Source organism: Methylotuvimicrobium sp. KM1, assembly GCF_044788715.1.
Classification (GTDB): domain Bacteria; phylum Pseudomonadota; class Gammaproteobacteria; order Methylococcales; family Methylomonadaceae; genus Methylotuvimicrobium.
Window position 1 is genome coordinate 4,324,635 of the sequence record NZ_CP173170.1, and the last position, 57,671, is coordinate 4,382,305.

Here is a 57,671-nt window from a genome sequence, read left to right on the forward strand (position 1 = left end):
AAATAGTATGTGTTTGGTTTCCAAGTGGAGCGGATGCAGGAAAAAGTATTTGAACTAATGCATAGGTGACCAAACCTACAACTAAGCTAATTATAATATTTCTTGTACTTATCCATTCCATGACAATCTCTCTTGAACGGCTTAACTATTGATTCCCAGGCAAATCTGCCCATACAAGTCGATACTACCGGTATTTTCAGGCACTTTTACCTTGATATTCGATAAACCGCGCATAGTTGCCTCGATAACTTGCTATTAACCGACGATTCAGGCAAATTTGCCTTCTAGAAAATTGCAACTGAATCTAGACGGTATTATTTGCGATGTCAAGTTCACCAGCCTTATTGGATGACGTTCGAAAGGTCATGCGTCTCAAGCATTATTCCCTGCATACCGAGCGGACTTACTGCGATTGGATCAAGCAATTCGTCAAGTTTCACCGACTAACGGAAAGACGGTCGTTATTCGAAAACAGCGAGGCCAAAATCGAAACGTTTTTGACTCATCTGGCCACGCAGCGCCATGTCGCCGCATCGACGCAAAACCAGGCCATGAATGCCTTGGTGTTTTTGTACAAACAAGTGCTCGACAGGCCGTTGGAAAAGCGTATCGATGCGGTTCGTTCCGGTAAAAAACGGCACATTCCGGTCGTTTTGTCGACGGATGAAGTCAAACAGGTTTTGGCGCGTCTGGAAGGCGTTCCGCAGTTGGTAGTAAAGATTCTGTACGGCAGCGGATTACGAATTACCGAGGCGGTCAGGCTCAGAGTTCAGGATCTCGATTTTGAATACAAACAGATTACGGTGCGTTCCGGCAAGGGCGATAAAGATCGAGTGACGACCTTTTCCGCGGCGTTGATGCCGTTGCTGCGCAATCATCTCGACAAGGTCAAATCGATTCATGAAAAGGATTTGTCCGATGGTTTCGGTGCGGTCTTTCTGCCGTATGCGTTGGCGAAAAAATACCCGAACGCCGAACGGGAATAGGGTTGGCAATATGTATTTCCGGCCCAGTCGCTGTCGATCGACCCGTTATCCGGCCTGACTCGCCGTCATCACATCGATCAATCGTTGATCAACAAAGCGATCAAAGCCGCCGTTCGGCAGGTCGGTATCGACAAGCGGGTCAGCGCCCATACCTTTCGGCACAGTTTCGCAACGCACTTGTTGCAACGCGGTACCGACATACGCACCATTCGGGCTTTGCTGGGCCATAGCGATCTGGAAACCACGATGATTTACACGCATGTGCTGAATCAAGGCGGACAGGGGGTGGTCAGTCCGCTGGACGATTTGGACGGTTGAACATCGCGATTTTTCGGGCCGATCCAACACCTCTCAGAGCAATAGTGTGCTGTAGGGGTCCGCTCAATTTCATATTGCAACGATTCAATCAGGCTTCCTCGCCAAAACATCGATTTGATGAACGATGATGCCCAGCATTTGCATTTGTAATTGTCGCCTCCGGCATATCAGCCATCGGTCGAGTTTTTCCGGGTCTAGCGCCGGGTTGCTTCGGCCTTCCGAAGATATCCAGCCCAACAAATGCTCCAGCACTACAGAATCGTCATCGAGATAAGCGCCATCGCTGGGCGTGATGTTCCAGTCGGAGCAGCCGTAGCTGACGATTTCGAATCCGGCGTTCAGCAATTCGCCGTAAAGACGCCGCCCGCACTTTGCCCCGCCTGTCTCCGAACCGTTCAAGCGCCGCTCTTCCATCGATGCATCATAGCCCCGCAATAACGCATCTTCGAACTCGCAGTCCGGATACGGCGGAAACACGACCGTTTCGCCGTCGTAATTGATCGTTGTGTATAACAAGCCGCCCGGTTTCAACCCATCATGAAAACCGGCCAGGATTTGTCGCAGCGGAACCAGGTCCATGAAGGCATGCGCGGTGATGACGTCGTAGCGGTTCGGCGCGGATTGAAATTCGCTCAGCGGTGTACAAATGCATTGAAATTCTATTCGATCCGCGTCGCGTTCGGCACTGAGACGGCCGACTCCATTTTCGACCGCAAAACCTTTGGCCTGCAAAAGTGAGGCGATCTCCGTTTCGGCGATATCGAGCAGGCCAGATTCAATATCGAGCCCGGTCAGATGCATCGCGCCGTGATCGTAATGCTGAAGGATGCGCCGAAACATCGACCCGGCCCCGGTGCCGACATCGAGCAAGTCGAGCGGGTTTCTGCCGGACAGTTCATCCAAAAAGCGCCGCCAAACAGCAGGATTTAGACTACGTTGATCCAGCGCGTATTTGGCTTGCAGAAACTGAGCGAAGGCGTCCAAGGCTTATTCCCGATAGGCCGCCCAGTCGCGCTCGTTTTCCCACAATTTGACGGTCAGTTTTTGCTCGCTGAAATCGAGCCTCGACTGCAACCCTTCGTAAATGATGCGCGCGAAATGTTCGAGCGACGGATTGAGCCCCTCGAACTCGGGCAGATCGTTTAGCGTGATGTCCTTGAACCGCTCGATAACGGCGGACAGCGCGTTTTCCAGATCGACGATATCGACCAAATAGCCGTGCTTGTCCAAGCGGCCATGCTCGATTTGGATTTCGATGCGGTAATGATGGCTGTGCCGCTGATTCTCGGCACCCCAGTCGCCACCGACCAGATAATGCTGTGCGATGAAATCTCTACAAATGGCAAGTTGGTACATGAACACCTCAATCGTCTTGATAATCGAAAATAATCTGCAATGCCGCGTCTTTTTGCCCGGCGTTCGTGTCGAATGCCTGTCGGCACCGATCGAATCCGAAACGATGCGTGATCCAGCGCGACGGTTTGATGACATCGAGCCAATGCCAAGCTAAATCGATGCGCCGGCTCTTGTCCCAGCGCCCGGAAAGCAGCGGATTCATCGTGCTGACCTGGCTCGACAACAACTGAATGCGCCGCCGGTGAAAATGCCCGCCTAAATCTATTTCGACCCGTTTATTACCATACCATGAACCGACTAGAATTCGCCCCGAAAAGCCAGTCATCTCGATGGCCCGGTTCAATGCCTCGCTGTTTCCGGACAATTCGATCACCAGATCGAAGCCGTCGGCGCCGTGCTCGCGCAGACGGTCTTGCAGATCGCGCCAAGCGTTTTCGTCGTTCGGGTCGACGCAATTCGACGCACCGATGCTTTCCGACAGTTCGCGTCTCGATGCAACTGGGTCGGCCGTGACCAAGCTGGCCAGCGGAAAACGTGCTAACAGTTCGCAGGTCAACAGTCCGACGACGCCTTGACCGAAGACCAACACCCTTTCACCCAAGAGCGGCGCGGCATCCATCACGAAATTGACCGCCGATTCCATGTTCGGCAGAAACAGCGCATCGAGCGGCGATAAACCGTCCGGAATCGGCAGGCATTCGCTCAAGGCAACAACGGCATAATTCTGATGGGGGTGAAACGTAAACACCTTGCGCGTATGCCAAGTTTTATCCACATTCGCGCCGACCTCAATAATTTCGCCGACCAATGCGTAACCGTATCGAAACGGATAAGCGAAACTACCGGCCAGGCTCGGTATTGTCGCGTCTTGCGCCAGCTCCTGCGGAAAGCGCCCGTCGAAAATCATCCCTTCGGTGCCTGGACTGATTGCCGAATGACGAGCCTTGATCAGCACTTGGTTTTCGCCGAGCGGCGGCAGTTCGATCGTCTGCAGCGCGACTTCCCGCGGAGCGGTATGGAAGACGGCCTTCGCTTCAATCGTCATCATGCAAGGCCCCATATAAAATCAGATCGCCGCCGAGCGGGTGATAGCGGCAATTCTTTATTTCGAGCATCGGACGACACGGTTTTTCGATCGCCCTGAGTCCTCCGATGATTTTCGGAGCGATCGTGATCACGCAATAATCGATCATGCCTTCCAGCAAAAAGGCATTGATCACCTCGGCTCCGCCTTCAACCATCACGGTCTTGATGTCGAGTTCAGTCAATAATTTGCGCAGCGCCACCAGATCGATATGACCGTCCGAGCTTTGTTCGACCCGGTACACCCGGATACCTTTTGCTTCGAGCCGGCGCTGCTTGTCGGCGGGCGCCTGATCAGTCGCGACCACGATCGGCAGTTTGCTCGAAGCGTCGAGCATCTTCGCGTCTTCGGGAAAGCGGAGCAGGCAATCCAAGATGACTGGTTGTGGGTCGTCGCCTTCGACATGGCGCACGTTCAGGCGCGGATTGTCGACCAGCGTCGTGTTGATGCCGATCAGCAAGGCATCGTGATGGGCACGGAGCAGATGGGTCAACTTCAACGAGGCGCTGCCGCTCAACGGCAGCGATGATTCGGCATTCAGCGAAATACTGCCGTCGATGCTTTGCGCATAACTCAGCGTAAAAAAAGGGAGGCGGTCTCTGCTATGATTGAGTTCGTCGAGCTTTTCGATGAACGATTGCATGAATTGCAACTCTTCGGGAACAGGCTCGGCTGTATTCGGTTGGTCAAAACGCAACAAATGCCGTAATTTCTCGGCTTTGGACTTCAAATAACCCACGTTTTCGTGATGATAGACCGACTCGATCGGCACGCGCTTTTCAACCTTGATGCCCATCGCCTCCAACCCGCTGATTTTATCGGGATTGTTGGTAATTAATTCGATCGACGACACGCCCAGTTCGTGCAAAATCAGCGCCGCTTGCGTATAGTCGCGCTCGTCGGGCAAATGACCGAGCCTGATATTGGCTTCGACGGTATCGAGCCCCTGATCCTGAAGATTGTAGGCCTGTAGTTTTTTCAGCAAACCGATGCCGCGCCCTTCCTGACGTAAATAAATCAACACGCCGAATCCGGCCCGCTCGATCATCTGCAGCGATAGGGCTAACTGTTCGCCGCAGTCGCAGCGCCGCGAGCCGAAAACGTCGCCGGTCAAGCATTCCGAATGCACACGCACCGGCACGTTTGTCTTTCCGGCCACATCGGCCTTTACTAAGGCAACATGCTCCTTGTCGTCGACAGGATTGCTGAAATAATGCAACTGAAACTCGCCGTGAGCCGTCGGTAAACGGGTTCTAACAAGCGTTTCAATCGTTGGGGCCGCCTTACCATTCATAATTTTGCCGGTTGTATACCCTTTGCTAGTCAAATTTCGGTGCCGGGGCGCCCGTCAAAGTACGCCGTGAATACATCCATGTAGGCTCTATGATAGCATTCATGCTATCAAAGCCTTTGTCGAACACCCCGACACCTCCATGCGCTAATGCCGAAATTTGAAATGCGACAGGTATATTATTCTTATAATCATTAACAGGCCTTGATCAGACCGGCTGGTTTTGAAACTTCATACAATAAGTTTCATTGTACCCATTTCGATTTTAATTTCATGGAAAAGTTTTGGGTGGTTTGGCAATATTTGAAATGCGACAATTGGTCACACTTGCGCGTTGCAAAGCGGAAGATAAGATTATGATCACTTAATTGTTCCCCGATTAAGTCATATATCCTTCTCTCAATGCGGCTTACCAACCGCATTTTTTTTGCGTCGTAAAAACGTACGGCCTGATCGATTGTTTTTTCAATCGGTCAGGCCGTAGTCCTTTTTCATTCCTTGAGCGGCACATCCCTGTGCTAAATCCTTACGATGTTCTCCATGGCATTCCAACAAAACGGTTATCGGATGTCGATCGACCCGGTGTTAGCCACCGAATCGCGGCCGATGGCTTGCGTATTGGTCAGCGTATTTTTGGATGCATTGATCACAGTGGATTTTTCGACTTTCGAGCCAACCACATTGATCGAACCGGTACTGGCGGCGCTGTTGCGACCGATGGCTTGTGTATTGGTCAAGGTATTTTTCGATGCGTTGATCAAGGTGGATTTCTCGATTTTAGAGCCTTCGGCCATTGCGTTGCTGCTGAATACGGCCAGTAATGCGACTGCTGCAAATGTTACGTTTTTCATGATAGCTTCCTCTGGTTACTGTAATTCGTGTGTTGAGTTCAACCCGCCGTTGAACTTGGGTACAGTATCTCGATTTCGAGGAAGAATTGCGGTGACCGAGTAACAACGATTGTGTGATTTATTTACTGTGAAAGTACAATGCCGGCTCCGAAGAGGGTGCGGTTGCTCGATCGACAGGCGTCGGCGGCGGCAGGGAAAGCCGTCGTCGAGCCTACATGGACGTATTCACCCAGCGCCTAAATTCCATAGCCCATTGGCTATGGTTAACTATCTTGGATAATTCATCCAGCACCTAAATAAGCCATGATTTTGAATCGCTGCCAAAGACCTATGGAATTTAGGTGCTGGATTTAGGTGCTGGGTTCACGGCGTCCTGTCGGGCGAGTGACCGCACCCTCCGCCACGCCTCGAACTTTCATTTGCCGGGGCAATAACGGCTTCTTCATGATCGTTACGGTGTTCTGCCATCGTCATCCTCATCGGTCTGTTCCGGCAGATATTGCTGAAAGGCATCGCACAGGGCTCTATAGAGAGGCTGAGGATTCATCAACTTAGATACCCCTGAAGCGATAAATGCGGCGGCCATAATCGGAATGGAAATGTCATGATTGTGGGTTATTTCCAAGATAAGCGTAAATGAAGTCAGCGGCGATTGTAACATTCCGGAGAAATAGGCCGTGATAGTCAACATGATCATCACCGAAGCCGGCGCGATCGGAAACCAATTGGCCAAATTAGCGCCGAATCCGGCACCGGTAGCGATAGAGGGGACAAAAAGTCCACCCGGAATGCCGCTGAAAAACGTTGCGCATGTAGACAACATTTTATAAACGGGTAATAACGGGTCCATTGGCGCGCTACCGTACATAATATTTTTGGCCATTTGATACCCTGTTCCGAAAGTCTGGCCTTCCGAGACAAAACCGATCAATGCAATGATACAACCGCATATAAAGGCAACCGGAATGTAAGGTAGCTTTAATCGACGCATAAAATGATGACCGGAGACAATGATCCAGCTAAACAGACCGCCTAATAAACCGCCGACAATGCCGCAGAATGGAATAGCGAGCCACTCATCGCCCCAAGGTAAATCTAAGGGATTATCGGTAAAATAAATGCTGTAGTGCAGTATCGAATAAGCAGTCATACCGGAAAAAATAATCGCGGTTAACACCAAGGTGCTAATCCGTTCTTCCAGCGCTCTTCCCATTTCCTCAATAGCAAACATAATTCCGGCTAAAGGGGCACTGAACATCGCGGCAAATCCGGCCGCACTCCCTGCCAAAAGCAACCCTTTACTCATATAAAGCGTAGGGAAATTAGCTACTTTGCCTAAAGATGCCATGATCGATGCGCCAACATGCGTAGCCGGACCGCCAAAACCGACTGAAGCCCCCGATAACAAACCCAGAATCGGCAAGAAGGTTTTACCGATGGCAATACGTAAAGAAACCAACTTGGTGCGTTCGCTTAAGGTGTAAGGAATTTCTAATGCCGTTTTTACCTGAGGAATCCCGCTTCCTTGGCTGCCGGGAAAAAATCGAAAGGTCAACCAGGCTGTGAAGGCAATGCCAAATGGTGGGGCGAAGAATTTAAACCAGCGATAATCCTCTGAAATCGTGCGAAAAATCGTTACGACCCATTCGCTCAACAATGTCATCAATGCGATCGATACGCCGATGATGATAGCCCCTAACCAAAAAACCAGACGATGCTTCCATGGATTAGCGGATAAAAAGACCTTGTTAAATTCGAGCATGACGAGATTTTCCACCTTTTTCGATTATGAAACTGCGACAATCTGTCGCGCGGCAATCGGTCACATTCCGGAATTAAGAGAAGACAGATAAGATATACGCAACTCAACCGCTGATGCGTTTGTGCTCAAATATCCTTCCTCTTGTATGCGGCTTTTTCAGCCGCATTTTTTTGCCCTGCGTTTCATAGATACCGATAGAACCTATAAAAAGCATTGTGTCCACGAAACACACGAAAATCATTGACTGGACGGGGGTTAACCCATACGCACAAGCTACCCAGTATTCGCTCTTTCACAAGCTCCAGAGGCTGTGAAAGTATTCCGAATCTAAGCGGTTCTCCGGGAGCCTGGCGCGGCATTTTTTGAAATTTCAGGTTTGCCTGCCTATGGCGTCGTTTTTATTTCGCTCTTTCCCAAGCTGGAGCACTCATCGTTATACATAAGTCAACAATTACTGTTTTGCAATCTTAGCTAATGAGGCTTCGATACCATTTTTTGTCGCCCAACGTTCCCGACTTCGAAATCGCGATCTGGGGATCGCTCCCACAGAGCATCCGCCCCCTTGTGGGAGCGACGCCTTCGTCGCGATTTCGAAGCCACTGATGTTCAATATCCGCAGATTTATCAAACAGCACCGTTTCCAGGTATACGACGAACTCTGTTTAGCAAGTTTACCGATACTTGTGTATAACGGCGAGTGCTGGAGCTTGGGTAACAGCGTATTTTAGTTTTTGTGACCTCGATACCATTTATTGTAACTTGACATTCTCGGCCTTCCCTCAGCTAACGCTAGGTGAGGGAAGGCCACTGATGCTCGACAGCCACGCCTTATGCCGAAGCCCTCTACGCGTCCTAAATTCAATGTATCAGAGCGCCTGGAGTTTTTGGCAAAACCGACTTTATTCAATTTGCTCCCTTCTTGAGAAAATCCCCACAATTAAAAGCCCGACAAAGATAGCCGTCAACAAACTCGGCATCAATTCAAAATGACGCTGATAAAAAGTAGAAGCCGGATTTTTTTGATAAGGGACGGTATATAAACCGGACCATTCTTGATTCAGCGGCGATCGATGCAACACTTTGCCGGAAGCCAACGCTACGGTCGATATACCGGTGTTGGTCACTCTGACTACCGGCCTACGGAATTCGACTGCGCGGGCCAAGGTCATATACAGATGTTGGTAAGGCTCTTGCCAGGTTCCATACCATGAGTCGTTGGTCGCATTGACGATAAATTGCGCGCCGATGTCGGATAGGCCTTTCGAAAAATCCGGAAATAAACTTTCATAACACACCTGTGGGCCGACTTTGTAATCGTTTAATTGCAATAACACGGTCGGTCCCGGCCCTTCGGCGAAATTACCAACCATCGGAAACCAATCGCGCAGCCATGGGAATTTTTTTTCACCGGGAATATATTCGCCTAAAGCCAATAAAATTGTTTTGCTGTAATGCGGTTCGGAAACCGTTCCTTGCCTATCTAATGCAAATAGCGAATTGGTAATCAAACCGGAACGCTCGTCCTTAGCATAGGCGCCGGTTATCATTCCGATTTGGCGCTCGCGCAAGTATTCGCTAAGTACTCGGGCATAATACGACTCGTTGTATTGTCCGCCAAGCAAAGACGGAAACGAGGTTTCCGACCACAACACGAAGTCGACCGCGATATCGGGATTCGACTCCAAACCGTTTTCGGTCACCGTCAGATATTTTTTTAGAATTTCAGTCTGAAAGCCCTTACCGTGTGCTGCCGCATGTTTTTCCGTATTGCCGATATTGGCTTGCACCAAAAGCGTATTGAAAGAGGCCTCAGGTTCCGGCAAACGATTTTTCAATCCCAAACCGGCCATATTCAAACCGGCAAAAACGATGATAACGCCGGCTAAAATCGTCAACCCGCTGCGCTCTCGGCGCCGTTGCCAGGCGACCAACAACGGCCAGTTCAGCAATATCGTGATCATGCTCAAGCCGGTGAATCCGACAAACTCGGCCCACTGATAAACCGGCAAGCCGAAACCGTACCAGGTATACCCGAAATTCCATTTAAACAGCATCGGCAAGCCGAATTCGCACAATGCAGTCAACACGGCCATGTGCGCGAAAGACAGCCATTGCGGCCAGCGGAATAACTTTACGCCGGTATACCACAACAAGCCGGCGGCCGGGACGAACAAATGACCGAATAATGCGAACAAGAGCATACCGATACCGGCAACAAACCAGTTGACCTGAGCAAATTCATGCAGTGTATAGGTCACCCAATTGAAGCCGATCAGAGTGTAAATGAAGGTCGTCAGAAAACCGCCGAGTAAGACGTTTTTCAAACTATTCTGACGGCTCCAGAACAGCCAAAGCGGCACGAAACAAAACAGCGATGCCCAAGGAGGAAAAGGAATATAACTCGTTCCGATAAAGACGCCTGAGGCAATAGGCAACAGCCATGGATGTTTGAGAGGCGATGCGGCTGTTTTCATTGAGGTTGGATAGATTGATTGTCGAACGACTAGCGCCGAACGAAGGACGCTAGCCGTTCGATAAAGTTAAAACCGGCAATTTTAAACCATGATGCACATAAAGCTCATGAAGTATTTCTAGAGATTAGCTAAACATCCCCGCCTACCTCTCGGGTGAGCGATAGTTAATATACCGTTCGCACTTCAAATTTCGGTAGTGCCTAAGGAGGCACCGGGGTACCTGGCATAGAGCCTACATGGACGTATTCACCCAGCACCTAAATTCCATAGCCCATTGGCTATGTTTAATATTATGGCTAATTTAGGTGCTGGGTTCACGGCGTCCTTTGACGGGTCCCCGGTGCCGAATTTTGATCTACGATGATGGGTATAAAAACGCTTTCTCTCGCTCCCAAGCTGGAGTTTAGGAACGAGACGACTTCTTATTCTTCATGAACTTCATGGTGAAATACATTTTTAGGATAAAGCTTATTCGGCCTTTTTCGCTTCTTCCTCGGTAGTCATGATCAACGACGCAAAACAATTCATCATGCTTTCCGTGTAGTTAGCATGCGCTTCGGCAAGCTCCTTGGGAGAACCGAATTCACCTCTGAGCTCATTGAGCACCTCCTCCGGGTTTTCCGCTTTGCTCAATGTCAGCATTTTCGTGTAACTACGATAGGCTGCGCGTCGTTTCGGGTCGAATGCTAAGATGCCGGGCATGTTATGCGAGCTTAGGTCGACGACACAGCGCGCCATCGTTTCCGGCGACAAGTTATAATCTTTCACATCTTTTTCTTCCTGCATGTCTTCGAGAACGGCTTGTTCATATTCCGTTTTTTCGCTGCACGCAACAAGCATTGACGCGGCCATTACAATAACTACTATTTTTTTCATTCGATTACCTGATAATGAGTTGCCGGAGACAGGGGCAAGTGAGTGATCTCGGTCATGGCTTGTTCGATCCAAGCTTCAGCTTCGGCATTGATATCGCCGGCTTTTCGATTGTGTGTCTCGATAGGTGGTCCTATTCTGACCTGGACGAGGCCCGGATATTTCAAAAAACTGTAACGCGGCCAACATTGCCCGGCGTTATGAGCGACAGGAATTACCGGATAGCCGGATTTTTGCGCGAGTATCGCACCGCCGGCATTGAATTTCTTTTTTTCTCCGGGAGCGGCGCGTGTTCCTTCCGGAAAAACCACGACCCATAGTCCTTCCTTTAGGCATTCCGTACCCTTATCGATCAAGGTCTTCAGTGCTTCGCGTTGATTGTTGCGATCGATAGCAATCGGTTTGAGAGTAGCCAATGCCCAACCCCAAACCGGCAGCCATAGTAAGGATTCCTTGAGTACAGCCGTTTGCGGAGGCAATATTTTCCTGAGCGCTACGGTTTCCCATGCCGATTGATGCTTGCTGAGCACTACTGCCGCATCGATGCCTTGAATATGCTCCAAACCCTCCACTTCATAACGGATTCCGCAGGATTTTTCGACCATCCATAGCAGCAAATTTATCCAAATGCCTGCGACTTTATAGCGGACCGAAAACGGCAGGACCACGCAGGCCAAGATGATCGGGCCGAACAACAGCGTCGATATGATGATCCCTAATAATAATAAGGAGGATCCGAAATAGACGCGAAAGGATGACTGGTAATTGAATGATGTCGATTGAGTCATGAATGAAAATGTTCAAAAAAATCACGCAGGATTAAAAACCGCTCGAACCGGTGCATTAAGCAAACCGGCTCGAGTGGCAATCGCTCCAATTTACGATTGCAGCCTTGAAATATCGGCGATTTGTAAAAACTGCTCGGACAGCATGTTCAGCAAGCCGAGTCGGCTGTTACGCAGCTCGACATTGTCGGTCATGACCATGACGTTGTCGAAAAATGCATCCACGGTATCCTTCAGTTGCGCCAGGCGATTCATCGCGGCGGTATAATCCTGTTGTTGCAATAGGGGGCCGATCGCCTTGGCGGATGCCTGTGCGGCTTGCAACAATTCGATTTCCGCCGGCTCTGTTAGCACATTGCTATCGAAGTCTTGAGGCGCCTCGGTTTTTTTCAAAATATTGCGAATTCTTTTGTTGGCGCCGGCCAGGCTCTCGGCTTCGGGACGTTGCCGGAACGTTTTGACGGCTTCCAAGCGGCGCATGAAATCCAACGGTTGCTCCGGCAATACGGCCAATACCGCGTCGAATTCGTCGGGGCTAAACCCTTTATCCGAACAATACCCTTTGAGCCGGTCGTAGATGAATTCCAGCACCATTCGATGCGATTTAGCTCTGTCGAAGTCGTGCTCAATTTGTTCAATCGCAAAATCCACGCACGCCGTCAAATTTAACGGAAGTTCGCGTTCGATCGCGGTGCGAAGTACGCCAAGCGCGGCGCGGCGCAGCGCATAGGGGTCCTTATCGCCGGTCGGAATCAAGCCGGCGCTGAAGATACCGGTGAGCGTATCGATCTTTTCGGCCAACGACAAAATTTGTCCGGTCTTGCTAGCGGCCGTGACGCTTCCGGATTGTTTAGGAAAATATTGCTCTTCGAGCGCTTCGGCGACTTCGGCCGGTTCATTATCGGCCAATGCATAATAGCGACCCATGATGCCTTGCAGATTAGGAAATTCTCCGACCATTTCGGTCAACAAATCGGTCTTGGCAAGAACGGCGGCGCGTTTGGCCAGATTCGCATCGGCATCGAGTTGCGTGGCGATATAATCGGCCAATTGTTTAACCCTGTGCGTTTTATCGGCCAAGGTGCCCAAAGTTTTTTGGAAGACAATGTTTTTCAGCGCGTCGACCCGGTCTTCAAGGCGCAACTTGCGATCTTGCTTCCAGAAAAATTCGGCATCGGACAGACGCGGCGTGATCACGCGCTCGTTACCTTCGCGTATCGATTCCGGACGAGTGCTTTCGATGTTACTGAACGTGATGAAATGCGCCGACAAGCTACCGTCGGCTTGCTTGACCGGAAAATATTTTTGATTGGTCTGCATCGTCGTGATCAACACTTCGGCCGGCAATTCCAAATAGCGCGGATCGAAATGCCCGATGACAGGGACCGGCCATTCGTTCAACGCGGCGATTTCCTCAAGCAGGTCTTCCTCTATGTGAGCGGTACCGTCGACCGATTGCGCGGCCTGCTGCGCCGCTAGCCGGATTTTTTGCTTGCGCTCGTCAAAGTCGGCAATGACTTTACCGGAATCGAACAAAATCTCCCGGTAGCGGTCCGCGTTCTCGAAAGTCAGAGCGACAGGCGCATGAAAACGATGGCCGAAAGTCTGCTTACCTGTAGTCAGGCCGAGAATATCGGTTTCAATGACCTGATCGCCGAACAACAGCACCGCCCAGTGCACCGGCCGAACGAATTCGGTCGCATAATTGCCCCAGCGCATGCGTTTGGCTATCGGCAAGCTATTAATGCTGGCACGCAATATTTCGGGAATCAACTTGTCGGTGGCCTGACCTTCGACCTGTTGACGATAAACCAACCATTCGCCTTTGTCCGTAGTCAAGCGTTCCAGGCCGTCAACCGTTGTGCCGCAACTGGCGGCAAAGCCCTGAGCAGCTTTGCTTGGCGCACCGTCGGCGGCGAATGCAGCCTGCACTGCCGGCCCGCGTTTTTCAACGGTTTTATTCGGCTGTGCAGTCGCGAGATTTTCAACCCAAACCGCTAGACGCCGGGGCGTGGCATAGCCTTTAATGCCGGAATAGCTTAAATCGGCGTTATCCAGTCCCTGCCTGACATTGTTGAGCAAGGCTCGGCTGAGCGTTATCAGCGTTTTAGGCGGCAATTCTTCGGAACCCAGTTCGAACAATAAATGCTTGGCGTCGCTCATGCTTGCACCTCCTTGCCGGCCAACATTGGAAAACCCAACGACTCGCGGCGTTGGTAATAACATTCGGCGACCGATTTGGCCAGATTCCTTACGCGCAGGATATAGCGCTGCCGCTCGGTAACAGAAATTGCGCGGCGGGCGTCAAGCAAATTAAAGGTGTGAGAAGCTTTGAGTACCATTTCATAGGCCGGTAACGGCAAATCTTGCGACAACAATTTTTCGCATTCCTGTTCGTAAGTGTCGAAACAATTGAATAAGAATTCGAGATTGGCATGCTCGAAGTTATAAGCGGACATTTCGACTTCGTTTTGGTGAAAGACATCTCCATAGCTGACCGTACCGAAAGGCCCTTTGGTCCAAACCAAATCGTAAACACTTTCGACACCTTGCAAATACATTGCAATGCGCTCTAAACCATAAGTAATCTCACCGGTAACCGGTTTGCATTCAAGACCACCGACTTGTTGGAAATAGGTAAATTGCGTGACTTCCATGCCGTTCAGCCAAACTTCCCAACCCAAGCCCCAGGCGCCAAGCGTCGGCGATTCCCAGTTATCCTCGACGAAGCGGATGTCATGTTCAAGCAGATCCAAGCCCAAATAACGCAATGACCCTAGATACAATTCCTGAAAATTATCCGGCGACGGTTTCAAGATGACTTGAAACTGATAATAATGCTGCAGGCGGTTCGGATTTTCCCCGAAACGGCCGTCGGTAGGTCTGCGCGAAGGTTGAACATAAGCGGTATTCCAAGGTTCCGGGCCGATCGAGCGAAGAAAGGTCGCCGGATGAAAGGTACCCGCCCCGACTTCCTGGTCAAGCGGCTGCAATAATACGCAGCCCTGCCGGGCCCAATATTCCTGCAAGGCTAAAATTAGCCCTTGAAAAGTTAATAAGTCGTTATTTGTGCTTGACACGGTTGCTCCAGGGAATGATTAAACAACGATTCGTCTCCTTAATCGTTTTGTCCGTATTTAAGGCCTTGACTCTAAAGCCACTTACGCTTTGTCTAAATAAAAGCGCCGCTTTTTAAGAGTGACCATATAAAAAATTGACCGATTATAACTGAAATTAATAAGCTAGGCACTGCGTTGAAGAAGCCGAATAACGAAGCAGGATAAAACCAAAATACGGCGGCGTACAAAAAATGCTATTTCGATAATTCGCTTTTCGCACTCGCCTGTGACAAACGTTCTAATGTAGAACTCAGCTTTAACAATGCGCAAGCTAAAGAGTCGTCTTCACGGGCTTCGGCATTATGCCGAATTTCGGCAATACTGGCTGCGCTGGGTATATTCACATGGTGATCGGGTTGCTGCTCAACTTGGCGATGAAGCGCTTCGGTGATTTTAAATTGTAATATGTCTACCCGGTGATTAGGTATTTTATCGATAGCGCCTAGGATGGCCGTGCGATAAAAACGTAGTTGCGAAGCCCAATTAGCCGAATCGGCATACACCATCAGCTTATTTCGATCGATTACACAATGCGCAGCACGCTCTTTCAAATGATCGGGCAAGACCTCCCTAACGATTTTCAATAGTTTTTTTTGTTGATCAATTTGACTATATAAAGAAGCAAGCGAACGGTTGGGATGCGCAAGCAATTGTCTAAAGGCGGTGGGATTCGGCATATGCTTGAAAATTTTAATCGACAGTAAGGTCCACACGATTATAAAGAAATTTTCTTGTTAATTCAGTGACTATTAAAAAACACCTGCTCTGATAAGGCGATTGATTCTAGACGGTAGCTGTTTTGTCAGTTGACTTTGAGGAAATAAGGCATAGAATAATCTTAGCTTGAAATTCGATATGTCTTTGATGTTTTAGTTACGGCGTTTTTTCTGTAGTGCTCTGTTTCTGTAGATCCTCGTTACGTTCTGCCATTAAGAGATTTCACTATTTCTTAGCTAGACGGTCCGCTTTAGGGCTAAATGATTTAATTTTTATTTTTAAGGTTTTGAGTATGTCTACTACTACAACAGGCACAGTTAAATGGTTCAACGCTGACAAAGGTTTCGGCTTCATCGAGCAAGGCCAAGGTCCTGACGTTTTCGTTCATTTCCGCAACATTGCGGGTTCCGGTTTCAAGTCCCTGACTGAAGGCCAAAAAGTTCAGTTTATCGTGACTCAAGGTCAAAAGGGCCCACAAGCCGAAGAAGTTACCGTTATCTAAATAGTTTTCGTATAAATAGCTAACGGCTAATTATCCGACACACGGAAGTGTCGACGAAGACATCCCTCGCCTGTTTTCCTCCCTCAAAGATTTAACCGATTTGTTAACTTCCGAGCGACTTAACGAACAAGCACCTTCCGAGTAAACGCCTTTTAGTTCCGACTTACCCGGCATAGCAGACCGTGCCGTAGCGTAAAAGACAGAAAAAGGACTGACGATCCCCCCATTAACATTTGAACGATATGAGGCTAATTACGCTGACCACGGGGGTTCAACTGGACTTGTTCAATGGCCTGTTTGATTGCTTCGGTGACCGCATTTTCCATCTCTTGATATATTTGATCGGTAATATAAGAGCTTTTATCGACGATACTCCGCACATAGCAGGAAGGCAAGCGATTCAATGCAAGACAGGCAACATCATCAATAAAATCCTGAGTCAACGGCTCCTTGCTCTTTTGAACCATATTCCAAAGCTGGTCAACAACCAATCTTTCATAATAATTATTAATGTTTGGCATAGCCTTCCCTACCTACCTACTCAATTTATTAACGGCTAATTATCTGCGTTAGCTGTTTTACACGTTAAATAATAGTACAAATCTCAAACTACTCCCTTTATACTCAAAAAATGGTTACCTTTATGAAGGTATGGGGTGTGGCTAGCGAGGATGTCGGCAGCAGGGCAGATTTTTGCTCCATGCAAAATCTGCATTCACACCTTCCATGGCGTTTGCAGATTTTTGCTCCATGCAAAATCTGCATTCACGCCATCTTTGGCGTTCGAACGCTGCCGTCAAGCCCCCCAGGACGGGTTCACGGCGGTCCTCGATAGACATATATCCCATGCCTTTTTATTCTTAGACGGTTTTTTAATCAAAAAAGAATAAAGCGTTCATTCCAAAAAGCCTATTTAGATAATAGCGATTCAATACTATTTGACAAAGCCTTCAAATGAGCATAAAAAGAACTTAATGGTTTCGAACTGAAATCATTAAGGGTATGGTAAAAACATTCTCCCCAATGGCTCCTATGCCTCTGCGTTACTACCGCTAAGTTAACGGAAACCCGTCATTCCCGGAGGGATGACCGACACTTACGGTTCGCAGTACCCTTAAGGCCCTATGCCTTGGCTGCCGAAGCCAGACCGTTAGGATTCCCAAGCTGGAACGGCGGGAACGAGGAAGAGCCTGGATGTCGGCAATCTTTAGCCACATGACGGCTTAATTTAATGACCGTGACGTTTGCATAAGACTGATGGAGAATCGGAAGGTTATATACAGCCATATCCTAAGATCCTGTCTAATTTATAGGAGGTCAACACATGAAAAAACGTTTATCGATTGTATTATCCGGGTTACTTTGCTCATTAGCCACCGCCAGTTTCGCAGCGGAACAAGCGGTCCCATTCCCCGAAGGCTACCGTAATTGGCTGCACGCCAAGAGCATGTTGATTCAACCGGGACACGCACTGGAAGACCCCTTTCAGGGGATTCATCATATCTATGCCAACAAATTAGCCGAAGACGGTTTGAAAACCGGTAAATACAAGGATGGAGCGGTATTGGTTTTCGACCTGCTCAACTATGTCGAAAAAGATAAAACGATACAGGAAGGCAATAGAAAACTGATCGGCGTGATGCTTAAGGATGCCAAGAAGTTTGCCGACACCGGCGGCTGGGGCTTCGAAGGCTTTGCCGGCGACAGCAAAACCGAAAGACTGGTTACCGATGGAGGTAAATCCTGTTTCGGTTGCCACGCCCCTCAGAAAAAAACCGATTACGTGTATTCGGAGTTTCGTAAATAAAGCAGCGCTTTTGACAATATAAAACACGGACGACGCGGATTCGGCGATTAACGAACTCTTGTGAGCAACACCCATCAATTCGCGTCGACCGTTTACCGATCCGTTGTCTTGCCCATATTTCCGGGAATCTTTCAGCCGAAATAACTGATCGCCCCCATCAGTGGGGTACGCGGATTCAGCGATAATTTTACCGACACGGTATCTAGAAAACCGCTAAAGCGCCCCTTGGCTTTAAATGCTTCGATAAACTTCCCCGACTCCAATGCCGACCGAATTTTAGGACCAATGCCTCCTCCGATAAAAACCCCGCCGGTCGCGAATGACTTCAAGGCCAAATTACCGGCTTCGGCACCGTAAAGCTCCACAAAAATCCGGATGGTTTCGGTACACAAAGGATCTTCGCCGTTGATGCCCAGTCTTGAAATAATCGCGTTACGATCGCAGCCGTATACACTCGGAGTGCAGTCAGGAACCGCAGGACAAGGAGGTGCGAAATAGTTTTCGACCAAAAAGTCATAAATATTGCCGAACCCCATGCCTGAAACGAGCCGTTCGAAACTCACATGCCCGTTGTATTTTTTTCTCAGAAAGTTCGAGAGCTGATCCTGCTGAACGGTTTGCGCGGCAAAGTCACAATGACCGCCTTCGGTCGCTATCGGATGATGGCGCACACCGTCCCAATACAATATGGCTTCGCCGAGGCCGGTTCCCGCTGCGATCACGGCCATATTTCCGGCTTGTAATTTGGCGTTAGGATTCAATTCTACCCAATCTTTTGGTTCCAAACACAGCATGCCGAGCGCCATCGCTTCCAAATCGTTCAAGAGGCGCACCCTATCGGTGCGCAAAGTTTTTTTCAGCGCTTCCGCATCGAGTTGCCAGGGCAGATTGGTCGGCTCGCAGCGTTGCCCGATAACCGGCCCCGCGACACCGAAACACGCCGAATCCACCTTGACGCCCGCCGGCAAAAATTTATCCAACACCTCATCGAACTCTGAAAATTCAACGCTGCTGAAGGTTTGTTCTTGTTGCAACGCAATCAAGCCTTGTTCGTTCTTGCTCAATAATGCCAAGATTGTTTTGGTCCCTCCGATATCGCCTGCCAGAATCATTGTGAATCTCCTTGTTTTGTTTGATTATTATTTTCAAGTAGATAAATCAACGCATCAAGCATACCGTTGGCGACTTGATGCGGAGGCAGCTGATAAAACGCCTGCCAAGCGAGCGAAACGAACTCTTTGTAATTATCCTGAGCTTCCGGGTGGAGCTTAAGCCAACAAAGCCTGACCGCGTGACCGATGATAATATCGGTCACCAGGGTATCTTCGATTCTAATCGACGGATTGTCGCGAAACACGAAAGCCATTGCGTTTAGGGCTTCGACAGTCAACTGCCGATAGACCGGTGCCTGAATCTTATTTAACAAATGATTGACATGCAATTTGAAGCTTTGTTCGCCCGACGTCATTTGCGCTAACGTCGTTTCACTATCCAATCGTCTCTTACTGCTGAGTTTATCACCGATCATCAAGCCTTGACAGTGATGCAAAATATTCCAAACGCCCGTAAAAAAACTTTCGCTTTCCCTACCCAGGCTACCCTGGCGTTCGCGCCAGTTATACCAATCTTCGGCTTCGCCGAAATTTTCAGGATCCATCTTTGGCGAAAAGCGTGCGCAAGTTAATTCCTGGCATTGACCGACATAATTTAACGTTTCGACTCGCTCGAATTGATATTGCGTATTAGTGAAATCCTCGAAGGTCTCACGGACTTTTTGCATCAACTGATAAGGCGGCAAGGTCAAGACTTCGTTATAAGCCTGATCCAAGGTACAGTTCGAGTCCTTCTTTTGGCGCACCAAAATCAATTGCAAAATATGCCCAACACGAATCGTATGCATATCGGCAAATAGTTCCGGGTGGTACTTGATCAGCATACCGAGATACAGTATCAGCTCTTGAATGATGATATGCTCACTAGCGTCGTGAGTGTCATTATAAGTACGGATAATCTCCAGAATCTCCGACGAGTCAGCCGGGCGCTTCAAAGTCGCCTTACCGCTGTAGGCTCGGCCTACCGTCAATTGATGCTGATGCACCAAAATTTCGGTAGCCGCCTGTTCGAGATCGATATCGTATTTACCGAGCAAGCCCGCGCTACGACGAATGATATCCCAAACCGCAAGATCGCCCGCACGGATATAGACCTCCTCGAGCAAGTCACGAATCCGGCATGGATTGCCGTCGGCATCCTTAAGCCCGGTATCGTAATCCAAACCATGACGCCCAGCCAGTAACACAAGCGCTTCCAATTGTGCATAGAGATTTGAGTTGGTAGTCAATTGTTCGATCAACGCTTCATCGTCACTGATTTCCCAGGTGATCGTAACAAAAATATTCAGCGGTTCCGGCGGTTCGGTATCGATTGGCAAGATTAGAAAACAAGGCCGTTGCGGCTTGTCCCAAGATGGCGCTGAAAACTTGAAATCGTGCAAATAATCGATCTTTTCATGGCTCGAACTTTCGGCCAATTTCGATAACTCGTCAAACTTAATGGGTGTGCTGTTAATTTGCCCACTTTTCAGTTCTTGAATAAACTCGATCAAAACATCACGATCGTCATCGCTGAGCATATTATATTTAACAACCAATACGAATAACGGCCCCCCTGTTGTGTCGTCCCAATTTTTATGGATATAAGACAACTCCGAGCGTAAGCGCTGAATCAGCAAACGATTGTCCATCGCTAGATAAAAGCCTTTTTGACTCAACAGTTGAGGTAAAAACACCAAACGTTCGTTGGCCATCAAATAAATTCTGGAGGTCGCCAAGGTTCTTAATTGCCGTAACGGTCTTCCGGTTAATCCATGATTATCATTGCGCCCGATATTCGTATAAGCCGCAGCTAATTCGCTCGCGTCGCGAATTTGGATAGGCGAAATTTCAGCCAACGTTTGGGTGTCGATTCCCCATGCCGTCAAATCGGCTTGAATCGTTTCATCCTCGGCAATCACCGCAACCTGCAAGGTGCAATCGCAGGTTTTCTCGCGGATTTTATGCCGTCCGAGCGGGTCGATGTCGTCGATCGCTAATAACCCGTCTTCTATCAGGTTTCCGAGAATGAACAGACCTTGCGCCCAAACCAAGGGAATGTTTTCGTTCGGAATCCTGTCTTGACTATGAGGATTAGTTTTTTCGGTCTCGATCGCCTCCTTTGGTACGATATACAGTTCGGGCAATAATTGCCGCCCTTTTTGTTCAACTAGGAGCGCTTCCAGCTTAGCCCTGTATTGCGCCGCCTCGTAATTATTACCCGCATACAAATTATTCAGCAGCAGGTAACAAAAAAACAACGGCCACTCGCATTCGATGTCCATAAATTGCTTTAATTCATACGGCTCGTAATGCAGGCGGCTCGGGTCTTCCAATTCGGTTTGGTGACCATCCAGCAAAAAACGCTTGCAGCCGTAACGGCCCTCGAGTTTTTCACGGATCAAGGCCTCGGTGCGGTTTTTCAATTCCTGATTATCAACCGCGAAAGCCGGAAATCCGGTAATGCTCAATACCGCCGAATCGACTTCCTTGGATAAGGACTCCCTGGGCAGCAGAGATTCCAGCGCGTTACGGGTGCGGGCGATATCATCGCTAATCACATGAATGACCGAGTTTTGCCCACCCATGGGCCCAAACAAATTGAAGCCGGACATCGCCTCAAGCGCGGCCTTGGCCATGCCGATCGAGCTAGCGTTCAACTCGGCGATACCCCGGTTAATTTTGTTGCCGCGCTCCCAAATACCATAATCGGGAGTCCGGTAAGCCCTGCTGATGTAATGCACCAAGTTCTGCACGAAATTGACTTCATCAATCGTGAACACGATGCGCAGTCCCGATGCAGTCATTTGCGCCAGCATCAACAGAAATAACGACGTGGCATCCAACTGCAAATGCCCCCATTCGCTGTCGCCGACCACCACTTCGCCGGTTTTTAGATCGTATTTGGCATGCAGCGCATCGAGGGGGTCCTGCGTTTGTTTAAACATTTCGACTTTATGCGCTTGGCGCATCATCGCAACCAAGAGTCCACGCATTAACTTAACCACGCTTTGTTCCAGCAGATAAGCTTTGCCATTCGGCTCGCCGGACTTTCGATACGCCAAAGCTAGCCCCCAAGGAGCAAGGATGCTGTAAACATTATCGCGAACCCAGGCGTCATTATAATTACCATGAACGTTGTTTGCGGTACTGGCCGGCAGTAAACCGCTGATCCAGTCTTGTCTATTCAGAATGATATCTCGCACTTCGTCGAAATAGGCATCCAATTTTTCAATTTGCAACTTGTTCTTCATGAATTTTTTCCGTGTAACGAACACAATCTTTGGGATCAGCTTTTTACTTTAACTTAAAGCCATGCAATCAGCCGATTTTATTTTTGGGATGAATCAAGCAAATTACATTCCTTACGAATCGAAAAGCTTCTTACCACCAACCGGATTCTGCTAATCTGTTCTTCTATTTCAAGTTTCGGTGGAAAACTTTGTTGCAAATAGACGATTATCAAATAAAAGAAAGTCTATACGATAGAGGCTGGTATCGGCTCTATCGCGCCGTGCGCGAGCAAGATCATCGGGAAGTGACGCTAAAATATCTCGCGGAGAGTCACCCGAGCGGGTGCGATGTTGGCATACTTTTGCAGTGAATTTGAAACACTGAAGCGCGTGACGATACCAACCGTGATTGAGGGACTGGACCTGTTGGATCATAGCCGGCGCTTGATTTTGGTGCGCGAATATTTTATTGGATGCACATTACGGGAATATGCGACCGACCGGGCATTACCGTTTCGGGAAGCGTTTGGTTTGATATTCAAGCTCGTCGACTCAATTTTAAATATTTTAGTGATTTTCGTGGACGAAATGATTTTTATAGGATGAATCGAACTATAACGCTGCTCCGCTAGGGCGTCTCATTGCTCCCCTTCTGGTAAAATACGCGCTTGGATTCAGTCGGCGACGAGGATAACTGTGTCAGGATATTTACCGTTTATTGGGCGGCAATGGCCTCTTTTGGGGTTTGGGTTTTTCACGGTCTTTTGGGGTAATCTCGGACAGTCGTTTTTTTTGAGTTGGTACGGCGCCGATATCCAGCAAACACTGAGCCTTTCGGCTTCCCGCTACGGCGGAATTTATGCCTTGGCCACGGTTGCGAGCGGTTCATGCATCATGCTATTGGGCGGCTTATTGGACAAATGGCGTATCGGTTTCGTAGCGACGCTAATTGCCGTCACACTGATGGCGGCCTGCCTGTCGCTGTCCTTCGCCGATTCAACACCGGCGTTAGCCATCGGCTTTTTTCTAATACGACTGTCCGGACAGGGCTTGATGCCCTTGACTGCGCAAACGACAATGGCACGCTCGTTCAATGAAAATAGAGGCAAGGCTATCAGTATCGCGCTGAGCGGCGTTCCGGCAGGAGAAGTCATCATGCCTGCGCTTGCGGTGTCATTGATTGCACTGCTCGGCTGGCGGCAAAGTTGGCTAGTATGGGCACTGAGCATTCCGCTGCTTTATTTGCCGTTGACCTATTGGTTTTTGCGCTTTTCGAAGACAAGCTCTAAGGAAGAACAGATACCCTCCGATCATTCAAACTCGGGCAAATCTTCCGGCCGGCTTGAAGTACTCAAGGACTGGCGGTTTTGGTCAACCTTGCCGGCGGTATTATCTGGCCCTTTCATGCTAACCGGCATTTTTATCCAACAAGGCTTCATTTTGGCGCAAAAAGGCTGGAGTCCTTCCTGGCTGGCCGGCAGCTTCGTGGCTTACGGTATATTGCATTGGCTAAGTTCGATGCTGTCGGGCATCTTGGTCGATAGTTTCAGTGCAAAACGTTTGTTGCCTTATATTATGCTACCGTTGTTTCTATCGTTAATTAGCTTAGCGTGTCTTGACGGACTATGGGTAGCGCCATTATTCATGAGCTTTTTGGGCATTTCGATCGGCATGATGAATACCGTCATTAGTGCACTTTGGTCCGAAGTGTACGGCACCGCCAAGCAAGGTGCGATTCGCTCGATGATGATGTCGTTGATGGTTCTCGCCTCTTCCGTATCGCCTTGGCTGTTCGGCTTGTTGATCGATGCCGGAATCGACAGCTTCTGGCTTTTTATTGGCTCGGCAATCGCCGTGCTGCTGGCAGGACTATTGGTCTTGCCCGCTTATTCTCCGATAGCTCGAAAATAAGCGAAAACTAATAAATTCTGCAATGGCTCAGTCTGAAATATCATAACCGATGAATAAAAATTCACTTTATCTAGTTGGAGCGATTGCCGCTGGTTTTATTTATAGCCGAGGACATGAATTCTCATTTTTAATCAAGTATCTTTTGATGATCATGTTGTTCTTTCCATTGCTGAAGGCTAGCGTTCCAAAGGATGCGGCCGTCTATAGCCATGCGATGAAACTATGCTTAGTCATGACCGGGACGAGTATTGCCGCCTATTGGCTATTAAAGAACTTGGACAGGGAACTGGCAACTATCGCTTTTTTGTTGATCGCCACGCCGACCGCGACGGCAGCGCCCATGGTAATTAGATTGCTAAACAAAAATGTGACTTATGTAATTACCGCCGTGGTCACGACAAATTTATTAGCCGCACTGTCGTTACCGTTTATCTTAGATGTTATTCATCCCGGAGAGCGTAACATTAACCCCGGCAACATGTTGCTGGCGACAATGACGGTCGTCGGCATACCGTTGGTTTTAGCCCAACTCATTAGAGCATATCGCATTCAGTTGGCGAATAAACTCACAAAGATTAACAAGTTACCGTTTTTGATTTGGCTATTGGTTATCTACCTTGCCACGGCAAAGGCTTCCGATTATTTGTACAGCCATCACGTTCCATCTCTGATGCTCGGAAAGATTGCTCTTATTTCGCTACTTACATGCGGATTCAATTTTTTGATAGGCCATTATGTAGGCGGCGTAAATTATGCCGTGGAAGGCAGTCAGTCGTTAGGCCAAAAGAATACGATGTTTATGTCCTGGATCGCTCTGGAATATGTTTCCCCGCTTGCAGTCTTAGGCCCGGTTTGCTATCTGGTTTTTCAGAATCTTTATAACTCGGTCTTGTTAAGCAGGAATAAGCACCCAAAACCGGTTGGTTAATGAAGAATACAGACGGCAAAAATAAACCTAAATTCGGCAGTTCAACCATGAAGGACTTGAAGATACAGCGTTTTCAATTTAAATGAATTACTACATTGAGTTTACCCGATCAAGGCGGCGCATTGCGAGATTACTCTTGAACCAAAACCCAGGGCTTGACGACGACGGCCCAAACTTCCGTATTTGCTTGGTACCACGTTAAGGCTTGTTGATCGGAAACCTGTCCGACTTGCCGAGAATTTAACCACTGCTCTACCTGGTCTTTATTGTCTGAGGCTATTTGATAGGCCGCCTCGACCAAGTCCAAGCCTTCTGAGACGTGAATCGCCAAACCCGATGCGAAAAAACGCTGCAACTCCCGCCAAGGGATTTGCGAGGTCTCGAGATTAAGTTTAGCTTTGGCAAGTTCGTGTTCGGAGGTTGTTAACATGGCAGTCATAAAAACGAATATTCAAGATAGAATTGAATTAATCGCAATCGCGATAAATTAATGATGTAGTCGAAAAATCAAGCTGTTATTCTATATCATTTATAACGAAGCGTCGCCCGCATAACCTACCGGTTTTTAGGATGCGAACGCACAAACATAGCGAGGATATTTTTTATGATCGGATCTTTTTTTCGTAAATCCAAATTAAAAGCGGCTATCAGTCATGTCAATAAAGCCCGAAAAAGAGAAGGTGCGGAGGCAGATCATCATTTCGACAGCGCTTATAAAGGGTTTAGCGAAGTGATCGATAAGGATCTATTGTTTACCGAAACCTTATACAACTGGGGCTTTGCACTGTTACATCAAGCCCAAACGAAGTCCGGCGACGAAGCTGTAAAACTTTACCAAGAGGCAATCGAAAAGTTTTCATTTTGCCGCATGGTCAATGCCGATTCCTTGGGCGCGGCAATCGACGGCGGCGTCGTCTATATGGGCTTGGCACGCCTGAAAGGTGCCGCGCCGAAAGACTCCCTGTACGACAATGCGTTAGCGTTGTTTCAGGAGGCGAATCGAATACAATCGGGCTCGGCATCCTATAATCTGGCTTGCATTTACGCGTTGCGCAACGATCAAGAAGGGTGCTTGAGCGCACTGGAAGATTCACGCGACCATGGCAGTTTGCCGTCGGTCGATGACATTCTGGGCGATTCCGATCTCGATAACATGAAATCGCACCATTGGTTTATCGATTTTGTCGAGTCGATGAAAGTGCCAGAGGAACCGGAACCGACTCCCGAGGAAAAGACATCCGAACCGGAAGTCGAAGTATCTCCAGAACAGCCCGCAGCCGAAACAAAAGAACCGATCGCCGAGCCGGAAAAAACGGCCCCAGTCCAAGAAGAGCCAGCTACCGTCGAAACACCGACTGAGGAAGAAGACAAAAAGTAACCGCTATCGACAAATCTTGTGAACGGTTCGGAACAACACGCATGAATCGCCCTGAACCGTTCACACCTAAGCGTGAATATGCCCCTAAAATTGCCGCATGAAGATGCGTTCTCACCCTCCGAGGTATACGACCGTTCAGCGCGCTTCCTGTTGTAACCGTGAGAATAATGCCGGTCCTGACATCGGCTTCCCCATCAAATAACCTTGTGCTTCATTGCAGCCGTGCATCTTTAAAAAACTCAATTGACCTTTAGTTTCCACCCCTTCGGCGATAACCTCCAACCCCATGCTATGTGCCATCGCGATAATCGCGACTACAATCGCTGCCTCGTTTGGATTATGGGCAATATTGGCGACGAAAGTACGATCGATTTTTAGGCGATCGATCGGAAATTGCCGTAAATACATTAGTGACGAGTACCCGGTTCCGAAGTCGTCGATCGACAATTGCACACCGAATTTTTTTAGCTCATTCAAAATATTTAAGGTTTTACCTACATCCTGCATCGCAACGGTTTCGGTCAATTCCAATTCCAAAATAGCAGGGTCGATATCGGATTCGCCTAAAACGTCGGCAACTGTTTTAATAAGACTGATCCGATCGAATTGATGGGCCGATAAATTGACCGCGATTCTAAAATCTTCCCAACCGGACCTGTGCCAGCCTTGACGCTGACTCCACGCTTCTCGCAACACCCATTCGCCGATCGGCTCTATCAACCCGGTGTCTTCGGCGATAGCAATAAACTGACTAGGCGGCAACAGGCCTTTTTCGGGATGCTGCCAGCGGATCAAGGCTTCGGCACCGATAATGCGACCGCTCTCAAGATTGATTTGCGGTTGATAATATAATTTAAATTCGTTTCGCTCCAATCCCTGCCGAAGTTGCTGCTCCATTTCGATACGTTTCAGCGAATAACCTTCCATGCTGGATCGAAAAAAATGCAGGCACTTCCTGCCACTGTTTTTCGCGCTATACATCGCGGTATCCGCGTGCTTCATCAATAAGGCAGGATTACCGCCATCTTCGGGGAAAAAACTGATGCCGATACTCGCTGAAATATACAGCTCCTGATTTTCCAAGATTAACGGCACACTTAACGATTTAAGAATTCGTTGCGCGGTCGTTTCTACATCGCCGCGATTGTCGAAATCTTGTAATACGACTGTGAATTCATCGCCTCCCATGCGTGCCAGCGTATCCGTTTCGCGCAAACACATTGTTAATCGCGCCGCCACTTGTTGCAGCACGATATCGCCCGAGGTATGACCGAATGTGTCGTTGATGTACTTGAAATGATCGAGATCGATAAACAAGACCGCAATTTCGACTTGATGGCGTTTTGCCTGCAGAATCGCGGTATTTAATCGATCATAGAACAGATCGCGGTTTGGCAGGCCGGTGAGCTTGTCGTGATAGGCCAAATACGTCAGGTGGTTTTCCGCTTCTTTTTGCTTGGAAATGTCGATAAAAATGCCGATGTAATTTTCCACTTGTCCGTACTCGTTTTTAATGGCGGAAATGCTTAGCCACTCCGGATAAATTTCGCCGTTTTTCTTTTTGTTCCAGATTTCGCCTTCCCATTGGTTATGAGAGTAAACTGCCGCCCACAAAGCTATGTAAAAGTCTTTACCGTGCCGTTCGGACTTTAACAAACGAGGATTTTGGCCGATCAACTCGGAGGGAGCGTAACCGGTAATACGCGTTACCGCATCGTTGGCGGCTAATATTGTGCCGTTAGTATCGGTAATGAATATGCCTTCCAACGAGCTATCGAATACGGCAGCGGCAAGTTTTAAATTGTTTTGGGCCTTATCCTTGGCAACGAAAGTCTTTAACATCCCTAAAGCGAATCCGGCGTGCTGAGCCGTCAGTTGTAACAGTGTACTCGGATATTGCTTCCGGTTCTTATAGCTTTTCGCACTTATGCCAAGCAAGCCGACGCACTGCGATTCCGACGTTAATGGATACAAATCGAACCGTGCCTTACGAATATCCGGCGGCAATGTTTCGAATACTTGACTATGGAATTCGATTAACCCGTTTTGCACGGTAATCGGCAAAAGCGTCTCGATGCATTCCCGGATCGGCCTGTACTCGGATGAATCGACATCAAGAACTGTGCCTTTAATCCGTTCCGAACCTTCGCCGGCCGCGCCTTTGATAATCAGTTTCGCATCTTCGTCGATCGATCCGCCCCAGACCAGACATGAGGTAAAAGCCGACTGCAGTTTTTCGCAAAGATTTTGCAATACCAAGGACTCGTCGGTATTCCAGGTCATCAAGTCTTCATGGATGTCCAACAAAACAGCCATGTCATCGTAATTTAGCTTGATAGGATAGTGCATAGTGCCTCGCGACCGGAAAACCGTGCCCAATATACGGTTTTATACCCATTGATATAATCGGAGACTTTCTTTAAAAAAAGTAAGATAAACGAAGTGTTTTGTAGGATTTTTCTTACAGACCGCTATCGATTAGCGGCGTGCAAAACCGCCTCCGTCAAGTTATACCTAAATTTAGGTGCTGATTGAGCCTAGATTCGGCAATTAGCCGCAGGATGGGTAGTAGCGAAGCGGAAGCTTTTTGACCGTGGCCGAGACAAACCGAAATTTTAGGCCAAAACGAAACACTGGGGACGGGTTAAATAACCCGTCTCGCAGAAAGTATATTTTATGAATAATGACGATCCAGGGCATAAGAACCCTTTGGAGAAGTCATTTTTTACCCTGTCCTTTACCTTCGTTCAGCAAGCGATTTTCAATCGCATAATGGATGATTTCAGCATTGGAAGACATCTTCATTTTGCCGAGCAACCGGGTTCGATAGGTACTGACGGTCTTGATACTAAGCGACATCGCCTTGGCGATTTCGGTAAGGCGTTCACCTCTAGCTATGGCAAGCAAGACTTGATATTCGCGGTCGGTCAGTAAGGAATGTAATGGTTTCGATTCGGTCTCGTGCAAATTCCTGACGAGCTGTTCAGCTAAGCCTGCGCTGACAAACTTTCCACCTTGCGCTAATTTTCGAATCGCCGCGACCAATAACTCAGGCACACTTTCCTTGCATAAATAACCGTCGGCCCCGGCACGCAATACTCTTATCGCGTATTGATCTTCAGGGTACATACTCAACACCAAAATGGGCTTGTTCGGCGTATCTAATTTGACCAGTTTGATTAATTCCAGAACGTTCTTGCCCGGCATCGCGATATCCAGCAACAAAACATCCCAGCCGTTGGTTCTGATTATCTTCAATGCCTCATCGCCCGTTGCGGCCTCGCCGGACACTTCCATATCGGAAAAATCGGAAAGGATTTGTTTCAATCCTTCCCTGACGGTCGCGTGATCGTCGACAATGATTACTCTAATCATGACTGTTTTTCGATCCTGTCGGCTTAATAGGCAACGTTAAGTGAATGACAGTCCCCGCCTCGGGTTTGCTTTGAATGGTCAACTCGCCCGCGAAATATCGCGCCCGTTCTTGCATACCCCGGATACCGAAGCCGCCGTTTAAAAGACTTTGTTGTAATGTACCGCCCCGTCCATTATCGCTTATCGTCATCAACATATTTTGATCTTTTATTTCGATAACAATCGAAACCCGACTGGCTGCGGCATGTTGGATAATATTGGTCAAGGCCTCCTGGGCAATACGGAAAACCGCTGTACTGCGGTCTGGGTCCAATCGTAAATCCACTTTCGGTATCGTCAACACACAATCGGCATCCGATCGCTGCTGAAAATTCTCTGCCAACCATTCGATCGCAGGCAACAACCCGAGATGATCCAGAATACTGGGACGCAGGTCGGTTATGATTTTTTTCACGGCCTGAATCGCCTCTTCGATTTGCCGGTTCATGACTCCGATTTTTTCCTGGTATTTGCCGCTGTCGGGAGATAGCCGTTTATCGAGCCAACTGAGGTCCATTTTTAGTACCGTCAGAAAACTGCCCAGTTCGTCATGAATCTCGCGGGCGATGCGGGCTCTTTCCTCTTCCCTGATCAATTCCAGATGATTCGACAAGTCCTGATATTGTTTTTTTCTCGTTTTCAGCTCAGCTTCCGCTCTTTTTTGTTCGGTGATATCCAATATGACGAAAAAAATCATAGGGCCCTTTTCATCGGTAAAAGGTACGGTCGACACCAGGACATCGGCAAACGTACCGTCGAGCCGGACGATTTTTTCTTCAATGAACGGATTGATCGCATTATCGGCCATGGAATGATGAATGCGCGCCTTTATCAATTCATGATAATCCGGATGAAATAGTTTCAGCGGATGCTTGGCCAGTAATTCTTCAGGCCGGTCGGCTTTCCAGAGTTTAAGACAGGCCTGGTTGACTTGTTCGATGCGGTCGCCACCGCGATTGACGAAGATGGCCTCGACGGAGTTTTCGAATAAGGTCCGGTATCTTTCTTCGCTGGTACGAAGCGCTTTTTCGGCACGCTTGTTTTCGGTCAAATCATGAATCGCCGCGATAAAAAAACGCCGATCGACAGTAAACTCGCTGATACCGAGAGATATCGGAAAAATTGCGCCGTTCCGCTTGCGGGCATATATTTCTTTTCTGCGGACAGAGGAGGTTTTTGCATCGCTGAGCAAATAATCGAGCTGAATATCGGCCCTGTTATTTTTTTCGTCGACCAGCATGTCGTGGATTGCCAAACCCACCATTATCGAGGCGGGATAACCAAACAACTTCTCGGCAGGCGGATTGGCATTTTCAATCACGCCTTGTTCATCGATAATCAACACCGCATCAAAAACATTTTCGAATATCGCGCGCAGCTTTGCTTCACTTTTCGTGAGCGAAGCTTGCATTTCGCAACGCTGTGTCACGTCGTTCTGCACGCCGATATAGTGGGTGATTTTGCCTCGGTTATCGCGGATCGGCGAGATATAGACTTCGTTCCAAAACAAACTGCCGTCTTTTCGATAGTTGCGCAAAATCGCATAGCCATCGACGTCGTCATTCAAAGCTTTTCGTAAATGCTCAAGCCCGGGTTGGTCACGCTCGTTTCTTTGCAAAATCCGGCAATTTTTCCCCATCAACTCATTAAGAGAGTATCCTGTCATTTTCAAAAATGCATCATTGGCATAAATGATGGCATGGTCGGTATCGGCCAAACCGGTAATGACAATGCCGTTATTGCTGCAATCGATCGCACGTTGCATCAAGCGCATTTTATCTTCGGCGTTGCGCCGCCATGTAATGTCCTGTATCGCGCCATAAATTCGCACCACCTGGCCAATGCGCCAATCCCGGATCGGCAATGCATGATCGCTGAAATATCGGATATCGCCTTGTTTTGTGATCACTCGATATTCCGAGGTAATTTCGTCGCCGGCCAACAGCTTCTCGTTGCGGCTTTGGACGATTGTGTTATCTTCAGGATGGATGGTCAACTCGTAATTGCGCTGACGGGTTTTCGATGCGTTTGCAGTCGGACCGTATTCGCTCAGGAATTTTTTAAACGGTTCGGTCACCCATTCGAAGACTGGTTTGCCGCCGGGCAAAATCCGCATCGAATAGGCATAATCGGAAGTCAACCTCGAAATGGCAAGATCCCATTTTTCGCAGTATAAAATGTCCGATTCCGATGTTTGACATCCTTTTTTGTCGGCGATTCTCCGTATATATTCTGCAATTGCATCGGCAAGCGAGGCGCGGTTACTTTTTACAATGTAGTCTGTCATGCCTTTTTTAATGGCATCGGCCGCGACGTTTTCGTTCCCGAAAGCGGTTAGCATGTAAACAGGAACACAAGGAAATCGTCGATTGATTTCGGAAAATAACTGCAATCCGTCTGTCCAACCGAGCTTATATTCGGTAATCACTAGATCGAAATCCGATTGAGTCATAATTTCTTGATATTTCGAGCGGTCGCTGATTTCAATGAAATCGGCCTCTGGAAATTTTGCCGACAGCATTTGCTGCGTCAATAGAAATTCGGTCGGGTCTTCGTCAATAATGAGAATTTTCATGAGCGTTAAGCAAGTTATCCGCTGATTTCATTGTTTCTTGATTATATTGGCACGTAATCATGAGAACCCATAAAAGTTTTATTCCCCCTAACCCCATTTGATAAAACCCGGGTTCATATTTATCCGACGTATCGTTGTTTTTAGACTGGCATAAGTACGAAATTGCACACCTAATCAATTAATGCCGATTCGGGCGTGGAAATTGCATATCTGTTGATACAGCAGTTGTACGATGATTTATCGCTTGCCAAAATGATCGAAAATAAACGGGGATATCAAAAGCATTATGATATCGCGCTAATCCGAAAGCCATTAACTCGCCCCATCTTTGTGCGGAGGCACCAAAACAGAGCAAACCTTTCAGCGCATTACCCGTTCCTTACATCATACGCCCGAAAAGTATTCACCGCTGCTCGTTTGGTTTTTCGCTTTACCCGGAAATCGACTCAATCGAATAGGCTTTAATAGGATAAATATCATGACAATTCGCGTGGCCATCAGTCACAAAACTACCTACCTCTTCGACCGCGCCGTCTCGTTGTCGCCCCATGTGTTTCGCCTGAGACCGGCGGTGCATTCGAGAACGCCCATCAAGGGTTATTCGTTGCGTATCGAACCCGAAGATCATTTCATAAATTGGCAGCAGGACCCGTTCGGAAATATTTTGGCCAGGGTTGTGTTTCCGAAAAAAACGCGGTCGCTCAAAGTCGAAGTGGAAGTGATTGCCGACATGACGGTAATCAACCCATTCGATTTTTTTGTCGAGGAATATGCGCAAAAATTTCCTTTTCAATACGACAAACAATTAGCCCGGGAACTGACACCTTTTTTGGAAGTGACCGAAGACGGCCCTTTATTAACCCAATGGGTGGCCGATTTTGATTTGACGCCGCGTAACATCAACGATTTTTTGGTCGATTTAAATCGCCAGGTCTTCAAGGATGTCAGCTATAACATTCGCATGGAACCCGGCATTCAAACGCCCGAACAAACGCTCGAAAAACGCAACGGTTCGTGCCGCGATTCGGGTTGGCTATTGGTGCAGATTCTAAGGCATCTAGGACTCGCCGCGCGCTTCGTCTCCGGCTATCTGGTGCAATTGACCGCCGACATGAAATCGCTCGACGGTCCATCAGGACCCGAGCACGATTTTACCGATCTGCATGCCTGGGCCGAGGTTTACATTCCGGGAGCCGGATGGATCGGCCTCGATCCGACCTCCGGCTTGCTGGCCGGCGAAGGCCATATTCCATTGGCTTGCACGCCCGACCCGATCAGCGCGGCGCCGGTCACCGGTGCGACTGATAAGTGCGAGGTCGAATTCGAATTCAGTAACACGGTCACGCGCCTGCACGAAGATCCTCGCGTCACGAAGCCTTACAGCGACGAGCAATGGTATCTTATCGATGCACTGGGCCAACAGGTCGATGCGCAATTGTTGCAAGACGACGTGCGCTTGACGATGGGCGGTGAGCCGACCTTCGTGTCGATCGACGACATGGAAGGCGCGGAATGGAATACGCGTGCGGACGGCCCGCATAAACGCGAACGCGCCCAAGCCTTGACTAAGCGCTTGCGCGACGTATTCGCTCCGGGTGCAATGTTGCATTACGGCCAAGGCAAATGGTATCCGGGCGAACCCTTGCCGCGTTGGCAATACGGTATCTTTTGGCGCAAGGACGGCACGCCGATTTGGCGCAATCCCGAATTACTGGCCGATATCAAAATCGATTACGGGCATGGGCCTGAGCAGGCTAGGCAATTCATCGAACACCTGACCGACCGTTTGGGCTTAACACGCAAACACATTTCCGCAGTCTACGAAGATGTCTTTTATCATCTTTGGCAGGAAGAGATGCTGCCGGTCAATATCGACCCCCTGCAGTATCGCTTAAAAGATCCGGCCGAACGCAAAACGCTGGCTAAATTATTGGATACCGGCCTGAATCAGCCGGCCGGTTTCGCGCTACCGGTTAAATGGAGTTGGAGCAAACAATCCTGGCAAAGCGGTCCATGGCCATTCAAACGCGGTCAGTTGTTTTTGATTCCCGGTAATTCGCCGATGGGCCTACGTTTGCCGCTCGACAGCTTGCCGTGGATCGCGCCGGAAAAACGCGAAATTACCCATGAGCGCAGTTTGTTCGAGGCGTTGCCGGAATTGGGCGATTATTACGGCGAAGTCGCGCAGCGCTATAGCCATTTTCAAGAATTCGGCGCTATCCATCCGGAAATCCAAGAACAAAGCCCGCCTGCCGACGACAAAGGCATCGATCTCGTCGAAGTGCCGCATACCGCGATTTGTGTCGAAGCCCGTGAAGGACGCGTGCATATATTTCTGCCGCCGTTGACGATGCTCGAGCATTATTTGGAACTGATCGCGGCAATCGAAGCGACCGCCGAGCAATTGAAGTTACCGGTCGTACTCGAGGGTTATGAGCCGCCGCGCGATTACCGCATCGAACGTTTGATGGTCACGCCCGACCCCGGTGTCATCGAGGTCAATATTCACCCTGCCCGAAGCTGGAAACAATTGGCCGACAATACGCATATTCTTTACGAAAATGCTCGCCAGGTCCGTCTAGGCACCGAAAAATTCATGCTGGATGGGCGCCATACCGGCACCGGTGGCGGGAATCACATCACGATCGGCGGCGAAACGCCGGCCGATAGTCCTTTGCTACGCCGTCCCGACATATTGCGCAGCCTGATCACTTATTGGCAACATCACCCGGGGCTGTCGTATTTATTCTCAGGCATGTTTATCGGGCCGACCAGCCAAGCGCCGCGTGTCGACGAAGGCCGCGATGAAAAACTTTATGAACTGGAGATCGCGTTTCAACAAATCCCCGAAGGCGAAGCGCCTTCGCCTTGGTTGATCGATCGATTGCTGCGGCATTTGCTGACTGATATTACCGGCAACACACATCGCTCGGAATTTTGTATCGACAAATTGTACTCGCCGGATAGCGCTTCCGGGCGTCTCGGCATATTGGAGCTGCGCGCCTTTGAAATGCCGCCGCATGAGCGCATGGCGCTGGTTCAAGCTTTATTGCTGCGCTCTCTGGTCGCTTGGTTTTGGCGCGAGCCTTACCGGCATAAATTGGTTCGCTGGGGCACCGAACTTCACGACCGTTTTTTATTGCCGCATTATGTCAGAGAAGACATGCAACAAGTCGTCGACGATTTACAGCGTGCCGGCTACCCGTTTCAATTAGACTGGTTCGACCCCTTCTTCGAATTCCGTTTTCCACATTACGGCAACACAATCGTCGATGGCGTCGATCTGGAATTGCGTTTTGCGATTGAACCCTGGCATGTTCTAGGCGAGGAAGTCAGCAATACCGGCACGGCACGCTTCGTCGATTCGTCGGTCGAACGATTGCAAGTAAAGGTGACCGGATTGACCGATTCGCGTTATGTGTTGGCCTGTAACGGAAGGCATGTGCCGCTCAGAAATACCGGACGCAAGGATGAATTCGTTGCCGGAATCCGCTACCGGGCATGGCAACCGCCCTCGGCGTTGCATCCGACCATCAGCCCGCATACACCCTTGGTATTCGATATCATCGACACTTGGAACGGGCGCGCGGTCGGCGGTTGCACTTATTATGTCGCCCACCCGGGCGGCCGCAGTTACGAGACCTTCCCGGTCAATGCTTATGAGGCCGAGGCCAGAAGGATTACCCGTTTTTGGAATTACGGCCATACGCCGGGCGAGATCGAAAGACCGCCGGTCATTTTGCCGTCCGATAGCGGGGTCAGTTTCATACCGCATACGAACCCGCCAAGGCCGATGGCGCCGCCGCCCGAGGAGCCTAATAAAGAATATCCGTATACGCTCGATTTGAGACGGCGATATTAAGATGGCGAGTGTTGGATACGTTCAAGAACGAAAGCAATATTCACCATTAAGAACATGCAGGCAATGAAGAAAAAGACTAACAGTATAATTTTTCATGTCGCTTCATAAGCTTACTGTGAAAGTTCGTGGATTTTGGCTCTTTATCTAATTTTTCGATATAGAAAACTCCGTTCTGGCAATGCCGGTTCCGGAGAGGGGGCGGTTGCTCGACCGACAGGCGTCGGCGGCAAGGACAGCCGCCGTCGAGCCTACATGGACGTATTCACCCAGCCCCTAAATTCCATAGCCCATCGGTCATGGTTAATAGTCTTACTAATTTAGGGGCTGGGTCCTGTCGGGTGAGTGACCGCGCCCTCCGCCACCAGAGAACTTTCATTTGCCGGGGCGATGGCCGGGCCTTCATGAACGTTATGGTGAAATACTTTTTTCTAGCATACTCTAACGGAGCCTTTGTGACCCCACTCGATCGAATTAGCCTATGAATAATAGCGCTCTCGCAAAAGAAATCGGTGCTCAGCACTACGCCACGCAACTGACCGGCTACGATGAAATGTATGCCAATAAAGGCAAGGTACTGCCTTATTGGGAACATTTCATGAAATCGATCGAGCAAATCGGTCGTGACGAATTGGAGCACCGCCGCCGCGAAGCCCAGCGTTTATTGCGTGAAAACGGCGTAACTTATAACGTTTATGCCGACGCGCAAAGCCTGAGCCGACCATGGAAGCTCGACCCGATTCCGCTGTTGATCAGCAGTGAAGAATGGGCCGTGATCGAGGCCGGCTTGATACAACGCGCCGAATTGTTCAACCTAATATTGAAAGACATTTACGGCGAGCAAAGCCTACTGAAAAAAGGTTTGTTACCGGTCGAACTAGTTTACGGTCATGAAGGTTTCCTAAGACCCTGCGTCGGCACTTTGCCCGATACCGAGCGACAATTATTCTTGTACTCAGCCAACCTTGCGCGCGGGCCTGATGGGCGCATGTGGGTACTGGACGACCGCACTCAGGCGCCTTCGGGAGCCGGCTACGCTTTAGAAAACCGATCGGTGATGACGCGCGTACTGCCCGATTTGTTCGGCGAATCGCAAGTCCATCGTCTTGCCGGCTTTTTCCGCGCACTTCGAACCGGATTGGCAAACCGCTCGCCGACGTCCAGGGCCGATTCGAGAATCGTCGTGTTGACGCCGGGTCCTTTCAACGAAACCTATTTCGAGCATGCCTATTTATCATCACAGCTCGGTTACACGCTGGTTCAAGGCGACGATTTGACCGTTCGGGACGGGAAGGTTTGGCTGAAATCGGTGCAAGGACTGCAACAAGTGGACGTCATTTTACGGCGTGTCGACGATTCATTTTGCGATCCCTTGGAATTAAAGTCCATTTCTCGCTTAGGTGTCGCCGGGCTTTTGGAAGCGGTCAGGCGCGGCAATGTCGCGATCGCCAATCCTTTGGGCAGCAGCGTTTTGGAAAACAATGCTTTACTGGCTTTTTTACCCAGACTGTCTCGCCATTTATTAGGCCAGGAATTACTATTGCCGTCGGTGGCCACCTGGTGGTGCGGACAACGCCGGGAATGTAATTTCGTACTGGAAAATCTCGGCCGCTTGGTGATTAAACAAATCGACCGAGCCTCCGGTATTCACGCAGTATTCGGCGCCAACTTGAGCTCGCAGGAAAAAAGTCAATTACGCGCCGCGATTCTGGCGAAACCCTATCTGTATGTCGGTCAGGAACAGGTCGGCTTTTCAACGGTACCGGCTTTCGTGGACGGGCAAATCGCGCCACGCAATGCGATTCTGCGTAATTTCGTCGTCGCCGGGGAAGATGGTTATCAAGCAATGCCCGGCGGCTTGACGCGGGTTTCCCCACTCAAAGATAATTTGGTCGTCTCGAACCAGGCCGGCGGTATCAGTAAAGATACCTGGGTGCTGGCGGACCAGCCCGATCAACAAGTCAGCATCTGGCTTCAACCGCGCCGAGATCATATTGTCGAGGCGATCAACGAGCCCTTGCCGAGCCGAGCCGCAGATAATCTGTACTGGGTCGGCCGTAATCTGGAACGCATCGAATCCGCCGCGAGGTTGCTCCGAACCGTGCTGCAAAAATGGCGAGAAGCTCAGGATTATACCGAATACAGCGATGCCGACTGTCTCAAAACCTTATTAGGCGCGTTAACGCATGTCACGGTGACCTACCCGGGCTTTGTGAAAGGCGATCTGTCATTATTGACGAATCCCTTGCCCGAACTGACGGCATTGATCAAAGATGCCGAGCGTCACGGCACGATTCCGTCAAGCATTCATGCCTTTACGCAATCCGCCTTTAGCATCCGCGATCTATGGTCGCAAGATACTTGGCGCAGTATCGACGATATCAGGCGTTGCTGGCGCGCAGGAACCTTCAATGAGCCTCTCGAGATCGGTGCTCTACAAAGTAAATTAGACGATTTGATTTCAGCGATCGTCGCATTTACCGGCTTGACCAGCGAAAGCATGACCCGCGAAGCCGGCTGGTTGATGCTGGACGGCGGACGTCGCCTGGAGCGCTGTTTGTCATTGATTGCATTGCTGCGCGCGACGGTCGTGATCAAACAAGAAGAAAGCACCCAATATCAATTATTGGAAGCGGTATTAATGACAACCGACAGCTTGAGCATCTATCAAAGACGGTACCGGTCGTTCGTACAATTACCGATGGTTTTAGAACTACTGGTGCTCGATCAAACGCATCCTCGTTCGCTGGTCTATCAGCTTAATCAACTTTACGACTATGTCAAAGCCTTGCCTCGGGAGCGCGGCAAGGTTCGCATTAGTGCCGAGGAGAAGCTGGTGCTCGAGGCGTTTACCAAAATACGCCTAATCGACATCACCGCGCTAACCAAAACTCGGGAAGACAGCGTTATCTATTCGGCTCTCGACGAAGTGTTGGCGGACACCTCGAAATTAATGTGGCGCACCTCGGAAATGATCGCAAAAGCCTATTTCAGTCATGCCGAGGGGCCGCATCAATTGAATCCGACACAACTGGAGGATGAGTTGTGAAATATCGCATCACCCACATCACAAATTATCATTACGCTCATGAGGTCGGGCTTTGTCAGAATGAAGCCCGATTACAGCCTCGCGATTTTCCGAGACAGCAATGTTCAACCAGCCGTTTCGATATCAACCCGGAACCTTCGGACTTTCAAGAACGACTCGACTTTTTCGGTAATCGAATCGCTTACTTCGCGATTCAAAAACCTCACTCTCAATTGAGCGTCACTGCCGTAAGCGAGGTTGAAGTGCTGACTGAATCCAATCAAGTCTTTCAAGACAACCCTATAAGCTGGGAAGACGCCAGGGACAAATTGTCCGCCAATCCGGCTCAGCAAGCACAGAGTCAATTAACAACGGGGCACGGTTCTTATGAAGCGCTACTCGAAGCCAGGCAATACACGCTCGACTCACCCATGGTGACATCCGGAATCGAATTAAGCGATTATGCCCGTCCTTCGTTCGCGCCCGGTGCTCCGCTGATCGATGCGGTGACCGACTTAATGAAGCGCATTTATCAAGATTTTACTTACGACCCGTCCTTCACGACAATTGCTACGCCGTTGGCCGATGTCATGCAGCATCGACGCGGCGTCTGCCAAGATTTTGCGCATCTGGCGATAGGCTGCTTGAGATCGCTCGGCTTAGCAGCCCGCTATATCAGCGGCTACATCGAAACTTTGCCGGCACCGGGTACCGAAAGATTGGTCGGCGCCGACGCATCGCATGCTTGGTTTGCCGTATTCGTGCCGGGCAGCGGCTGGCTGGAGTTGGACCCTACTAATAACAAACTCCCCGCCGATCAACATATCACGTTGGCGTGGGGACGCGACTATGCCGATGTCACTCCGCTTAAAGGCATTGCATTCGGCGGCGGCAAACACAGCCTGTCGGTATCGGTCGACGTTCTGAGACTGGAAAGTTAAAAACGTGCGGATTATTTCACTTCATTTTACTTAAAGGAAAACTAATGAGTACCATACATCTAATCGGCGGAGAAAAAGGCGGCGTCGGTAAATCCGTCGTTGCCCGATTACTGGCGCAGTATATGATCGACCATGAAATCCCGTTCATCGGTTTCGATACCGATCGCTCACACGGTTCTTTGCTGCGTTTTTATGCCGACTATGCGTCGCCCACTATCGTAGACAACTATGAAAGCCTCGATAAAATCATAGAAACCGCGGCGGAAAACCCGGAGCAGCAAATACTCGTCGATCTTGCTGCGCAAACGCACTATCCCTTGTCTAAATGGTTAGAGGAATCCGGAGTGCTCGAATTGGCCGAAGAACTAGGCGTTACCATTCAATATTGGAATGTCATGGACTCGGGCAAGGATTGCGTCGACCTGCTAGGAAAACTTCTGGATCAATACGATGCAAAATTGAATTATGTCTTGGTTCTGAATCAACTTCGGGATGGTGATTTTACTATTTTGGAACAATCAGGCATCAAAGAACGAGCATTGGGATTAAATGCCAAATTGATCACCTTAAAACGCCTGCATACACCGGTCATGACCAAAGTCGATGCAAACAGCTCGAGTTTTTGGGCGGCTCAAAACAAGACCGTCGACAATCCTAATGCATTGGGTTTACTGGAAAGGCAACGCGTCAAAACTTGGCTAAAACAGGCTTATACCGAATTGAAGTCGATTGGTATGTGAATACGAAAAAACGGATACCCATGCATTATTCGCTTTATACAAGTTGAATATTGACCATGGCCGGATGATAATGAACCGTTAATTATAAAAATGTGTTTAGAGTTCGATTAAACTAATCGATTCATGGACAAGCAATATTGTAGAATCCAAAACGCATTTTCATAACCCAGATCATTATCATTTCGGCCAGACCACACCATGAAGAAAGCTCCGCAAAAAGTCCCTTCCGCACCACCCGACGCTAGTCTAGAAAAAAACGCCTCCTCGCACTTTTCAGCAGGGCGATATAAAAACGCCGCCGAAATCTATAAAAAATTGCTAAAACACTCCGATAATCCGGATTGGCGCCGAAAGCTAGCCGAGTGTTACTTGCAAAGAGCATTGAAAATGGCGGAAAAAGGCATGCCGAAGGAAGCCGCCGTATTGTGGGAAAATTATTCGGAATGGGCAGAGCCGCCCCTAGCCGCTTTAGAAGCTTATATTTTATGGCTGTTGTCGGCTAAAAACACAGAGAAAGCTTTCGCAAGACTCGATCGAATCGATACCGAACAACTGGATAAAAACCATCCCGAGCTTGCAGTCTGGTTGGGTTTTTTATTGGTTTGCGAATATCCCGGCATTGAAGCGCATATACCGCATGACTCGGCTGTAATGCTACATTGGCAAACGGTTCGCGACGCTCTCGAGGCTTACCGGAGCAACCGGCTCGAACATATTGACGAATTACTGAAAAAGCTACCTTTCCGTTCCGCCTTCCGTGACCTTCGGTCCTTACTGAAAGCGCAACTATCCCTTCCGGCGTCGATGGATCAAGCGCGCACCTTATTGTCGAAAATTCCGGATAACTCGCCCTATCGTCCGGCGGCGAATGCTTTGACCGCCTATATGCTTCAAGGATCGGCCTTCGTTGAGGCCTCGCTACAACTCGAAGATAGCCCACGCCGACTGATCGCCAAGGCCAAAGGTTTATCGAATAAACAGCTTGAATTGCTCGACGCTATAGACAAACAACGCAACAATCTGACCGACAAAGCGCAATTCAATTTAACCATCCGCTACCGCGAACTGGTCGGAGACGAAGCGGCGAGCCGCTTTTGCCAAGCCATGCTGGCACGCTACCCCTCCGGACGTAAAGACTATCTAAAAAACTTCGCCGCGAAAGATTCGATCGAAAGCGAGCGTATTCAGGCCTTAATCCACGAAGAAAACCATGACCACGATGTAGCCGAACATCACTGGTTGCGTTACATTGACGCATTAAAAACCCAAGGACCGGAAAACCATAAAAAAATCGCCCTGATATACAGACATTTAGCTCAAAAGCTTCCGCCTAGCCTGGCTGTCGAATTCCTCATGGATAGCTTGCAATACGACCCGGACGACCGAGAAAGCTATTTAAAAATATTGGATTATTTCGAACAGGAAGACCCGAATCCGGAAGAGCATGCTATATGGCTGGCAAAAGGACTGGAACACCTTCCGAAAGACATCGAGATGCTGGTTTGCGCCGCCAAGTCCGCCATGCGCAAAAAAGCCTTCAAGAAGGCCGCCAAATACGCACAAGACTTGTTGAAAATCGACCCGGTCAATACGTTGGCCAAAGAGTTGTTGTTTTCAAGCCACTTAGCACATGCCCGCAAGTTGATTAAAACCCAAAAATTCCATCTGGTCGACAAAGAACTCCAAGCGGCCGAACAATTATCGATCGATAAGACTTTACTGAGACAAGCGGACTTAATTCGCGGATTTTATATTTGGGCCGCCGAAGATAAAGATCGTGGCCTCAAAGCTATAGCCGATACTCTACAATCAGTGAACCCGGGGCCTGCAACCACCCACTTCCAAGGCTTTATCGAGTCGGCCTTGATGGATGTCCCCTACGCACCCATCGCAAAACAATTGCCGGCCGTCAAAGCTTACGAGCTATCCGAACCGGAACTACTGCACTTGACAGAGTCGGTCGAGCGCTACGGCGAACAGCTCGAAAAGCTCGACGTATTGTTCAAAGCGCTCGATAAAATCAAGGCGCCGCTCAAAAAATCGATGAAATTGCTCAATTACGGCGAACAGGCGCTCCTAGCTTGGTGCCAAACGCTCGAAGAGATCGAACATTTCGATTTATTAAAACAATGCGCGAAATCGGCCGATGGCGTCTGGGAAAAACCGATCTGGTCGTATTACCGAGTCGTTGCGGAATGCCAGGGCGATCCGAGCCGCCTCGATATTACCTGGACACTAAGATTGCAAAACGCGATCGAAATTGCTCATGAACAAAAAGACAGTAAGACCGAATTCAAGATTAGACGCTTTATTGAACGCTCCATCGGCTTTCATAATCCATTCGGCTTCGACAGTGAAGACGACTTTTACGAAGACCGTTTTGACGAAGACGAAAGCGGATTCGACCCCGAAATTATCGAGGATTTGTTCGATCATGTGCCGAAGCGGAATATGATCAACATCGGCAAAAAGTTTGAAGAAATGATGAATAAATCATCGCCGGAACAGCTCATGATGGATGTGATGACGAAATACGCCGGAAGAATCGACCCGAACAAACTCGTCGAATTACTCATGGATCAGAGCTTTCTGGTGGCGATCATGATGCTGGAAGCCGCTCAATCCTTGCGTATCGATATCGACCTAAGTTTCGATGAAATCATCGAATTTTTCCTTGACGACGAACCGTTTTCTTTCCCGTTTGACCCCTACTAACCGACATGACGACACCCTATCAAATTCTCGGCGTTTCCGAACCTGCCAACGATACCGAGATCAAGCAAGCTTATTTAAACTTGGTCAAGGAAAACCCGCCCGATCGCGATCAAGAACGCTTTCAGCAAATTCAACACGCCTATGAAACGATCAAAGACAGCGACAGCCGCATTAATTTCGAATTATTTCATTTCCCTGAAACTGGCTTCAATGCCTTGCTGGATCACGCTTTCAAACAAGAATCCGAAATCCAGCCCATGCATCCTGACGACTTCTTCAGATTACTGAATGCCGTCTCAATCGACAAAGCCGTTATGGGCGACATTAAAAACAAGTCATCATGAACACCGAAACACCTCCAACTGAATTGCTTGATACCTTACAGCATTATTTGGAACAAACTGACTTTGCGCATTTGGCGGCGGTCGATCAACCGGATTTGACGGTTTTATTTACCGATCTAGCCGGTTTGAAAAGCGAAGTCAAAGCCGAGTCCCGGCAATTCAAGGCAACGCTCGACACACTGAACGATGCCGTGTCCGCTCTTAAAACCGATAATCAAGTATTAGCGGACGAGCTGGCCGCGTCGGCCGAGCGCCTTAAGCAACAAGTAAGAGAGTCTCAGCGCACGCTGCTGCTCGACATTATCGATATTTACGACCGACTCAGCGAAGGCTTTCGAGTACTGCAAAATTACCGCCCGGTCGATGCCTTGTTCAATCATTCGAAAAAACAAGACGTACGTTTTATCAACGGTTTCGGCAAGGGCCAGGAAATCACGCTAAAACGCTTCGAACAGTTGTTGCAGCGACGAAATGTTTTTTCGATCGACTGCGTCGGTAAGCCTTTTGATGCCCATACGATGAAGACGCTCGAAGTCGGCCATGACCCGAAACTGGAAAACGGTATCGTGCTCGAGGAACTCCGCAAGGGTTTTCTATTTGAAGACCAAATACTGAGACTAGCCGAAGTCAAAGTCAATAAACTCTAATATCACACAAAAATACTATGAATGAAATCATTATCGGAATCGACCTCGGAACAACTAACTCCGAAGTCGCCATCGTCGAAAACGGCAAGGTGCATATCATTACCGACGACGGCAAAAAAATATTACCGTCCGTAGTCGGTATTGATGACAGCGGAGAGATACTCGTCGGCGAAACCGCCCGCAACCAATACTTGATTTACCCGGAACGCACCGTCAAATCGATCAAGCGTTTGGTGGGACAGGATACCCACATCGTCATGGCCGGCCTTGATTACACTCCGCAAGAAATTTCGGCAATCATCTTGAAGCGCCTAAAAGCGATAGCCGAGAAGCATGTCGGCCAATCGATAAGCAAAGCCGTTATTACCGTTCCGGCTTATTTTTCGGACGCGCAACGCCAAGCGACGCGCGAAGCCGGCGAAATCGCAGGCCTGGAAGTGGTGCGGATGATCAATGAACCGACCGCTGCCGCGCTGGTTTACGGTGCCGGCCGAGACGAAGCCAAACGCATGTTGGTATATGATTTAGGCGGCGGCACCTTCGACGTTTCTGTCGTCAATGTCCAAGCCGGCGTCGTCGAAGTTTTATCGAGCCATGGCGACAACCATCTCGGCGGCGACGACTTCGACCAACAAATCGTCAATCATATTCAAGACCATATCAAGGAACAGCACGGCATTAATATTTCCGAGCATAGCAAGGCGTTAGCGCGCATCACGCGCGCGGCCGAAAACGCCAAGCTGGTATTATCCGACGAACCTTTCGCGCAGATCGAAGAGGAATACCTGCTCGAACACGAAGGCTCGCCTATCCATCTGACCCTGGAATTGTCGCGCGGCGGTTATGAAGACATGATCGAGGATTACATCAACGCGACGATGGATGCCCTGCATATCGCACTCAAAGGCGCGAAATTGACGGTTTCCGACATCGACGAAATTATCTTGGTCGGCGGCTCGACACGAACACCATGCATTCGCGAGCGCTTATTCGAAGAATTCGGCTTCGAGCCGCACAGCGAAGTCGACCCGGATTTATGCGTGGCCATGGGTGCGGCCACGCAAGCCGCAATGATAGCCGGCCAAGCCATCGATACGGTCTTGGTCGACATCACGCCTTATACCTACGGCACCAGCGCACTCGGTTTTTTGGACGGCGAACCCTATCCCTACCAATTTGTACCGATCATCCATAAGAACAGCGTATTGCCGACGCGAAAATCAGAGGCATTCATGACCTTTCAAGACGGACAAGAATCGGTCAACGTTAGAATTTATCAAGGCGAAGACCCGGATGCGCTGAACAACATCGAAATCGGCGAATTTACCGTCGAAGATCTCCAGGACGTACCGGCCGGCAATATCATCACGCTGACATTAGCCCTGGATTTAAACGGGATGCTGCATGTTTCTGCCAAGGAAAAAGCAACCGGCCTCGAAAAGTCGATCACGATCAACAATGCGATTTCACGCTTCGAGACCGAAGAACTAGCCGGCGCGAAACGGCGCATCGATAGCCTATTCGGACAAATGGATTCTAGCTCGGACGAGATTGAAACAAGCGATGCGGTTTCAGAAAGCAAAGCCGTCGCCGAGGCCCGTCAGCTAATCAAAAAAGCCGAAGCCTTATTCGACACGGCCTCCGATGAAGACAAGGAAGACATGGTCAATTTGATCGAAACTATCACAGACTGTATCGAAGCCGGCGATGAAGGCGCCTTACAAGAGCCTGTCGAACAATTGAACGACATCATTTATTATCTCGAATCGTAATGAAACGCTGCCCTTGCTGTAATGCGCGACTAAGCGACGCGCTCCTTTGCCCGCGTTGCGGGGCCGACTTGAGCCGCGTCCTGCGCTGCGAACAACTCGCCAAGCAATGGCTGGCCTTATCGCTACAAACACTTGAGGCAGGCCACGCGACCATCGCAGCACATGCCGTCAATCGCTCTTTAAGCTATCGACAAACGCCTGAAGCCCGAATTTTTCGGGAATTTCTGATTCGCCACCAATACAGCGCGCTCTATGACTCTCTAGCACGGCAAGATTGGCCGAGCGTGCGCCGAACAGTCTCGAACTTGCATGTCTTACAGGGTGATAATGAAGCACTAAGCCGCTTCCAGGAATTTATCGATCATTTGTCTGCCCGCTCGACAAACTATTCCGAACCTTTTAGTCGTTGGCATTTACTGTGAAAGTTCGTAGATTTAGACTCTTTATCTAATCTTTCGATATACGGCGCTCGACAGAGCAAATGCCGGTTCTGGAGAGAGTGCGGTTACTCGACTGACAGGTGTCGGCGGCAGGGCAGATTTTTGCTCCATGCAAAATCTGCATTCATGCCATCCCTGGCAATCTGATAGCCGTCGTCGAGCCTACAGGGACGTATTCACCCAGCACCTAAATTCCATAGTCCATTGGTTATAATTAATTGTCTTAGATAATTTAGGTGCTGGGTTCACGGCATCCTGTCGGGCGAGTAATCGCACCCTCCGCCACCAGAGAACTTTCATTTGCCGGGGCGATGGCCAGGCCTTCATGACCGTTACTGTGAAAGTTCGTAGATTGAGACTCTTTATCTAATTTTTCGATATAAGAAGCTCGGCAGAGAAAATGCCGGTTCCGGAGAGGGTGCGGTTGCCCGATCGACAGGCGTCGGCGGCAGGGATTGCCGCCGTCGAGCCTACACGGACGTATTCACGGCGCCCTGTCGGGCGAGTGACCGCACCCTCCCACTCCTCGAACTTTCATTTGCCAGGGCAAAATGCTTTTTCTTGGCTAATGAAATATCGTATCGTCCGGGTAGAACTCGTCGTCGATCGAGGGATCTCCGGGAATTCTTTTCTCCTCGGCCGCCCATTCGCCCAAATCGATCATTTTGCAGCGCTCGCTGCAAAATGGCTTAAATAGCTGCTGCGCAGTCCATGGAACGGAGCACCCGCACTGCGGACATTTAACTACCAACGTTTTTTCATTACCTTTCATTAAAATTGACAGCAGGTCAACATAAAAGGAACGTTGTCCTGGCTTTGAGTGGGCCTGGAACCGTCGGGCGCAGGACGCATGAAGCGTATCGTGAAACGGTGCTTGCCGCCGCTAATCTCGGCAAAACAGGGGATGCTTCGGTCAACACTGATTCTGAGCAATTGCAGCGGAAGGCTTTTATCAAGCGAGGACTGATAAAACCCTGCTTCCGCTTCTTCTTCGGTCGGCGTACTACTTTGCCTAATAAACCCTAGAATCATATCGATCGCTTTACGAATATCCTTAAACGGCTTAGTCCATTGCTCTAAGGCTTGTTGTTGAACAGTCTCATCTTGTTCCAGCCAATAATGAAAAGCAGGTAAATCGAACGAGCAAGTTCCGCCCGGTATCGAGCTTCGCTGCGAGATACTTTGAAACAAATCGTTTCCCATCACTTTCAAACCGATCTTTCCGCTAGCGGCGTAGAGGTTATGACTGGTTTGGTTAAGTTCGTCGAGGATTTCATTGACTTTTTCGGCATTGACTCCCTCGCTACCGGCCAGTTGATTCAACACCTTGATATGACGCTCAAGTTCTTTAAGAATTTCCGACTTGAGATCGTTACGACTAAAAATCGTCAGAATATCGAGCAAGGTATTGATTGCCGCCCGCCTATCAGCCATGGTGCTCCCTTCTAAAAAATGTCCCAGTTGTTTAAAAAGCAACTCGAGCCGTATTAAAATTCGGATTCGCTCATTGAGTGGAAATTCGTAGACTATAGGGGAATTCACTGATTAAAAATCCTGCCGTATGCTTAAGTAAAGATACAAATTGTGCAGTTTTTTAACTTGTTCTGCAAGCATGGAATCGGACGTGGCATTGTCGATAAGATCGTTGGCCAGAGCTTTTCGCTGTTCGCGTGTGGCTTGAGAAGCAATAATCGCTCGAACAATTTTTTCGTCGAGACAATCTCTCTTTGTTACGCGCTCGATTTGGGTTTCAACAGGACAGTCGACTACCAAAACTCTGTCGACTAAATTGACCATACCGCTTTCAACCAACAAGGGAATGCAAATAACGCAGTAAGATGCGTCAAGCGATGCCACACGCTTCAATATACTTTGCCGTACCATCGGATGCACAATCGCTTCCAGTTTACGTTTTTGTTCGGTATCGGCAAAAACCAATTCACGCATTGCGCCTCTATCGAGGTTGCCGTCGGCAGCAATCACTCGTTCGCCGAACGCGTTACGAATTTGTTCCAAAGCCTGACTACCGGGTTCGACGACTTCGCGGGCAATATCGTCGGCATCGATTACCGGAACGTCTAGTTTGGCAAATAAATCCGCAATGGTAGTTTTACCGGAACCGATACCGCCGGTCAGGCCGATTTTCAACATCGATTTATAATCCGGCAAAATTGAAATAAGCCTGATTGATTTTATCGCCCCACAGTAAAGCGATCCACCCGGCCGCTGCCAAATAAGGGCCGAATGGAATTGGAATATTCTTGTCGCGCTTAACTAAAATAACCATCGCGATGCCGGTAACGGCACCGACCAAGGATGACAGCAAAATGATCGGCAGGATATATTGCCAACCCAACCATGCCCCAAACATTGCCAACAGCTTAAAGTCGCCGTATCCCATGCCCTCTTTGCCGGTCAGCAGCTTGAAACCATGATAAACCGTCCAAAGCGATAAATAACCGGCGATAGCACCAATAATCGAGGAATGTGTATCGGTGAAGATATCGAACAGGCTTAAAAACAGACCCAACCATAGCAAAGGTAACGTAATCGAGTCCGGCAACAGTTGATAGTCAATGTCGATCGCACTCAGCGCAATCAAGGACCAGGTGAGTATGAGCGCGAATAATGCCTCTATCGAATAACCGAAATGCCAGGCGATTAACACCGAAAAAAAACCGGTTAAAGCCTCGATAATGGGATAGCGTTTCGATATCGGCGCATTGCATTGAGCGCAACACCCTTTCAACAACAAATAACTAAATACCGGAATATTCTGATAAGGCTTTATCGGGGTTTCGCAATGGGGACAGCGTGACAACGGAAAAACTAAGTTAAATTTTGAGTCGGCGTCCCCACTTCCTGCGTCGAGCTCCGCGAATTGCGAATCCCCCGTAGACTTCAGATATTCGATGCATTCACTGCGCCAACTTTTTTGCATCATAATCGGCAGACGGTAAATAACGACGTTAAGGAAACTACCGACCATGAGACCGATAACACCGGTTAAAGCCATTAGTGCAGCCGGCGAATCGGCGAATATTTCTAGTCCTTGCATGAGTATTTTTGTTGGTTGTTGAAATTAAAGCGGTAAGCGGTAAGCGGTAAGCGGTAAGCGGTAAGCGGTAAGCGGTAAGCGGTAAGCGGTAAGCGGTAAGCGGTAAGCGGTAAGCGGTAAGCGGTAAGCGGTAAGCGGTAAGCGGTAAGCGGTAAGCGGTAAGCGGTAAGCGGTAAGCGGTAAGCGGTAAGCGGTAAGCGGTAAGCGGTAAGCGGTAAAATGATGCAGCATTTAAATCGCTTGTCAAGCGCCGATTTCACCTTTCACCTTTCACCTTTCACCTTTCACCTTTCACCTTTCACCTTTCACCTTTCACCTTTCACCTTTCACCTTTCACCTTTCACCTTTCACCTTTCACCTTTCACCTTTCACCTTTCACCTTTCACCTTTCACCTTTCACCTTTCACCTTTCACCTTTCACCTTTCACCTTTCACCTTTCACCTTTCACCTTTCACCTTTCACCTTTCACCTTTCACTGCTAACCAACCCTAACCCACTGCCGCGCCCATTTTAAAGATCGGCAGGTACATCGCAACGATCAAGCCGCCGACTAAGACACCCAGTACCGACATGATCAACGGCTCCATCAAGCTGCTGAGATTGTCTACCAAATTATCGACCTCTTCTTCGTAAAAATCGGCAACTTTGCTCAGCATCGTGTCTATCGAACCGGATTCCTCACCGATTGCGACCATTTGGGTGACCATGTGGGGAAACAAAACGGTTTGCTGCATGGCAAATTGTAAGCGTTGGCCGGTCGCGACATCTTCGCGCATCTTCAACACAGCATCGGCATAAATAATGTTTCCGCAAGCACCCGCAACAGACTCCAGCGCTTCGACTAACGGAACGCCGGCAGCGGACATTGTCGACAACGTTCTGGAGAAGCGTGCGATTGCCGATTTATTCAAGATCAACCCGACAACCGGTATTTTCAATAAGGTTCGGTCAAGAAAATGATTGAACGGTCTTGAGCGTTTATGGAAATAATTAAACGTATAGACAATCGCTACGATACTACCGACCATTATCCACCACCATTCCTGCATCCATTCGGAAAGATTGATAACCATCTTCGTGAAAGCGGGAAGATCGGCTCCGAAGCCCTGAAACAACTCCTCGAACACCGGCACAACGAAAATCAGCAAAATGGCGGTGACGACAAACGCGACAACCAGCACTGCAATCGGATAGGTCAACGCTTTTTTGATTTTTTTCTTGAGCGATTCGGTTTTTTCTTTATAGGTCGCTATTTTATCGAGCAATGTCTCAAGCACCCCAGCCTGCTCGCCCGATTCGACCAGATTACAAAAAAGTTCATCGAAATAAATCGGTCTTCTTTTCAGCGCTTCGGCCAAAGTATCGCCGCCTTCGATATCCGCCTTGATATCAAGCAGCATTTTTTGCATGCTCGGGTTTTCATGGCCTCTCCCGATGATATCGAACGATTGCACCAACGGCACCCCCGCTTCGAGCATCGTCGCGAGTTGCCGGCTGAAAATAGCGATATCGCCTGGCGTAATGGCTTTGACACGCGTGCCGAACAAAGGCTTGGGTTTTTTCTTGACGCTAATGACGCGTACGCCCATTTTGCGCAATTCGCTCCGCGCAATCGTTTCGGATTTCGCGGCGATTTCCCCCTTGGTGCGTTTCCCGCTTTTATCTTTGCCATCCCAGATGAAATCAATTTGTTCGACTTGTTCAGACATAATTACTCCTTAGTGACCCGGTCGATTTCTTCCAGGCTAGTGATGCCTTGACAGACTTTTTCAAGGCCGGACGCGCGCAGGTCGTTGATGCCTTCGGCTTTGGCTTGTTCGGCCAATTGCATGGTATTGCCGCCTTCCAGAATCAGTTTCCGCATGTTTTCGCTGATCGGCATAACCTGATAAATGCCGACCCGTCCTTTGTAACCGCTAGTGCAATGTTCGCAACCGGCAGGATTGGCCGTAAAAATTTTAATCTTAGTTAGATCTTCTTCTTTGAAACCGGCAGAAATCAACACCGAATCCGGTAAATCGGATTTGACCTTACAATATTCGCATAAGCGTCTAGCAAGACGTTGAGCCATGATCAAATGTACCGCCGAAACTATGTTAAACGGCGGCACGCCCATTTGCACGAGTCGATTTAACGTTTGCGGCGCATCGTTAGTGTGCAGCGTAGACAATACCAAGTGGCCCGTTTGTGCGGCCTTGACAGCAATCTCGGCGGTTTCCAAATCCCGTATCTCACCGACCATGATGATATCCGGATCTTGCCGAAGAAAAGCCCTCAAGGCACCGGCAAAGGTCAATCCGGCTTTTGGATTCATATTGACCTGATTGATACCCGGCACCGTAATTTCAACCGGATCCTCGGCAGTCGATATATTCCGTTCGACGCTATTTAGCAGATTCAAGCCTGTGTAAAGGGTAACGGTTTTACCGCTACCTGTAGGCCCTGTTACCAAAACCATACCATAAGGCCGGTTGATCGCCTCTAGAAATCGTTGTTGTTGGACGGGTTCAAAACCGAGTTTTTCGATGCCGATTTGCGCGCTGGTCGGATCGAGAATACGCAGTACGACTTTTTCACCGAACAAAGTCGGACAACTATTGACCCGAAAATCGATTGCCCGATTTTTCGACAACGCCATCTTAATCCGTCCGTCTTGAGGAACACGCCGTTCGGCGATATCCATTTTAGCCATGACCTTGATACGAGAAATAATCCGGGCCGAGATATTGGGAGGCGGACTTGCCACTTCATATAGCATGCCGTCTGCGCGAAAGCGAATTCGAAAGCTTTTTTCATAAGGCTCAAGATGAATGTCCGAAACCCCTTTTTTAATCGAATCGAGCAAAATTTTATTAACGAAGCGAACGATAGGCGCATCGTCCACATCGCTTGCAGCCTCGTCTCCGGCCGGCTCCTGATCGCCGCCGGTAATTTCGAGATTATCCAGATCGGAATCCAGTAAATCGGTCATCGTGGTATCGGCAGCTTCCAGCGACGTCTCGATAGCCTTAGACAATTTATCTTCTTCGACCAGAATCGTGTCGATATTCAGGCGCGTATGAAACTTTATCTCGTCCTGTGCTTGAAAATTGCCGGGGTCGGAAACCGCCAAAAACAACCGGTTTCCGCGCTTAAGCAAGGGTAAAACATGATGCTTTCTGATCAGTTTTTCGCTAACTAAATTGACTGGCAAGGCACGAATATCGAGCGCGTCGAGATCGAGCTGCGGAATACCGAATTCTTTGGAAGCTTTGGCTGTTACGGATTTACTGTCAACCAATTTATTGGTCACCAAATAACTGATTAGCGGTAATTTGGCTTTCTTCGCTGCCTGCATATGCAACTGCATATCCGCCTCGGTAATCAGGCCGGCTTGTACCAAACATTTCGGTAGCCCGCCGATCGGCAGGTCGATTAAATCTGTTGCCATAGATGAGATTTGAGGTTCAAGGTTCAAGGTTTAAGGTTCAAGGCTTAAGGTTCAAGATATAAGGTCCACCTTGCCCCTTTCTCCTTGCCACTTGAACCTTGCCCCCTTAATTAAAGTGCCTTTATCTTTATCAATTGTGCTTCCAAATTGTTAAGTGTAGATCGTAACTCGATGAGTTTATGTTTTTCTTTATCGACTACCTCGGACGGTGCTTTATCGGTAAAGGACGGATTATTAAGCTTGCCTTCGATCCGCGGTAATTCCTTGCTGATGCGTTGAATTTCCTTGTTCAATCGGGCCGATTCGGCTTCTTTGTCGATCAATCCTGCCATCGGTATCAAAATTTTCATATCGCCGACCAAGGCAATTGCCGACTCGGGCTCGGCATCACTTTGAGTTAGCCATTCAATTTTTTCCAACCGCCCCAACTTTTCCAAATAGCCTCGATTATTCTCGACAAAATTACGGTCCTGATCTAAGCCGTTTTGCAGCAATACCGGCAAAGGTTTTCCTGGAGCAATATTCATTTCGCCGCGAATTCTGCGCACACCTAGAATAAAACTCATGATCCAATCGATTTCATGCACGGCAGCCTTATCGATTTGCTCAGCATCGGATTCCGGATATGGCTGAAGCATGATGGTCGCCTCATGTACGCCGGTCAAGGGCGCAACGCGCTGCCAAATTTCCTCGGTAATGAAAGGCATTAGCGGATGAGCCAACCGCAAAATTTGCTCCAAAACGGTCAATAGCGTTTTACGTGTGCCTCGTTGCTGAGCTTCGCTGCCGGATTGCAACGATATTTTGGCCAATTCCAAATACCAGTCGCAATATTCGTTCCAAGTAAATTCGTAAATCGCTTGAGCCGTCAAGTCGAAACGATACGTTTCGATGTCGCGGCGAATCGTTGCGGTCACCTCATTCAAGCGGGACCTTATCCAGCGATCCGCCTGGCTATATTCACAATCAGCCTCGCCTAGGCCGTTATCGTGCCCTTCGGTATTCATCAGCACGAAGCGCGCGGCATTCCATAGTTTATTACAGAAATTACGATAACCTTCCGTACGCGCCAAATCGAATCGAATATCGCGACCGGTCGACGCCAATGATGCGAACGTGAAGCGCAACGCATCGGTACCGAACGAAGGTATACCGTCGGGAAAATGTTTACGCGTCGCGGCTTCGATTTTCTTAGCCAAATGTGGCTGCATCATGCCGGAGATGCGTTTTTGCACCAACGATTCCAGGTCGATACCGTCGATCAAGTCGATCGGATCAAGCACATTGCCTTTTGACTTGGACATTTTCTGCCCTTCGGCATCACGTATTAAGCCGTGTATATAGACTTCCTTGAAAGGTACTTGACCTTGAAATTTCAGGCCCATCATAATCATCCGAGCGACCCAGAAGAAAATAATATCGAAACCGGTCACCAGTACGCTGGTCGGATAATGCTTGGCTAATTCCGGCGTGTTCTCCGGCCAACCTAAAGTCGAAAAAGGCCAAAGCGCGGATGAAAACCAGGTGTCGAGCACATCTTCATCCTGACGTAGCGGATAGTCGTCGTCCAACTTATGCACCGAGCGGACTTCTTGTTCGGAGCGGCCGACATAGACATTACCTTCGTCGTCGTACCAAGCAGGGATTCGATGTCCCCACCAGATTTGCCGCGAAATACACCAATCCTGGATATTGCGCATCCATTCGAAATAGGTATTTTTCCAGTTGTCCGGCACGAATTTTATCGTACCGTTTTCGACCGCTTCGATCGCCGGCTCCGCCAAAGGGGCAACCTTGACGTACCATTGATCGGTCAAGAACGGCTCGATCACGCTGCCGGAGCGGTCGCCGCGCGGTACCATCAATTTATGGTCTTCGATTTTTTCGAGCAAGCCCTGAGCTTCGAGGTCGGCAACCACCTGTTTCCGCGCTTCGAAACGGTCCAACCCAAAATATTGATGCGGTATCAGTTGATCCGGATCATCCTTGTTGTCTCTGATTTGTGCATCGACCGTGAATATATTGATCAGCCCGCCATGCGGCAATGCCTGTATGACGCTTTGATCGCGGTGCCGCAGCCAGACTTCGTAGTCGTTAAAATCATGGGCCGGCGTGATTTTGACGCAACCGGTGCCAAACTCCGGATCGACGTATTCGTCGGCTATGATCGGAATGCGCCGCCCGGTCAAAGGCAGTTCGACAAATTCGCCGAGCAAATGCTTATAGCGCTCGTCATTCGGATGAATCGCGACCGCGGCATCGCCGAGCAGGGTTTCCGGGCGTGTCGTCGCGACAACGAGATGACCGGTACCGTTGGTCAGCGGATAACGCATATGCCATAACGAACCGTTTTCCTCCTCGGACAACACTTCCAAATCGGATACGGCTGTATGTAGCACCGGATCCCAATTGACCAAGCGCTTGCCCCGATAAATCAGACCTTCTTCGTAAAGCCGGATAAATACCTCGCGAACGGCGTCCGACATGCCCTCGTCCATCGTAAAGCGCTCCCTCGACCAATCTAGCGACGAACCCATCCGGCGCAACTGGCGCATGATCGTACCGCCGGACTCTTCTTTCCATTCCCAGATTTTCTCAATGAAGGCTTCTCGCCCGAAATCATGGCGCGTCTTGCCGTCAGCTTCGGCCAGACGTTCGACGACCATTTGCGTCGCGATGCCGGCATGATCCGTTCCGGGTTGCCACAGCGTGCTGCAACCTTTCATTCGATGATAACGCGTCAACGCATCCATGATCGTGTCTTGAAATGCATGGCCCATATGCAGGCTACCGGTGACATTCGGCGGAGGAATCATGATGCAATAAGATTCGCCATCCTGCCTCGGCGCAAAATAATTATTTTCTTCCCAAGCCTGATACCAGCGTTGTTCGATTGAATGAGGGTCGTAAGTCTTGTCCATGTTTATGCGTTGTTAGTATTTAGAGAAATCGGTAGAAGTTGGCTTGGACACTGAAGCCCGGGGCATTACATTTTATGCGTAACGACGGAGAGTCCGGCTTGGCGGTATTGTTGATAGCGTATTCGACCGGGACCTTTGCTTTCTTCACTATCGTCCAATATTTCGAGGATGCGTTCGCTATTCATCCAATTATCCGGAATGCGTGTCGACAGATTGATGACTATATCGCGCCAATCGTCGGGCACGCCAAGATGCCCGATCAGAACGACATTGGCCCTATCGGGCGCCATGCCGTCGTATAAATGATGCGGTACAAAGCTTCCGGGTCTGAATGTCCAAAGGAGATCGTCAAGCATTGCACTTTGCTGAGGATCGTCGGTCAATAGGTAGCAAAGCCGACCGCTACGATAGGCTTTTTCGGTTAGTTTACAGGCGAATAACTGCCTATCGCGTTCGGACCGGGATGCCAAGATGTAAAAACCGATATCGGGCATTGACGCACAGGTTAGGCTCGGCATCGGTCCAACAGATATTGCGTCAACAAAGGGACAGGCCGTCCGGTCGCGCCTTTGGTCAACCCGGTGCGCCAAGCCGTGCCTGCGATGTCGAGATGCGCCCAGCGGAAGTTTTCGGCATACTTCGATAAAAAACAGGCCGCGGTAATCGTGCCGGCATCCTTACCTCCGATATTGGCCATGTCGGCGAAATTGGATTTCAGCAATTCTTGATACTCTTCCCAAAGCGGCAAACGCCAAACGCTATCGCTCGCCGTCTCACCGGCTTTAACCAGATCGTTACAGAGCGCATCGTCATTGCCGAACAAACCGCTCGGCACACGCCCTAACGCAACAATGCAGGCCCCGGTTAGGGTTGCTAGGTCGATAACCGCCTCCGGATCGAATTTTTGCGCATACGTCAGTGTGTCGCACAGTAACAAACGCCCTTCCGCATCGGTATTGAGAATTTCGATCGTTTTGCCCGACATGCTCGTCACAATGTCGCCGGGTTTATTCGCATCGCCGTCCGGTAAATTTTCCGAGGAGGGAACCAAGCCTATGATGTTCAACGGCAACTGCATTTCCGCGGCGGCCTGTAAAGTCCCGAGAACGCTCGCGCCTCCGCACATATCGTATTTCATTTCATCCATGCCAAGCCCCGGCTTCAAGGAAATACCGCCGGCATCGAAGGTCAAGCCTTTTCCGATCAACACGATCGGTTTTCCGTGTTTTTCGCCGCCATGATAATTGAGCGCGATCAATTTGGCCGGCTGACGACTACCCCGAGACACGGACAACAAGGCCCCCATGCCGAGTTTTTCCA

General features: G+C 49.2%; 47 protein-coding genes and 1 pseudogene (2 of these 48 cut by a window edge). 17 read left to right on the forward strand and 31 right to left on the reverse strand.

What is annotated here, in order from left to right; genetic code table 11:
- Positions 1–121: the start of a hypothetical protein gene (locus ACINK7_RS18795; RefSeq protein ID WP_404357656.1), read on the reverse strand. 608 nt of this gene lie to the left of the window's left edge; 121 of the gene's 729 nt are visible here — the first part of the coding sequence; it begins with the start codon at positions 119–121; its stop codon lies beyond the left edge, outside the window.
- Between the two features lie 202 nt (positions 122–323).
- Between ACINK7_RS18795 and ACINK7_RS18800 the strand changes: the two are divergent.
- Positions 324–1,304, forward strand: a pseudogene (locus tag ACINK7_RS18800) (integron integrase).
- 84 nt (positions 1,305–1,388) lie between these two features.
- Here ACINK7_RS18800 and ACINK7_RS18805 read toward each other — a convergent pair.
- The 12 genes from ACINK7_RS18805 to ACINK7_RS18860 form a co-directional block, all read right to left on the reverse strand.
- Positions 1,389–2,288, reverse strand: coding sequence for a class I SAM-dependent methyltransferase (locus ACINK7_RS18805; protein ID WP_404357658.1), 900 nt, complete (start codon positions 2,286–2,288; stop codon positions 1,389–1,391).
- A gap of 3 nt (positions 2,289–2,291) precedes the next feature.
- Entirely contained in the window at positions 2,292–2,660 is a 369-nt protein-coding gene (locus tag ACINK7_RS18810) for a 6-pyruvoyl trahydropterin synthase family protein (RefSeq protein WP_404357660.1), read from the reverse strand.
- A 7-nt stretch (positions 2,661–2,667) separates the two neighbouring features.
- Positions 2,668–3,708, reverse strand: coding sequence for a zinc-binding alcohol dehydrogenase (locus tag ACINK7_RS18815; protein ID WP_404357662.1), 1,041 nt, complete (start codon positions 3,706–3,708; stop codon positions 2,668–2,670).
- Complete coding sequence (gene ribA, locus ACINK7_RS18820) at positions 3,695–5,038, reverse strand: GTP cyclohydrolase II (RefSeq protein ID WP_404357664.1); 1,344 nt, start codon at positions 5,036–5,038, stop codon at positions 3,695–3,697. Before ribA ends, ACINK7_RS18815 begins: the two co-directional genes overlap by 14 nt.
- A gap of 557 nt (positions 5,039–5,595) precedes the next feature.
- Positions 5,596–5,886 carry a hypothetical protein gene (locus ACINK7_RS18825; protein ID WP_341327663.1) on the reverse strand — a complete coding sequence of 97 codons (291 nt, stop codon included), beginning with the start codon at positions 5,884–5,886 and terminating at the stop codon, positions 5,596–5,598.
- A 451-nt stretch (positions 5,887–6,337) separates the two neighbouring features.
- Positions 6,338–7,648 (reverse strand): chloride channel protein, encoded by a 1,311-nt coding sequence (locus ACINK7_RS18830; protein WP_404357667.1) that lies wholly within the window; start codon positions 7,646–7,648, stop codon positions 6,338–6,340.
- 899 nt (positions 7,649–8,547) lie between these two features.
- Positions 8,548–10,122, reverse strand: coding sequence for an apolipoprotein N-acyltransferase (gene lnt / locus ACINK7_RS18835; RefSeq protein ID WP_404357669.1), 1,575 nt, complete (start codon positions 10,120–10,122; stop codon positions 8,548–8,550).
- A gap of 468 nt (positions 10,123–10,590) precedes the next feature.
- Positions 10,591–10,998, reverse strand: coding sequence for a hypothetical protein (locus ACINK7_RS18840; RefSeq protein WP_404357671.1), 408 nt, complete (start codon positions 10,996–10,998; stop codon positions 10,591–10,593).
- Positions 10,995–11,783, reverse strand: a complete 789-nt coding sequence (locus ACINK7_RS18845; RefSeq protein ID WP_404357673.1) for a lysophospholipid acyltransferase family protein — start codon at positions 11,781–11,783, stop codon at positions 10,995–10,997. The genes ACINK7_RS18840 and ACINK7_RS18845 overlap by 4 nt, the downstream gene beginning before the upstream one ends.
- A 90-nt stretch (positions 11,784–11,873) precedes the next feature.
- Positions 11,874–13,943 (reverse strand): glycine--tRNA ligase subunit beta, encoded by a 2,070-nt coding sequence (gene glyS, locus ACINK7_RS18850; protein ID WP_404357675.1) that lies wholly within the window; start codon positions 13,941–13,943, stop codon positions 11,874–11,876.
- Positions 13,940–14,860, reverse strand: coding sequence for a glycine--tRNA ligase subunit alpha (gene glyQ, locus ACINK7_RS18855; RefSeq protein WP_404357676.1), 921 nt, complete (start codon positions 14,858–14,860; stop codon positions 13,940–13,942). Before glyQ ends, glyS begins: the two co-directional genes overlap by 4 nt.
- 233 nt (positions 14,861–15,093) lie before the next feature.
- Complete coding sequence (locus ACINK7_RS18860) at positions 15,094–15,576, reverse strand: DciA family protein (protein WP_404357678.1); 483 nt, start codon at positions 15,574–15,576, stop codon at positions 15,094–15,096.
- A 332-nt stretch (positions 15,577–15,908) separates the two neighbouring features.
- Here ACINK7_RS18860 and ACINK7_RS18865 point away from each other — a divergent pair, with 332 nt between their 5' ends.
- On the forward strand, positions 15,909–16,118 hold the full coding sequence (locus tag ACINK7_RS18865) for a cold-shock protein (protein ID WP_017840831.1): 210 nt from the start codon (positions 15,909–15,911) through the stop codon (positions 16,116–16,118).
- A gap of 248 nt (positions 16,119–16,366) precedes the next feature.
- On the opposite strand, the gene ACINK7_RS18870 is transcribed toward ACINK7_RS18865, so the two are convergent.
- Both ACINK7_RS18870 and ACINK7_RS18875 read right to left on the reverse strand, forming a co-directional pair.
- Positions 16,367–16,639 (reverse strand): late competence development ComFB family protein, encoded by a 273-nt coding sequence (locus ACINK7_RS18870; protein ID WP_404357680.1) that lies wholly within the window; start codon positions 16,637–16,639, stop codon positions 16,367–16,369.
- A 601-nt stretch (positions 16,640–17,240) separates the two neighbouring features.
- Positions 17,241–17,405 carry a hypothetical protein gene (locus ACINK7_RS18875; RefSeq protein ID WP_404357682.1) on the reverse strand — a complete coding sequence of 55 codons (165 nt, stop codon included), beginning with the start codon at positions 17,403–17,405 and terminating at the stop codon, positions 17,241–17,243.
- Positions 17,406–17,442: 37 nt separating this feature from the next.
- Here ACINK7_RS18875 and ACINK7_RS18880 point away from each other — a divergent pair, with 37 nt between their 5' ends.
- Complete coding sequence (locus ACINK7_RS18880) at positions 17,443–17,925, forward strand: cytochrome P460 family protein (RefSeq protein ID WP_404357684.1); 483 nt, start codon at positions 17,443–17,445, stop codon at positions 17,923–17,925.
- Positions 17,926–18,056: 131 nt separating this feature from the next.
- Here the strand turns inward: ACINK7_RS18880 and glk are convergent, their stop codons facing one another.
- Together glk and ACINK7_RS18890 are read right to left on the reverse strand one after the other, a co-directional pair.
- Positions 18,057–19,037 (reverse strand): glucokinase, encoded by a 981-nt coding sequence (gene glk / locus ACINK7_RS18885; RefSeq protein ID WP_404357686.1) that lies wholly within the window; start codon positions 19,035–19,037, stop codon positions 18,057–18,059.
- Complete coding sequence (locus tag ACINK7_RS18890) at positions 19,034–22,270, reverse strand: glycoside hydrolase family 15 protein (protein WP_404357688.1); 3,237 nt, start codon at positions 22,268–22,270, stop codon at positions 19,034–19,036. Before ACINK7_RS18890 ends, glk begins: the two co-directional genes overlap by 4 nt.
- Before the next feature lie 188 nt (positions 22,271–22,458).
- Here ACINK7_RS18890 and ACINK7_RS18895 point away from each other — a divergent pair, with 188 nt between their 5' ends.
- From ACINK7_RS18895 to ACINK7_RS18910, 4 genes are all read left to right on the forward strand, one after another.
- Positions 22,459–22,620: a hypothetical protein gene (locus ACINK7_RS18895; RefSeq protein WP_404357690.1), complete on the forward strand. Its 162-nt coding sequence runs from the start codon at positions 22,459–22,461 to the stop codon at positions 22,618–22,620.
- Between the two features lie 19 nt (positions 22,621–22,639).
- On the forward strand, positions 22,640–22,855 hold the full coding sequence (locus ACINK7_RS18900; protein WP_404357692.1) for a hypothetical protein: 216 nt from the start codon (positions 22,640–22,642) through the stop codon (positions 22,853–22,855).
- 90 nt (positions 22,856–22,945) lie between these two features.
- Positions 22,946–24,160 (forward strand): MFS transporter, encoded by a 1,215-nt coding sequence (locus ACINK7_RS18905; RefSeq protein ID WP_404357694.1) that lies wholly within the window; start codon positions 22,946–22,948, stop codon positions 24,158–24,160.
- A gap of 49 nt (positions 24,161–24,209) precedes the next feature.
- Positions 24,210–25,088, forward strand: a complete 879-nt coding sequence (locus ACINK7_RS18910; RefSeq protein WP_404357696.1) for a bile acid:sodium symporter family protein — start codon at positions 24,210–24,212, stop codon at positions 25,086–25,088.
- Positions 25,089–25,218: 130 nt separating this feature from the next.
- On the opposite strand, the gene ACINK7_RS18915 is transcribed toward ACINK7_RS18910, so the two are convergent.
- Positions 25,219–25,527, reverse strand: a complete 309-nt coding sequence (locus tag ACINK7_RS18915; RefSeq protein ID WP_404357698.1) for a DUF2288 domain-containing protein — start codon at positions 25,525–25,527, stop codon at positions 25,219–25,221.
- A gap of 165 nt (positions 25,528–25,692) precedes the next feature.
- Between ACINK7_RS18915 and ACINK7_RS18920 the strand changes: the two genes are divergently transcribed.
- Positions 25,693–26,466: a TPR end-of-group domain-containing protein gene (locus tag ACINK7_RS18920; protein WP_404357699.1), complete on the forward strand. Its 774-nt coding sequence runs from the start codon at positions 25,693–25,695 to the stop codon at positions 26,464–26,466.
- 135 nt (positions 26,467–26,601) lie between these two features.
- Here ACINK7_RS18920 and ACINK7_RS18925 read toward each other — a convergent pair whose 3' ends face one another.
- The 3 genes from ACINK7_RS18925 to ACINK7_RS18935 all read right to left on the reverse strand — a co-directional run bounded on the left by ACINK7_RS18925 (position 26,602) and on the right by ACINK7_RS18935 (position 32,455).
- Complete coding sequence (locus ACINK7_RS18925) at positions 26,602–28,815, reverse strand: putative bifunctional diguanylate cyclase/phosphodiesterase (protein WP_404357701.1); 2,214 nt, start codon at positions 28,813–28,815, stop codon at positions 26,602–26,604.
- 369 nt (positions 28,816–29,184) lie between these two features.
- Complete coding sequence (locus ACINK7_RS18930) at positions 29,185–29,841, reverse strand: response regulator (protein WP_404357703.1); 657 nt, start codon at positions 29,839–29,841, stop codon at positions 29,185–29,187.
- Positions 29,834–32,455 (reverse strand): PAS domain S-box protein, encoded by a 2,622-nt coding sequence (locus ACINK7_RS18935; protein ID WP_404357705.1) that lies wholly within the window; start codon positions 32,453–32,455, stop codon positions 29,834–29,836. The genes ACINK7_RS18930 and ACINK7_RS18935 overlap by 8 nt, the downstream gene beginning before the upstream one ends.
- Positions 32,456–32,933: 478 nt before the next feature.
- On the opposite strand from ACINK7_RS18935, the gene ACINK7_RS18940 reads away from it, so the two are divergent.
- From ACINK7_RS18940 to ACINK7_RS18980, 9 genes are all read left to right on the forward strand, one after another.
- The gene (locus ACINK7_RS18940) at positions 32,934–36,317 is read left to right on the forward strand and encodes a DUF2126 domain-containing protein (RefSeq protein WP_404357707.1); all 3,384 of its coding nucleotides are present in this window, start codon (positions 32,934–32,936) and stop codon (positions 36,315–36,317) included.
- A 478-nt stretch (positions 36,318–36,795) separates the two neighbouring features.
- Positions 36,796–39,363 carry a circularly permuted type 2 ATP-grasp protein gene (locus tag ACINK7_RS18945; RefSeq protein WP_404357709.1) on the forward strand — a complete coding sequence of 856 codons (2,568 nt, stop codon included), beginning with the start codon at positions 36,796–36,798 and terminating at the stop codon, positions 39,361–39,363.
- A complete protein-coding gene (locus ACINK7_RS18950; RefSeq protein ID WP_404357711.1) occupies positions 39,360–40,283 on the forward strand; it encodes a transglutaminase N-terminal domain-containing protein in 924 nt (307 codons plus the stop codon). Before ACINK7_RS18945 ends, ACINK7_RS18950 begins: the two co-directional genes overlap by 4 nt.
- 44 nt (positions 40,284–40,327) lie before the next feature.
- Positions 40,328–41,023, forward strand: coding sequence for a mobilization protein (locus ACINK7_RS18955; protein WP_404357713.1), 696 nt, complete (start codon positions 40,328–40,330; stop codon positions 41,021–41,023).
- Between the two features lie 198 nt (positions 41,024–41,221).
- Positions 41,222–43,738, forward strand: coding sequence for a tetratricopeptide repeat protein (locus tag ACINK7_RS18960; RefSeq protein ID WP_404357715.1), 2,517 nt, complete (start codon positions 41,222–41,224; stop codon positions 43,736–43,738).
- A gap of 5 nt (positions 43,739–43,743) precedes the next feature.
- A complete protein-coding gene (locus ACINK7_RS18965; RefSeq protein WP_404357717.1) occupies positions 43,744–44,082 on the forward strand; it encodes a J domain-containing protein in 339 nt (112 codons plus the stop codon).
- On the forward strand, positions 44,079–44,729 hold the full coding sequence (locus ACINK7_RS18970; RefSeq protein ID WP_404357718.1) for a nucleotide exchange factor GrpE: 651 nt from the start codon (positions 44,079–44,081) through the stop codon (positions 44,727–44,729). The genes ACINK7_RS18965 and ACINK7_RS18970 overlap by 4 nt, the downstream gene beginning before the upstream one ends.
- 17 nt (positions 44,730–44,746) lie before the next feature.
- Entirely contained in the window at positions 44,747–46,501 is a 1,755-nt protein-coding gene (locus ACINK7_RS18975) for an Hsp70 family protein (protein WP_404357720.1), read from the forward strand.
- A gap of 68 nt (positions 46,502–46,569) precedes the next feature.
- Positions 46,570–46,923: a hypothetical protein gene (locus ACINK7_RS18980; protein ID WP_404357722.1), complete on the forward strand. Its 354-nt coding sequence runs from the start codon at positions 46,570–46,572 to the stop codon at positions 46,921–46,923.
- Positions 46,924–47,506: 583 nt separating this feature from the next.
- On the opposite strand, the gene yacG is transcribed toward ACINK7_RS18980, so the two are convergent.
- From yacG to ACINK7_RS19030, 10 genes are all read right to left on the reverse strand, one after another.
- On the reverse strand, positions 47,507–47,713 hold the full coding sequence (yacG, locus tag ACINK7_RS18985; protein ID WP_404357723.1) for a DNA gyrase inhibitor YacG: 207 nt from the start codon (positions 47,711–47,713) through the stop codon (positions 47,507–47,509).
- Entirely contained in the window at positions 47,713–48,483 is a 771-nt protein-coding gene (zapD, locus tag ACINK7_RS18990) for a cell division protein ZapD (protein WP_014147183.1), read from the reverse strand. Before zapD ends, yacG begins: the two co-directional genes overlap by 1 nt.
- A gap of 3 nt (positions 48,484–48,486) precedes the next feature.
- A complete protein-coding gene (gene coaE / locus ACINK7_RS18995) occupies positions 48,487–49,092 on the reverse strand; it encodes a dephospho-CoA kinase (protein WP_404357725.1) in 606 nt (201 codons plus the stop codon).
- A 4-nt stretch (positions 49,093–49,096) separates the two neighbouring features.
- On the reverse strand, positions 49,097–49,999 hold the full coding sequence (locus ACINK7_RS19000; protein ID WP_404357727.1) for a prepilin peptidase: 903 nt from the start codon (positions 49,997–49,999) through the stop codon (positions 49,097–49,099).
- 24 nt (positions 50,000–50,023) lie between these two features.
- Positions 50,024–50,230 carry a hypothetical protein gene (locus tag ACINK7_RS19005; RefSeq protein ID WP_404357729.1) on the reverse strand — a complete coding sequence of 69 codons (207 nt, stop codon included), beginning with the start codon at positions 50,228–50,230 and terminating at the stop codon, positions 50,024–50,026.
- A 258-nt stretch (positions 50,231–50,488) separates the two neighbouring features.
- On the reverse strand, positions 50,489–51,709 hold the full coding sequence (locus tag ACINK7_RS19010) for a type II secretion system F family protein (protein WP_404357731.1): 1,221 nt from the start codon (positions 51,707–51,709) through the stop codon (positions 50,489–50,491).
- A gap of 2 nt (positions 51,710–51,711) precedes the next feature.
- Entirely contained in the window at positions 51,712–53,430 is a 1,719-nt protein-coding gene (pilB, locus tag ACINK7_RS19015) for a type IV-A pilus assembly ATPase PilB (RefSeq protein WP_404357733.1), read from the reverse strand.
- A gap of 110 nt (positions 53,431–53,540) precedes the next feature.
- Positions 53,541–56,351: a valine--tRNA ligase gene (locus ACINK7_RS19020; protein ID WP_404357735.1), complete on the reverse strand. Its 2,811-nt coding sequence runs from the start codon at positions 56,349–56,351 to the stop codon at positions 53,541–53,543.
- A 65-nt stretch (positions 56,352–56,416) separates the two neighbouring features.
- Positions 56,417–56,869, reverse strand: coding sequence for a DNA polymerase III subunit chi (locus ACINK7_RS19025; RefSeq protein ID WP_404357737.1), 453 nt, complete (start codon positions 56,867–56,869; stop codon positions 56,417–56,419).
- Positions 56,857–57,671 carry the 3' portion of a leucyl aminopeptidase gene (locus ACINK7_RS19030; protein ID WP_404357739.1) on the reverse strand. The gene runs 673 nt beyond the window's last position, so the window shows 815 of its 1,488 coding nt (coding positions 674–1,488); its start codon lies off the right edge, out of view; the stop codon is at positions 56,857–56,859. Before ACINK7_RS19030 ends, ACINK7_RS19025 begins: the two co-directional genes overlap by 13 nt.

Coding starts and splice junctions, on each gene's coding strand:
- ACINK7_RS18810 (WP_404357660.1), bottom strand. CDS start 2,660: ATGTACCAACTTGCCATTTGTAGAGATTTCATCGCACAGCATTATCTG.
- ACINK7_RS18815 (WP_404357662.1), bottom strand. CDS start 3,708: ATGATGACGATTGAAGCGAAGGCCGTCTTCCATACCGCTCCGCGGGAA.
- ribA (WP_404357664.1), bottom strand. CDS start 5,038: ATGAATGGTAAGGCGGCCCCAACGATTGAAACGCTTGTTAGAACCCGT.
- ACINK7_RS18825 (WP_341327663.1), bottom strand. CDS start 5,886: ATGAAAAACGTAACATTTGCAGCAGTCGCATTACTGGCCGTATTCAGC.
- ACINK7_RS18830 (WP_404357667.1), bottom strand. CDS start 7,648: ATGCTCGAATTTAACAAGGTCTTTTTATCCGCTAATCCATGGAAGCAT.
- lnt (WP_404357669.1), bottom strand. CDS start 10,122: ATGAAAACAGCCGCATCGCCTCTCAAACATCCATGGCTGTTGCCTATT.
- ACINK7_RS18840 (WP_404357671.1), bottom strand. CDS start 10,998: ATGAAAAAAATAGTAGTTATTGTAATGGCCGCGTCAATGCTTGTTGCG.
- ACINK7_RS18845 (WP_404357673.1), bottom strand. CDS start 11,783: ATGACTCAATCGACATCATTCAATTACCAGTCATCCTTTCGCGTCTAT.
- glyS (WP_404357675.1), bottom strand. CDS start 13,943: ATGAGCGACGCCAAGCATTTATTGTTCGAACTGGGTTCCGAAGAATTG.
- ACINK7_RS18860 (WP_404357678.1), bottom strand. CDS start 15,576: ATGCCGAATCCCACCGCCTTTAGACAATTGCTTGCGCATCCCAACCGT.
- ACINK7_RS18865 (WP_017840831.1), top strand. CDS start 15,909: ATGTCTACTACTACAACAGGCACAGTTAAATGGTTCAACGCTGACAAA.
- ACINK7_RS18870 (WP_404357680.1), bottom strand. CDS start 16,639: ATGCCAAACATTAATAATTATTATGAAAGATTGGTTGTTGACCAGCTT.
- ACINK7_RS18875 (WP_404357682.1), bottom strand. CDS start 17,405: ATGGCTGTATATAACCTTCCGATTCTCCATCAGTCTTATGCAAACGTC.
- ACINK7_RS18880 (WP_404357684.1), top strand. CDS start 17,443: ATGAAAAAACGTTTATCGATTGTATTATCCGGGTTACTTTGCTCATTA.
- glk (WP_404357686.1), bottom strand. CDS start 19,037: ATGATTCTGGCAGGCGATATCGGAGGGACCAAAACAATCTTGGCATTA.
- ACINK7_RS18890 (WP_404357688.1), bottom strand. CDS start 22,270: ATGAAGAACAAGTTGCAAATTGAAAAATTGGATGCCTATTTCGACGAA.
- ACINK7_RS18910 (WP_404357696.1), top strand. CDS start 24,210: ATGAATAAAAATTCACTTTATCTAGTTGGAGCGATTGCCGCTGGTTTT.
- ACINK7_RS18915 (WP_404357698.1), bottom strand. CDS start 25,527: ATGACTGCCATGTTAACAACCTCCGAACACGAACTTGCCAAAGCTAAA.
- ACINK7_RS18920 (WP_404357699.1), top strand. CDS start 25,693: ATGATCGGATCTTTTTTTCGTAAATCCAAATTAAAAGCGGCTATCAGT.
- ACINK7_RS18925 (WP_404357701.1), bottom strand. CDS start 28,815: ATGCACTATCCTATCAAGCTAAATTACGATGACATGGCTGTTTTGTTG.
- ACINK7_RS18930 (WP_404357703.1), bottom strand. CDS start 29,841: ATGATTAGAGTAATCATTGTCGACGATCACGCGACCGTCAGGGAAGGA.
- ACINK7_RS18935 (WP_404357705.1), bottom strand. CDS start 32,455: ATGAAAATTCTCATTATTGACGAAGACCCGACCGAATTTCTATTGACG.
- ACINK7_RS18940 (WP_404357707.1), top strand. CDS start 32,934: ATGACAATTCGCGTGGCCATCAGTCACAAAACTACCTACCTCTTCGAC.
- ACINK7_RS18945 (WP_404357709.1), top strand. CDS start 36,796: ATGAATAATAGCGCTCTCGCAAAAGAAATCGGTGCTCAGCACTACGCC.
- ACINK7_RS18955 (WP_404357713.1), top strand. CDS start 40,328: ATGAGTACCATACATCTAATCGGCGGAGAAAAAGGCGGCGTCGGTAAA.
- ACINK7_RS18960 (WP_404357715.1), top strand. CDS start 41,222: ATGAAGAAAGCTCCGCAAAAAGTCCCTTCCGCACCACCCGACGCTAGT.
- ACINK7_RS18965 (WP_404357717.1), top strand. CDS start 43,744: ATGACGACACCCTATCAAATTCTCGGCGTTTCCGAACCTGCCAACGAT.
- ACINK7_RS18970 (WP_404357718.1), top strand. CDS start 44,079: ATGAACACCGAAACACCTCCAACTGAATTGCTTGATACCTTACAGCAT.
- ACINK7_RS18975 (WP_404357720.1), top strand. CDS start 44,747: ATGAATGAAATCATTATCGGAATCGACCTCGGAACAACTAACTCCGAA.
- yacG (WP_404357723.1), bottom strand. CDS start 47,713: ATGAAAGGTAATGAAAAAACGTTGGTAGTTAAATGTCCGCAGTGCGGG.
- coaE (WP_404357725.1), bottom strand. CDS start 49,092: ATGTTGAAAATCGGCCTGACCGGCGGTATCGGTTCCGGTAAAACTACC.
- ACINK7_RS19000 (WP_404357727.1), bottom strand. CDS start 49,999: ATGCAAGGACTAGAAATATTCGCCGATTCGCCGGCTGCACTAATGGCT.
- ACINK7_RS19005 (WP_404357729.1), bottom strand. CDS start 50,230: ATGCTGCATCATTTTACCGCTTACCGCTTACCGCTTACCGCTTACCGC.
- ACINK7_RS19010 (WP_404357731.1), bottom strand. CDS start 51,709: ATGTCTGAACAAGTCGAACAAATTGATTTCATCTGGGATGGCAAAGAT.
- pilB (WP_404357733.1), bottom strand. CDS start 53,430: ATGGCAACAGATTTAATCGACCTGCCGATCGGCGGGCTACCGAAATGT.
- ACINK7_RS19020 (WP_404357735.1), bottom strand. CDS start 56,351: ATGGACAAGACTTACGACCCTCATTCAATCGAACAACGCTGGTATCAG.
- ACINK7_RS19025 (WP_404357737.1), bottom strand. CDS start 56,869: ATGCCGAGCCTAACCTGTGCGTCAATGCCCGATATCGGTTTTTACATC.